This window comes from Arthrobacter crystallopoietes, from assembly GCF_002849715.1.
GTDB lineage: Bacteria > Actinomycetota > Actinomycetes > Actinomycetales > Micrococcaceae > Crystallibacter > Crystallibacter crystallopoietes.
The window spans coordinates 1414832-1472502 of the sequence record NZ_CP018863.1; the positions used below are offsets into that span (position 1 = coordinate 1414832).

54 protein-coding genes and 2 pseudogenes (1 of these 56 cut by a window edge) are annotated in these 57671 nt (G+C 60.5%); 23 read left to right on the top strand and 33 right to left on the bottom strand.

The window, feature by feature from the left end:
- From AC20117_RS06780 to AC20117_RS06805, 7 genes are all read right to left on the bottom strand, one after another.
- Positions 1-1038, bottom strand: partial view of an ABC transporter substrate-binding protein gene (locus tag AC20117_RS06780; RefSeq protein WP_083339696.1) — the 5' portion only. 564 nt of this gene lie to the left of the window's left edge; the window shows 1038 of its 1602 coding nt (coding positions 1-1038); its start codon is at positions 1036-1038; its stop codon lies off the left edge, out of view.
- 78 nt (positions 1039-1116) lie between these two features.
- Positions 1117-1950, bottom strand: a complete 834-nt coding sequence (locus AC20117_RS06785) for an MBL fold metallo-hydrolase (RefSeq protein ID WP_074700374.1) — start codon at positions 1948-1950, stop codon at positions 1117-1119.
- An 11-nt stretch (positions 1951-1961) separates the two neighbouring features.
- On the bottom strand, positions 1962-2816 hold the full coding sequence (locus tag AC20117_RS23230) for an MBL fold metallo-hydrolase (protein WP_074700373.1): 855 nt from the start codon (positions 2814-2816) through the stop codon (positions 1962-1964).
- 53 nt (positions 2817-2869) lie between these two features.
- On the bottom strand, positions 2870-3934 hold the full coding sequence (locus tag AC20117_RS06790; RefSeq protein WP_074700372.1) for an ABC transporter permease: 1065 nt from the start codon (positions 3932-3934) through the stop codon (positions 2870-2872).
- Positions 3931-4773 (bottom strand): ABC transporter ATP-binding protein, encoded by an 843-nt coding sequence (locus AC20117_RS06795; protein ID WP_074700371.1) that lies wholly within the window; start codon positions 4771-4773, stop codon positions 3931-3933. Before AC20117_RS06795 ends, AC20117_RS06790 begins: the two co-directional genes overlap by 4 nt.
- Positions 4774-4775: 2 nt before the next feature.
- Positions 4776-5645, bottom strand: a complete 870-nt coding sequence (locus tag AC20117_RS06800) for an ABC transporter ATP-binding protein (protein ID WP_074700370.1) — start codon at positions 5643-5645, stop codon at positions 4776-4778.
- Positions 5642-6526 (bottom strand): ABC transporter permease, encoded by an 885-nt coding sequence (locus AC20117_RS06805; protein ID WP_139186771.1) that lies wholly within the window; start codon positions 6524-6526, stop codon positions 5642-5644. The genes AC20117_RS06800 and AC20117_RS06805 overlap by 4 nt, the downstream gene beginning before the upstream one ends.
- A 444-nt stretch (positions 6527-6970) precedes the next feature.
- Here AC20117_RS06805 and AC20117_RS06810 point away from each other — a divergent pair, with 444 nt between their 5' ends.
- The 6 genes and pseudogenes from AC20117_RS06810 (at position 6971) to AC20117_RS24210 (ending at position 11055) form a co-directional block, all read left to right on the top strand.
- On the top strand, positions 6971-7939 hold the full coding sequence (locus tag AC20117_RS06810) for a branched-chain amino acid transaminase (RefSeq protein ID WP_158300437.1): 969 nt from the start codon (positions 6971-6973) through the stop codon (positions 7937-7939).
- Positions 7940-7951: 12 nt separating this feature from the next.
- Complete coding sequence (locus AC20117_RS06815; RefSeq protein ID WP_074700369.1) at positions 7952-8875, top strand: acetamidase/formamidase family protein; 924 nt, start codon at positions 7952-7954, stop codon at positions 8873-8875.
- A gap of 20 nt (positions 8876-8895) precedes the next feature.
- On the top strand, positions 8896-10320 hold the full coding sequence (locus AC20117_RS06820) for an amidohydrolase family protein (protein WP_074700368.1): 1425 nt from the start codon (positions 8896-8898) through the stop codon (positions 10318-10320).
- Positions 10321-10525: 205 nt separating this feature from the next.
- Entirely contained in the window at positions 10526-10750 is a 225-nt protein-coding gene (locus AC20117_RS06825) for a hypothetical protein (RefSeq protein ID WP_074700367.1), read from the top strand.
- A pseudogene (locus tag AC20117_RS24205) lies at positions 10722-10913 on the top strand (hypothetical protein); the annotation flags it as partial. The gene AC20117_RS06825 and the pseudogene AC20117_RS24205, both read left to right, overlap by 29 nt.
- A 79-nt stretch (positions 10914-10992) precedes the next feature.
- Positions 10993-11055: a hypothetical protein gene (locus tag AC20117_RS24210; RefSeq protein ID WP_335644993.1), complete on the top strand. Its 63-nt coding sequence runs from the start codon at positions 10993-10995 to the stop codon at positions 11053-11055.
- Here AC20117_RS24210 and AC20117_RS06835 read toward each other — a convergent pair.
- Genes AC20117_RS06835 through mobC form a run of 3 tightly spaced genes read right to left on the bottom strand, consistent with a single transcriptional unit; the run spans position 11052 to position 14358 of the window.
- Positions 11052-12284 (bottom strand): hypothetical protein, encoded by a 1233-nt coding sequence (locus AC20117_RS06835; RefSeq protein ID WP_074700366.1) that lies wholly within the window; start codon positions 12282-12284, stop codon positions 11052-11054. The two genes, AC20117_RS24210 and AC20117_RS06835, sit on opposite strands and share 4 nt — an antisense overlap.
- 30 nt (positions 12285-12314) lie before the next feature.
- On the bottom strand, positions 12315-13955 hold the full coding sequence (locus tag AC20117_RS06840) for a relaxase/mobilization nuclease domain-containing protein (RefSeq protein WP_074700365.1): 1641 nt from the start codon (positions 13953-13955) through the stop codon (positions 12315-12317).
- 4 nt (positions 13956-13959) lie between these two features.
- Positions 13960-14358: a plasmid mobilization relaxosome protein MobC gene (gene mobC / locus AC20117_RS06845; protein WP_236777458.1), complete on the bottom strand. Its 399-nt coding sequence runs from the start codon at positions 14356-14358 to the stop codon at positions 13960-13962.
- Positions 14359-14810: 452 nt separating this feature from the next.
- Here mobC and AC20117_RS06850 point away from each other — a divergent pair, with 452 nt between their 5' ends.
- Positions 14811-15068: a helix-turn-helix transcriptional regulator gene (locus tag AC20117_RS06850; protein ID WP_074700364.1), complete on the top strand. Its 258-nt coding sequence runs from the start codon at positions 14811-14813 to the stop codon at positions 15066-15068.
- Positions 15043-15384, top strand: coding sequence for a hypothetical protein (locus tag AC20117_RS06855; protein ID WP_418202239.1), 342 nt, complete (start codon positions 15043-15045; stop codon positions 15382-15384). The genes AC20117_RS06850 and AC20117_RS06855 overlap by 26 nt, the downstream gene beginning before the upstream one ends.
- 261 nt (positions 15385-15645) lie before the next feature.
- Here the strand turns inward: AC20117_RS06855 and AC20117_RS23235 are convergent, their stop codons facing one another.
- The 3 genes from AC20117_RS23235 to dprA form a co-directional block, all read right to left on the bottom strand.
- Positions 15646-15807 carry a hypothetical protein gene (locus AC20117_RS23235; protein ID WP_158300438.1) on the bottom strand — a complete coding sequence of 54 codons (162 nt, stop codon included), beginning with the start codon at positions 15805-15807 and terminating at the stop codon, positions 15646-15648.
- Positions 15808-15996: 189 nt separating this feature from the next.
- A complete protein-coding gene (locus tag AC20117_RS06860) occupies positions 15997-17049 on the bottom strand; it encodes a DUF4192 domain-containing protein (RefSeq protein WP_074700363.1) in 1053 nt (350 codons plus the stop codon).
- 584 nt (positions 17050-17633) lie between these two features.
- Positions 17634-18542 carry a DNA-processing protein DprA gene (gene dprA / locus AC20117_RS06865; protein WP_074700362.1) on the bottom strand — a complete coding sequence of 303 codons (909 nt, stop codon included), beginning with the start codon at positions 18540-18542 and terminating at the stop codon, positions 17634-17636.
- A 784-nt stretch (positions 18543-19326) separates the two neighbouring features.
- Between dprA and AC20117_RS06870 the strand changes: the two genes are divergently transcribed.
- Complete coding sequence (locus tag AC20117_RS06870) at positions 19327-19830, top strand: MarR family winged helix-turn-helix transcriptional regulator (RefSeq protein WP_158300439.1); 504 nt, start codon at positions 19327-19329, stop codon at positions 19828-19830.
- Positions 19831-19838: 8 nt separating this feature from the next.
- Here AC20117_RS06870 and AC20117_RS06875 read toward each other — a convergent pair whose 3' ends face one another.
- Genes AC20117_RS06875 through AC20117_RS06885 form a run of 3 tightly spaced genes read right to left on the bottom strand, consistent with a single transcriptional unit; the run spans position 19839 to position 24360 of the window.
- A complete protein-coding gene (locus AC20117_RS06875) occupies positions 19839-21902 on the bottom strand; it encodes an acetoacetate--CoA ligase (protein WP_218928479.1) in 2064 nt (687 codons plus the stop codon).
- Positions 21895-22668 carry an enoyl-CoA hydratase/isomerase family protein gene (locus AC20117_RS06880; protein WP_074700360.1) on the bottom strand — a complete coding sequence of 258 codons (774 nt, stop codon included), beginning with the start codon at positions 22666-22668 and terminating at the stop codon, positions 21895-21897. Before AC20117_RS06880 ends, AC20117_RS06875 begins: the two co-directional genes overlap by 8 nt.
- Positions 22669-22671: 3 nt before the next feature.
- Positions 22672-24360, bottom strand: a complete 1689-nt coding sequence (locus AC20117_RS06885; RefSeq protein ID WP_139186769.1) for a class I adenylate-forming enzyme family protein — start codon at positions 24358-24360, stop codon at positions 22672-22674.
- 173 nt (positions 24361-24533) lie between these two features.
- Between AC20117_RS06885 and AC20117_RS06890 the strand changes: the two genes are divergently transcribed.
- Together AC20117_RS06890 and AC20117_RS06895 are read left to right on the top strand one after the other, a co-directional pair.
- Complete coding sequence (locus AC20117_RS06890) at positions 24534-25619, top strand: phosphotransferase family protein (protein WP_074700358.1); 1086 nt, start codon at positions 24534-24536, stop codon at positions 25617-25619.
- Between the two features lie 2 nt (positions 25620-25621).
- Positions 25622-26827: an acyl-CoA dehydrogenase family protein gene (locus AC20117_RS06895; RefSeq protein WP_074700357.1), complete on the top strand. Its 1206-nt coding sequence runs from the start codon at positions 25622-25624 to the stop codon at positions 26825-26827.
- A 72-nt stretch (positions 26828-26899) separates the two neighbouring features.
- Here AC20117_RS06895 and AC20117_RS06900 read toward each other — a convergent pair whose 3' ends face one another.
- From AC20117_RS06900 to AC20117_RS06910, 3 genes are read right to left on the bottom strand one after another with little or no spacing between them, the layout of a single operon-like run.
- A complete protein-coding gene (locus AC20117_RS06900) occupies positions 26900-27649 on the bottom strand; it encodes an SDR family oxidoreductase (RefSeq protein WP_074700356.1) in 750 nt (249 codons plus the stop codon).
- Positions 27650-27708: 59 nt separating this feature from the next.
- Complete coding sequence (locus AC20117_RS06905) at positions 27709-28917, bottom strand: acyl-CoA dehydrogenase family protein (protein ID WP_083339691.1); 1209 nt, start codon at positions 28915-28917, stop codon at positions 27709-27711.
- A gap of 41 nt (positions 28918-28958) precedes the next feature.
- Positions 28959-30164: an acetyl-CoA C-acetyltransferase gene (locus AC20117_RS06910; RefSeq protein WP_074700354.1), complete on the bottom strand. Its 1206-nt coding sequence runs from the start codon at positions 30162-30164 to the stop codon at positions 28959-28961.
- A 231-nt stretch (positions 30165-30395) separates the two neighbouring features.
- On the opposite strand from AC20117_RS06910, the gene AC20117_RS06915 reads away from it, so the two are divergent.
- Entirely contained in the window at positions 30396-31220 is an 825-nt protein-coding gene (locus AC20117_RS06915; RefSeq protein ID WP_074700353.1) for a 3-hydroxyacyl-CoA dehydrogenase family protein, read from the top strand.
- Entirely contained in the window at positions 31217-32005 is a 789-nt protein-coding gene (locus AC20117_RS06920) for an enoyl-CoA hydratase-related protein (RefSeq protein WP_074700352.1), read from the top strand. Before AC20117_RS06915 ends, AC20117_RS06920 begins: the two co-directional genes overlap by 4 nt.
- A gap of 169 nt (positions 32006-32174) precedes the next feature.
- On the opposite strand, the gene AC20117_RS06925 is transcribed toward AC20117_RS06920, so the two are convergent.
- The 5 genes from AC20117_RS06925 to AC20117_RS06945 are packed head-to-tail and all read right to left on the bottom strand — an operon-like array spanning position 32175 to position 37127.
- On the bottom strand, positions 32175-33425 hold the full coding sequence (locus AC20117_RS06925; protein ID WP_074700351.1) for an ABC transporter substrate-binding protein: 1251 nt from the start codon (positions 33423-33425) through the stop codon (positions 32175-32177).
- Positions 33426-33471: 46 nt separating this feature from the next.
- A complete protein-coding gene (locus AC20117_RS06930) occupies positions 33472-34668 on the bottom strand; it encodes a branched-chain amino acid ABC transporter permease (protein WP_218928481.1) in 1197 nt (398 codons plus the stop codon).
- Positions 34661-35545 (bottom strand): branched-chain amino acid ABC transporter permease, encoded by an 885-nt coding sequence (locus tag AC20117_RS06935; protein ID WP_074700349.1) that lies wholly within the window; start codon positions 35543-35545, stop codon positions 34661-34663. Before AC20117_RS06935 ends, AC20117_RS06930 begins: the two co-directional genes overlap by 8 nt.
- Positions 35542-36330 carry an ABC transporter ATP-binding protein gene (locus AC20117_RS06940; RefSeq protein ID WP_074700348.1) on the bottom strand — a complete coding sequence of 263 codons (789 nt, stop codon included), beginning with the start codon at positions 36328-36330 and terminating at the stop codon, positions 35542-35544. Before AC20117_RS06940 ends, AC20117_RS06935 begins: the two co-directional genes overlap by 4 nt.
- Positions 36327-37127: an ABC transporter ATP-binding protein gene (locus tag AC20117_RS06945; protein ID WP_074700347.1), complete on the bottom strand. Its 801-nt coding sequence runs from the start codon at positions 37125-37127 to the stop codon at positions 36327-36329. The genes AC20117_RS06940 and AC20117_RS06945 overlap by 4 nt, the downstream gene beginning before the upstream one ends.
- A gap of 309 nt (positions 37128-37436) precedes the next feature.
- Here AC20117_RS06945 and AC20117_RS06950 point away from each other — a divergent pair, with 309 nt between their 5' ends.
- The 4 genes and pseudogenes from AC20117_RS06950 to AC20117_RS06965 all read left to right on the top strand — a co-directional run bounded on the left by AC20117_RS06950 (position 37437) and on the right by AC20117_RS06965 (position 41333).
- Positions 37437-37868 carry a hotdog fold thioesterase gene (locus tag AC20117_RS06950; RefSeq protein WP_083339689.1) on the top strand — a complete coding sequence of 144 codons (432 nt, stop codon included), beginning with the start codon at positions 37437-37439 and terminating at the stop codon, positions 37866-37868.
- Positions 37869-37877: 9 nt separating this feature from the next.
- Positions 37878-38411, top strand: a complete 534-nt coding sequence (locus AC20117_RS06955) for a MarR family winged helix-turn-helix transcriptional regulator (protein WP_074700346.1) — start codon at positions 37878-37880, stop codon at positions 38409-38411.
- Between the two features lie 409 nt (positions 38412-38820).
- A pseudogene (locus AC20117_RS06960) lies at positions 38821-39357 on the top strand (recombinase family protein).
- Positions 39358-39515: 158 nt separating this feature from the next.
- Positions 39516-41333 (top strand): BAR domain-containing protein, encoded by a 1818-nt coding sequence (locus AC20117_RS06965; protein WP_101632556.1) that lies wholly within the window; start codon positions 39516-39518, stop codon positions 41331-41333.
- Positions 41334-41391: 58 nt separating this feature from the next.
- On the opposite strand, the gene AC20117_RS06970 is transcribed toward AC20117_RS06965, so the two are convergent.
- Positions 41392-41931, bottom strand: coding sequence for a hypothetical protein (locus AC20117_RS06970; RefSeq protein ID WP_083339688.1), 540 nt, complete (start codon positions 41929-41931; stop codon positions 41392-41394).
- A gap of 367 nt (positions 41932-42298) precedes the next feature.
- On the opposite strand from AC20117_RS06970, the gene AC20117_RS06975 reads away from it, so the two are divergent.
- On the top strand, positions 42299-43123 hold the full coding sequence (locus tag AC20117_RS06975) for a hypothetical protein (protein WP_074700344.1): 825 nt from the start codon (positions 42299-42301) through the stop codon (positions 43121-43123).
- A gap of 61 nt (positions 43124-43184) precedes the next feature.
- Here the strand turns inward: AC20117_RS06975 and AC20117_RS06980 are convergent, their stop codons facing one another.
- Positions 43185-43811: a hypothetical protein gene (locus tag AC20117_RS06980; RefSeq protein WP_236777460.1), complete on the bottom strand. Its 627-nt coding sequence runs from the start codon at positions 43809-43811 to the stop codon at positions 43185-43187.
- Between the two features lie 191 nt (positions 43812-44002).
- Between AC20117_RS06980 and AC20117_RS06985 the strand changes: the two genes are divergently transcribed.
- Together AC20117_RS06985 and AC20117_RS06990 are read left to right on the top strand one after the other, a co-directional pair.
- Positions 44003-44623 carry a recombinase family protein gene (locus AC20117_RS06985; protein ID WP_074700343.1) on the top strand — a complete coding sequence of 207 codons (621 nt, stop codon included), beginning with the start codon at positions 44003-44005 and terminating at the stop codon, positions 44621-44623.
- A 437-nt stretch (positions 44624-45060) separates the two neighbouring features.
- Complete coding sequence (locus AC20117_RS06990) at positions 45061-45474, top strand: hypothetical protein (RefSeq protein WP_074700342.1); 414 nt, start codon at positions 45061-45063, stop codon at positions 45472-45474.
- Positions 45475-46005: 531 nt separating this feature from the next.
- Here AC20117_RS06990 and AC20117_RS23240 read toward each other — a convergent pair.
- Entirely contained in the window at positions 46006-47061 is a 1056-nt protein-coding gene (locus AC20117_RS23240) for a hypothetical protein (protein ID WP_139186767.1), read from the bottom strand.
- Positions 47062-47549: 488 nt separating this feature from the next.
- The gene (locus tag AC20117_RS06995) at positions 47550-48392 is read right to left on the bottom strand and encodes a DUF6414 family protein (protein WP_074700340.1); all 843 of its coding nucleotides are present in this window, start codon (positions 48390-48392) and stop codon (positions 47550-47552) included.
- A 300-nt stretch (positions 48393-48692) separates the two neighbouring features.
- On the opposite strand from AC20117_RS06995, the gene AC20117_RS07000 reads away from it, so the two are divergent.
- Positions 48693-49784, top strand: coding sequence for a hypothetical protein (locus AC20117_RS07000; protein WP_074700339.1), 1092 nt, complete (start codon positions 48693-48695; stop codon positions 49782-49784).
- Positions 49785-49905: 121 nt separating this feature from the next.
- On the opposite strand, the gene AC20117_RS07005 is transcribed toward AC20117_RS07000, so the two are convergent.
- Both AC20117_RS07005 and AC20117_RS07010 read right to left on the bottom strand, forming a co-directional pair.
- Positions 49906-50670, bottom strand: a complete 765-nt coding sequence (locus AC20117_RS07005) for a DUF4238 domain-containing protein (RefSeq protein ID WP_074700338.1) — start codon at positions 50668-50670, stop codon at positions 49906-49908.
- A gap of 84 nt (positions 50671-50754) precedes the next feature.
- Entirely contained in the window at positions 50755-52005 is a 1251-nt protein-coding gene (locus AC20117_RS07010) for an IS256 family transposase (RefSeq protein WP_418202253.1), read from the bottom strand.
- 283 nt (positions 52006-52288) lie between these two features.
- Between AC20117_RS07010 and AC20117_RS07015 the strand changes: the two genes are divergently transcribed.
- A complete protein-coding gene (locus tag AC20117_RS07015) occupies positions 52289-52513 on the top strand; it encodes a hypothetical protein (RefSeq protein ID WP_139186766.1) in 225 nt (74 codons plus the stop codon).
- A gap of 474 nt (positions 52514-52987) precedes the next feature.
- On the opposite strand, the gene AC20117_RS07020 is transcribed toward AC20117_RS07015, so the two are convergent.
- The 3 genes from AC20117_RS07020 to AC20117_RS07030 form a co-directional block, all read right to left on the bottom strand.
- Positions 52988-53593 (bottom strand): hypothetical protein, encoded by a 606-nt coding sequence (locus AC20117_RS07020; protein WP_139186765.1) that lies wholly within the window; start codon positions 53591-53593, stop codon positions 52988-52990.
- Between the two features lie 142 nt (positions 53594-53735).
- On the bottom strand, positions 53736-55115 hold the full coding sequence (locus AC20117_RS07025) for an aspartate aminotransferase family protein (protein ID WP_074700335.1): 1380 nt from the start codon (positions 55113-55115) through the stop codon (positions 53736-53738).
- 28 nt (positions 55116-55143) lie between these two features.
- Complete coding sequence (locus tag AC20117_RS07030) at positions 55144-56520, bottom strand: aspartate kinase (protein ID WP_101632558.1); 1377 nt, start codon at positions 56518-56520, stop codon at positions 55144-55146.
- Between the two features lie 296 nt (positions 56521-56816).
- Between AC20117_RS07030 and AC20117_RS07035 the strand changes: the two genes are divergently transcribed.
- Entirely contained in the window at positions 56817-57533 is a 717-nt protein-coding gene (locus AC20117_RS07035; RefSeq protein WP_074700334.1) for an AfsR/SARP family transcriptional regulator, read from the top strand.
- Positions 57534-57671 lie beyond the last annotated feature (138 nt).

Genomic DNA, 57671 nt, shown 5'->3' on the forward strand with positions numbered 1-57671 from the left:
CATGGGGAAGACCGATCCTGCTGCCTCGCCGTACCCTGCGTACGCACCCTCGACAATTGCGTCCCGGTCCAGGGCCATGGAGATGGCATGGCGGACCCGCTTGTCAGCCAGCGGTCCGGCCTCGGTGTTGAGCATCAGCGTGTCGCGGTTTTGGCTTGCACAATCGGCAACGGTGACACCGTCCATCTCGCCAAGTGTCTTGTACTGTTCGTATTCGAAAGCGTTGGCCACGTCGAGCTCGCCCTGCTGCAGCAGCTGGCTGCGGGTGGCAGTGCTCGACACAGCCTTGACCACGACGCGGTCAGCCGAGCCCCGCTCGCCCTCCCAGTCTGGGTCGGCCGTGACGATCAAGGACGTGCCGGGGGTGAACTCTTCCAGTTCCCACCCGCTGTAGTCGGCGAGGTTCCGCGAGAGCCAGTCGTTGGCGGTGGGATCTTCCTCTGTCGCGTGCTTCTTGGCTTCGGTGCTGTCATGGATATAGAAGAGGTTGTTCTGGAGTGACTCGACCGTAAATGATCCCGGATCGGCGACGTTCAGCTGCACCGTGCGGTCATCGATGATCGCGACCAGATTGTCCACGTCGAATCCGCTGCTCTTGAGCGTCCCCTTCATGACGGGCTGGCGTTCCATCCCGATCTCCAGACTCCAGCGCACGTCTTCAGCGGAAAGCGTGTTGCCCCACTGGCTGGTCAGTTCGCGCAGCTTGACGATCACGCCGGTACCGTCCTCGTTGAGGTCGGCGCTTTCCGCCAGGCGGCCGGTGACATTCTCGGACACCTCCGAGCACGTTGCCTCGTCGGTATCTCCCCTTTCGTACTGAAGCAGTTGGGAGCCGAGTCCGGTCAGCACGACGTGTGAGGCGCTCCCTCCCCAGGGTGACGGGGTCAGGCTGTCGGGCAGCGCGCCCACACCCACGACGGCCGTCTCGGTACCGTTCTGGTTTGAGGACTCCGAGGCGTTGCTGCCTCCCGAGCAGCCGGTAAGTACTACAGCGAGAGCGGCTGTGAGGCAGCCGGTAAATACTGGCAAGCGTTTCATGGAAATGGTCTCCGGTTCTCTATGCGTTGTTGTCAGGAGAGGACAATAAAGAACTGCTAGGTAGAACGGGCTTTGGTACTAGTACCGGTAGGCCTGCTTGTGGCCTGCCCTGATGATCGGTTCCACATCTCGGATATTGGTGATCACGTTTCCATGAGTGGGGGCAACGAATTTGACGTCCAGGTCGTCGATCAGACGGAGCACGCGGTCATACACTTGGTCGGCATCGTTGGCGAAACGTGCCCAGTACAGTGCACTGCCGGTAAAGAATGCGGCGTTTTCGACCTTGATCGGCTCCGACAGTTCGCCCGTGGTCAGGCCGCACTCCCCCGGCAGATGTACGGGGTCTTCGTCGTCGAGCTCGGGGCGGTGCATGTAGCAGAAGCCGTCGGCGGTGAACAGTACCCCGGAGTTGGGGACGAAGGCCCACTGGGTGTTCGGCAGGTCCCGGATCAGGGCTTCGACGATGACCAGTTCCCTGCCGCCAAGGTCGATGCGGAACCCTGGTTCCCGGGCATGCAGGTTGGGCACGATCTGCGGGTAGAAAAGGTGGTAGTCGTGGGTATCCCCCACGACCTGGATGTCGGGGTACTTCTCGACCAGTCGCGGAAGGTTTCCGGTGTGGGGCAGCTCCGGGTGGGTCGGGAAAACATAGGTGAGCGGCTGGCCTTCGAGCAGCTCGTCAAGTTTGGCCGAGATAATGTTCCAGCTGCCGGGGTTGCCCGTGTCGACCAGGACGGAGGAATGTTCGCCTCGGACCAGATAGGTGGAGTTGTGGCCGTGGATGGTCCGGTCTGCCAGGAAGAACGGCAGGCAGGAACTCATCCAGGTCACCCCGTCGGCGATGTCCCGCGGGAGGTCGCTGCTCATGATTTCGACCGGATCATCGGTTGTTTCGACTGGCTGTCCCATGGGTTTTGCTCCTAGACCTGTGCCGGGACCGGCCCGGCAAGCGAATGTACGGGGTTCAAGGCATCGAGCATCATGTTCAGGTGCCTTTTGACGACGTCCCTGCCCTTGATCACGCTTCCGCGGGACGGGGCGATGATTTCGGGATCGAGCGAGGTGAATTTTTCGTAGAGCCATTCGCGCAGCGGTTCGCAATTCGCCCGGGGCAGCCATTCGTACTTCGCGTACAGGTGCCCGGCTACCTGTTCCACGGTTGTGTCGTCGCCGGTGGTGGAGTCGATGACGCGAGGCCCGTCGGGGCTGGTGGTCACGCCGTGGGTGAATGTGTCCGATGTGAATATGGTCCCGGTTGCCTCGTCCCAGCCCCAGAAGGTGGGCAGCAGCCGCAGCAGGGGTTGTTCGATCTCCAGGATGCGCCCGGCGCCGACCTGGATTTCGGCAGCGCGGGCGAGTGAGTCACCGTCGCCGGTGCGCTGCTTGTCCACCTGGTGGCGCCGGCCGCGCAGAGCGGCCCTGCTCATGTCGTCGAAGGCGTCGAAGGGGTTGATGACGCCGCCGGTGAAGAGCCGTTCAATATCCAGCCTTCCCGCGATCGGCTCGAGGTTTGACACGCAATCCATTTCGCTGCGTGTGAAGAACATGGAGAGAGTGCCGCCCTCCCCCACGCGTTCGGCGAGGTCATCGAGGATCTGTCCGCCGTGAACGGCCAGCCCGGTATCGACCAGGAGATGGTCCTGTCCTTCGGTGAGGAGGTAGCAGTTTGACGGCTGGAATCCTGTCGATCCTTTCGGCACCCAGCTGACTTTTTCATCCAGAGGAATCATTCCCCCGAGGACACCCAGTTTGCCCTCATGCAATGTAGTGAACATATCTTCAATCTATTGAATAGTGTTGGTTGTGTCAATGGTTCTGGACGGGTGAATCACACGCCGGCGGCCTGTTTTGCCTTCCGCCGGCCCAAGGTCCGTTTGCCTTGAATGGCTGCGCTGCGGGCACGGGGATCCAAAAGGGTCACCAGCGTGTCCAGGAGCACGTAGCCGCCTAGGCTTGTCGCGCCCATCACGAGCACGAATCCCTGGATCACGGGGACGTCGCCCTTGAGGACGCCGTCCAGTGACCAGCCGCCTACGCCCGGCCAGGCAAAGACGCTCTCCACGATGGCAGCACCGCTGAGCGCGGCTGCGAACAGGAGCACCATGTAGGTCATCAGCGAGCCCCGGATGTCGGTCAGCGCGTAGCGGTAGACCTGCTGCGGGCGTAAGCCGCATGCCTTGGCGAATTCGACCTGGGGCGAATGCAGGACCTGAATCAAACCGGTACGGACGGTTTTTCCGAACGGGGCGGCGAAAAACAGGCCCAGTGTGAGAATGAGGAGTCCCGCTCGGCTCAGGATTGCCCCCACTGTTGCCCACTGTCCTGAGAGGACCGCATCTATGGGTACCGAGCCGGTAATCTCCGGCGGCGGGATGTCGGAACTGGAGAGCATGCCCATGGGTGCCGGGGCGATCTGCAGCTGCTGGTAGAAAATGAAGAGCAGGAGAAGTGCCAGCACGAACTCCGGCATGGCCATGAGAATGGAGACGGCGCCGGTGAAGGAACGGTCGGCGAAGCGTCCCGACTTGTAGGCGGCAACGCTTCCCATCGTCATGCCGATTACCAGGGCGAGTGCCAGCCCCGGAACCAGGTAGACGAGCGTGTTCGGCAATCGGCGCAGCATCTCTTCCGATACCGAACTTCCGGTGAAAAACGACTCGCCGAAATCCCCTCGCAAGGTCCTGGCCATGTAGTCGAAGTAGCGTTCCCAGAATGATTTATCCAGTCCCAGCTGCTGGTTGATCCGCGCAATGTCCGCCGGCGTTGCATACTCGCCCAGCAAGGCGACTGCCGGGTTTCCCGGCAGGAGCGAGACCAGGCCAAAGCTTAAACTGATCAGCCCCAGGAGAAGGAGAAACGCGATGACAATTCTTGAAATGATGTAACGGATCATGGATTTCCCACCTGTATGTGCGAGACGGCTTCCCGTCCGGAATCCCTGCGCGCAGCCGCGGACTCATAGGGGACCGGTGGCATGGCAGCGGACATGAGCGCCTGCGTATATGGTTCCCGGGGCTCCGTCAGGACTTGCCTGCTCGTGCCGATCTCGACGAACTTTCCGCGCCGCATGACCAGCACGCGCGAGCAGAAGTGCCGTACCGTCTCGATGTCGTGGGAGATGAAAATGTAGGTCAGCCCCCGCGACAGGCGAAGATCCGCCAGCAATGCAAGGATCGAAGCACGGATGGTCAGGTCAAGCGACGAGGTCGGTTCATCCAGAACCATCAAGGTCGGATCTGTCACGAGGGCACGCGCAATCCCCACGCGCTGTTGCTGTCCGCCGCTGAGATTCGCGGGACGCCGGTCGAGGAATTCACCGGAAAGACCCACTTCTTCCAGGGTCCGCGCCACCTTTTTCCAACGCTCCGCCCTAGTTTTGTACATCTTGGAAACGATCAGCGGTTCCTCGACGATCTGGCGGATCGTCAGCCGTGGATTAAGCGAGGCGAAAGGCTCTTGAAATACGATCTGCCAGCGCCGCCGTCGCCGTCGCAACTCCCGGCGGGACAGCGCCAGGACGTCTTCGCCTTCCAGGACAATGGATCCTGAATCAGGTTCCATCAGCCGCAGGACCAGCCGTCCGAGTGTGGATTTGCCGGATCCGCTCTCACCGATCACACCCAGGCACTCTCCGGCTTCGACCGACAACGACACGCCGTCCACTGCCGTGACCGTCTGTCCCTGCGGGCCGGGGAACGTCTTTCTGACATCATTGACTTCTACAACAGCCATGGTTATGCCCTCCTGGAGTCAGTGAGCTGGATCTGCGGTACTGCAGCAGTACCGTCCGGGTCAGCTTCTTCGGCAGACAGAGACAACGCACCGGCTGATACCACCGACTCAAGAAGCGAAACCGTGTAGGGGTCCTGCGGTCGCACAAATACCTCGGAGACGGGCCCCTGCTCCACAAGGCGGCCGTTGTACATCACCAGCACGCGGTCGCAGTATTTGGCGACGACGCCGAGATCGTGGGTCACGATCAGCATGGCCCGGCCGCTTTCGGAGGTGAGCCGGCGAAGGGTGTCGAGCACCTGCCGCTGAACGGTCAGGTCAAGAGCGGTGGTCGGTTCGTCGGCGATGACCAGGCCGGGATTCATGTAGAGAGCCATGGCGATGACAACACGTTGAGCCATCCCTCCGCTGAGTTCATGGGCGTACCCATGGACAACCCGCTCGGGGTCGCCCACACCTGTCGCCGTCAGCAGGTCAATGGCATGTTGACGCGCCCCGTGGTTGAATCTCTGCCCGTGCGCCTTGACGATGTTGGCGAATTGCTTCTCGATGCGCAGTACCGGGTTGAGTGCGCTGAATGGATTCTGTGCCACGAAACCGATATCCCGGCCGCGGATCTGTCGAAGCTCTCGTTCCCTCATCTCGAGCAGGTTCCGCCCATTGAAATGTGCTGCCCCGGCGGCGACCCGGCCAGGAGGCATCAGCAGCTTAATCACCGAACGGACAATGGTGGATTTGCCTGAACCGGATTCACCTACAATCCCGACGATTTCGCTGTCGCCGACATCAAAGGAAATGCCGTGCAATGCCCGGATCACGCCGTTCCGCGTGTCGAACTCCGTTACCAGGTCCTGTACCTGTAGTCGTGTCATCTGGCCCGCTCCACTCGCTCGATCTTGTTCTCGATTGCGCCGGCAAGGATGTTAAGCGAGCCGATGACCAGCAACATCGCCAGTGCGGGAAAGGCAGCTGCCCACCATTCCCCGCGCACCAGCATGCTCGCACCGTCATTGATCATCCCGCCCCATGACGGCTGGGGAGGCCGCAGGCCTACTCCGAGGAAGTTCAAGGCGGCAATTGTTCCCAACGCGTTGGCCGCTGTCAGAGTCGCCTGCACGAGCACGACCCCGTAGGCGTTTCGGAAGATATGGTTGAATGCCACGCGTACGGGAGAGCATCCGGTAGCGATGGCCGCCTCAACGTAACGCGCCGATCGCAGCGAGATCGCCGCCGCCCGTGTTAACCGCACGAAGCGGGGAGCACCCACAATGGCAATCGCCAGGATGACATCGGTAGCGCCTCCGCCCATCAGCTGAATGGCAACAATGGCGATCACGATGATCGGAAGCGCCGCGAAGGCATCGATAACGCGCATGACGGCATCACCAATGCGGCCACTGGTGGCAAAAAGGCCGAGCGGAACGCCCACGAGCAGGGACAGAACCGTGGCCGCCAAGGCGATGGGAAGATCGATCTGCGCAGCTTCAATGGTCCGGGAGAAGACATCCATTCCGATCCCGTCTGTGCCGAACCAGTGATCCGAATTGGGGGCGATCGCCGTTGATGCCGCGTCGGGCTGCAACGGATCATGCGGAAACGGCAGCAGCGCCGCGAGCGGAAGTCCTATAAGAAACAGCCCCGCGATGACGGTTAAGGTTGGATTTGTTCGGTTTCTTATACGTGCGCCTCGCTTACCGCCCGTACCCGGTACCGGTAAACCGGTGATGGTCCGCGGGCGGGCCTGGATACTCACGAGATCCCTTCGCTGTATGTTTTGCGCTCACCGCGGCGTGGTCGTCGGTATGCGGACATGGAGGACTCCTTCGTCTTACCCTGTACAAGTTGCATATCAAAGCTTCATCAGCTTATTGAACACGAAGTGTAGCCCGCATCACACCGAGAAAGTAACCCCCGTTCCTGCCGTTCCCCAAATCGGCAACGCGTGAGCCATTATCAGGGAAGGCCTGCCCTTGCCCGTATGTCGGCGTTTTCTCAGTGTGCTTGCTATTTGCCCGGTCGGCGACGAACTCCCTCCCGCAGGCGAAGAATCCGAACCTCCCCTGGCTCGCCATCCATTGACAGCACCCGCCTTAGCTTCACTATAATGAGGATCACAACAGCTCCACTGAAGATTTTTATAACTTCACGCTCTTTCGGTGTTCCTCATCGGGAGCAGAACAGGATGGGGAACTTACATATGTCTAGCCTGCCCGAAACCATCAATGCCACCTCCCCCGTGGCAGCCAATCCGCCGGTCACGTATCTGATGCGGGATGGCGAACTGGTCGAATACGCCGACGCGAACCTCCATGTGCTCAGCACAACCTTGAAATATGGGGTAGGGGTATTCGAAGGTTTCCGCGCCTATTGGAGCGAAGACGACAACGAGCTCTATGCCTTCCGTGTTGCGGATCATATGCGCCGTCTGGTCGATTCCATGCGCGTCGTCGAAATCGACGGACCCCAGGACATCGAGATGCTCTCCGAGCAGCTACTGAGCCTGGTCCGCGCGAACAATCTCCGCAGCAACCTTCACATGCGGGCACAGGTCTTCGTTGACTCCAGCGACGGCAAACCCGACGACACGGGGCCAGCCACGGTCTTCATGGCTGCGATTCCGATGAACAACTATTTCGGCGCGTCCGGCCTCGACGTCCAGATCAGCAGCTGGGCGCGTCTGTCCGACCGGTCCATGCCGCCGCGAATCAAATCGATCGCAAACTATCAGAACGGCCGCCTCGCGCTCCTCGAGTCCCGCCGGAACGGTTACGACGCCGCCCTGCTGCTGACTGAAGACGGCCATGTCGCTGAAGGCGCCGGATACAACGTATTCATGGTCCGCCAGGGAAAGCTTTGTACACCCCCGGCAACCGAAAGCATTCTAGAAGGCATCACCCGCGACAGCGTATTGCACCTGGCGCGCACGGAACTGGGCCTGGACGTTGACCTGCGGCCCATCGACCGCACCGAACTGTATTCAGCCGACGAAATCTTCGTCTGCGGCAGCGCGGCGGAAGTAAACCACGTCACATCCGTCGACCGGACCCCCATCGGCAACGGAACGGCAGGCGAGCTGACACGCCGTATCCAGGACCTTTACCAAAAGGCCGTCCTGGGCCGGGCGGCAGCAGACCAAAACTGGGCGCTTCCGGTCTACGCAGGCTGACCGGTAAAGACGATGCACAGCACCCAGACGCTTCAGGACGCCAAACGTGTCGCCCTCCGGCACGCCTCTGCTACGTTTTCCGCCGAAAGCGACCCCGTGCTCGAGGTCGCCGAAGGTGAGCCCTTCATTATCGAAGCCAGCAGCCTGCTCACCGGTGGCCTGTTTGAGACGACAACCGACTATGCAAAACTGTCGATCCCCGTGACCGGTCCCGTTGCGGTTACCGGCGCCCAGCCAGGCGACGCCCTTCGCATCGACATCCACGAAATTAATATTGATGACCGCGGCGCCATGGTCACCCTGCCCGGCAGGGGCGGCTTCAGCAGGACACTTGAAAAAACCGGCCGCATCGTGGAAATCGTCCACGACGAGGTGCTCTTCGATGCCGAAACCAGAATCCCCATTAGGCCGATGGTGGGCAAAATCGGCCTTGCCCCCTCTACAGGCACCCCCAATTCCAGTACCGTCGGTGCCCACGGCGGCAACATGGACTGCAAGGACGTGGTCGCAGGATCGTCCGTCATTCTTCCGGTTCAAGTTGCCGGGGCATTCCTGTCCGCCGGTGACCTGCATGCAGTCCAAGGCGACGGGGAATGCTCGCTGACGGCCGTGGAAGTAGCGGGAAACATCCTGCTCTCCTGCAGCGTGATCGCAGGCGCCGCGCCCCGGCGGCCCGTGGTGCTCTCCGGCGGATCGGTCATCACGATAGGCGACGGCGAGTCCCTCGACGAGGCAGCAAGCCATGCCCTTGACGACATGCTGGCGCTCCTCCAGGCGGACCGTCGGTGGCCCGCCGAAAAGGCTGCCATGCTCCTGAGCGCAGCAGCAGATGTCGGCGTCACGCAACTGGTCAATGCACGCGCCTCGGTCAAGGTCTCCCTCAGCACGCGCTATTTCAACAGCCCGCTCTTTGTGCCCGGCACCAGCCCCAACTGAACGAAGGTGAAAGAAATCCCATGATCGATCTCTTACTGACAAACGGCATTGTGGTCACAGCCTCCGGCGCCGAGCGTCTGGACATCAGCATTTCCGACGGAAAAATCGTCGCCCTCCAGACGAGCGGCTACGCCAGCCTGCTCGAAGCCACTCGTGTAGTGGACCTCCAGGGTCAGCTCGTGGTTCCCGGCGGGGTCGACCCCCATGTTCATACCAACTCCGTGCTGCCCACCGCCGCCGAAAGCGGGATCATGTGTTTCGGGCCGGACCGCGTCAGTGAGGGCGCGATCTACGGAGGTACGACAACGCTGGTCGATTTCGCCCACTGGCAGCCAGGCGACGAACTTTCCCAGTCATTCGCCCGCAAATCAGCGGAATGGCAGGGCACCACGTACACCGACTACGCGCTCCACGGCACCTTCAAGGAACCGGAGATTCCCTTCGAAGTCCTCGAGCAGATTCCGGACGCCGTCGCCAATGGCCACGGCAGCTACAAAGTATGGATGACCAACACCACCCCTACGCGCCCGCGGCAGAAGACAGACCTTGGCAACATGTGGGGGCTGATGGAACAGACAGCAGCGTCAGGTGCCATGCTCGCCGTCCACGCTGAAGACGATGACATCGTGATGTATTCCTATAAAAAATTGCAGCACCAAGGCAAAACCGGCATCGAATACATGCACCATGCACACAACAATCTCTCCGAGAAACTCTCCTTCCAGCGTGCGATTACCCTCGCCAACCATGTCGGGGCACCCATCTACCTGATGCACGTCAGCGCCCGCGAAGGAGTGGACGCCATACGCGAGGCCAGGGGCAACGGCCAACCTGTCTATGGGGAGATACTGCCGCACTACGCCTACTTCACCGCGGAGGACTACCGGCAGGAAAACGGGGTAATTTATCACACCTACCCCTCGCTGAAATCATCGAATGACCGCGATTCCATGTGGGAGTCCCTGCTCGATGGATCATTGAGCACACTGGCTACCGACGGTGTATGTACAGACTTTGACGTTAAAACCCGCGGGCAGACCATCCTTGACGCAACCGGCGGACACGCCGGTGTAGAAATGCGGATGGCTGTTGCCTATACGGAAGGCGTCTCGAAACGAGGTCTGGATCTGACTCGTTTCGTCGACATCACTTCGGCTAACGCCGCAAAGATTCTTGGGCTGTATCCCCAAAAAGGCGTTATCGCCGTGGGCAGCGACGCTGATCTGGCTATCCTCGACACTACGGTCGATCGCACCATCAAGGCATCCGACCTGCACGAGGCTGACTACACACCATGGGAAGGCTACCGGGTAGCAGCCTGGCCGAGCATGACAGTTCTGCGAGGGCAAGTAATCGTGGAAGACCGCCAACTGAAATCCCCGCCACAAGGAACGATGCTCAAGCAGCGTGTTTCCAGCGATGTCCTGAACAGGCCCGCCTGCTGACCCACATTGCTCTGACTTGCAGCCGCCGAATCAGTTCGAGGAAAGGGCACTTCCAGAGCACTTGCTGCCTGCTCGCCGGGTCTTCAGAAGCAAACACCGACTCATCCGCTCGTTCCGTTCGCCACTGCTAAACAAACCGGAACCCGTAAACAGCTAACCGGAACCCGCTACATCTGAAAACGGGGAAGAATCGAGGAGACGCGACATGGAGTGTGACACCGCCGATTCCAGGTTCCGCCGCTTCGTCGATGCGGCAGGCCTGGAACCAGGCGATGAAATCGAGGCATACGGCCGTTCCGGGCTCCTCCTGAGAGGACGAGTGGATGAAATCGCCCTGCATCTGGAAGTTATCTGGATACGAGAAAGCGGCACCAACGACCGGAGACTTCTACATGTGGATGATGGCGACATCAGCCGAATCGGCCCCTGAAGCTGCTGATGCCCGACTGCGAGTATCGCCTACCCAGCGACGGCCCAGTCGCCTCGGATGCCTCGTGTCTACGGCTCAGCCGAAGAATTCCTGCACGAACTGCTGCCCCACTTTTGAGCGCAGCGTCGACGGCCGCTCGGCCCCGTGGTGCATCGAGTGGTACTTCCACCCCGAAGCGGTCTCCCGAATAGAAGCGCTGTGGCGGAGCTTGGGAGCACCTCCGCCTGGACGGTGCAACAGGAATGAGTCTCTGGTGGAAAGATCACGCTGGTTACCAGATGACTATTCTTCTGGACCCCCGCTAGCGGGACAGTCCGCCCTTGCCGCGCTCAGCACCCATTGCTGCCCCTGAATGGGATTTTCGGGCCTTGGCCGCGCGGCTGCCCATGGCGACGGCCGTGCTGGGGTGGGTGCCTTCGCTGCGGGCTGCGGCCAGGCGACCCCGGACCTGGGTTTCGTTCGCCCCGCTGTTCCCCAGAGACTCGGCAAACGCCTCGTGGTGGGCGGCTGAGCCGTAGCCGGCGGCTGACTCGGTTTCTGCTTTCAGTCCGTGGTCTTGGAGCCGGTTGCTGGCGTTGCCGGTGACGCGGTTTTCGATCTCGCGGCCGATGCCTTCGAGGCGGTCGAAGAGTTCCTTTTCGGCTCGTTCGTACCGCTGTTCCATTGACGCCCGCTGGGATCCCGTGAATCCGGCTTCTGCCAGGAGCTTGGTTTCGTGCATTTCCTTGGCTGCTTGTACGAATGCGGGATCCTTGAAGTGCGAGTCGTCGGCACCGCTGACGTTCGCGGTGGTTTCTTTGCGGAGCTGGTCGATATCGGGACCGTGGATCCCGTCCTTGCCAATAAGGAACATGCGTTCCTTCACTTCGGCGTCTGCGGCAGCTACGGCTGTGGGGGTTTTCGCGTTGTGGGCCCGCTGCAGGGCCTGTGCCAGCTCGGGGTTGGCCAGGTATTCAACGGGAACCTGGTGGCGCTCCATTTCAGGGGCGAGTTTCCCGGCCTGTGAGCGGAGCTCTTCGGCGCGGGCCGCTGCGAGCAGCTGCATGGCTTTTTCATGTTCAGCGGCGGCCTTGCGGGTCTGTTCCTGGCTGCGCGCCAGCTCATCCTGCCGGGCCTTTTCGGTCGCGATGGTTTCGATCCCGGATTCGAGGTAGGCGGTGTCCGGGCCGACGTCGTGGGTGTCGATGCCGTACCGGGCGAGGACTTCATGCCGGATCTTCTCCGACGCTTCCAGGGCGGTGGGGTCTTGGTCTTTCCAGCCCTCAGCGACAGCGTGGACGGCGGCAATGTCGGCCGGCTTCGCCTTCTCCCACCACTGATCCTTGTGTACGGCGGCGAGTGCCGCGTGTGCTGCGCTGCGTTCGGCCGCGACCCGGGCCTGGGTTTCGTGCGCTGCCTGGGCGTCCTGGTGTTCCTGTTGTCGTTGGGCCTCTTGCCGGCGGCGTGCCAGTGTCTCGGCGATGCGTGAGGCGATCAGCAGTGATTGCCGCATGCTGTTGTCCATGAAGTCGTCGATGCCGTCTGCTTCACTCAAGGTGTTCTCCTTGCACTAGTGACGTGTTTTTTATCGGTCGAGGCCTGGCGCGGTGTCGCGGCGGCTGGGCTGATAGGTCTTCGCCGGTGTCGCCGGCGTGGGCGTCGTGGGCACCACGGAGCCGGGACGGATGGGGGCCATGCCGCGGCGCGCAATATCCACGGCCCTCGGCGGCACCGTAGCCGCTTCGGCTGGCTGCCGTTCTGCTCCTGCGGGGACGGCCTTGGGCATCGTTGCGGTGAAGGGGGCCAGCTGGTTTTCGACCACTGAACGGATGCGCTGGGCTTCCCGGGTTCGTCCGGATTGGGCGTGCATTTCGTACACGGCGAAGGCGGTGTTGATCAGCTGGACCATGAGGGCCGTCTGCGCTGCCGTCTTGTCGTGGCTGGACGCTGCCATGAACAACATCGCGGTCCCGGCTATGGACGGCAGAGCGACGGGCTTCCCATGCTGCTTGGGTGACCGGAGCTGTGCTGTGCGGGACAGTTCAGCGGCGGTGGCCGCCAGCGGTCCGGGCGTCGGTTCGAGCCGGTAGGACCATGCCGCGAAGGCGCCGGATACTTCCCGGGCGGCTTTCGCCCATGTGGCGTGATCATCACGCGGGATAGCGCGGAGCCGGTCCGCCAAGGTAGTGGCGTTGCGGGTGTAGTCCACCCATGCCTGTGCCGGCGGTACCGCGTTCTCCGGGCCGGTCCTGGACACCTTGCGCTTGTTGCGGGCAGCGGCGTTCCACTCCGCCGCGGCCTCAGTCGCGAGTTGCGGCGAGTCCGGCCATCCTTCACGCAGGGCACCGAGCTTCAGGTCGGAGGCGAGGCTGCCGCCGCCGAACCAGATAGGCCGCTCCCCCGGTTTCGGCCGCTCGGCAACGGAGTACCCGACAATGACGTCGGTGGTGTTCTTCGCGTAACGCGGGCGGACCAAGAGTCCGGTGTCGCGGGCGCGGCGGACGAACTCCGCCTCCGTCACGGAGGCGCCGGCGCTGGCACGGACCTTACGGGCCAGCGACGCACGGTGCATCTCCCGCTCCTCCCGGATGGCCGTGGCTTTCTCGGCGCGCTCGTAGCCACGGCTGGCGTGCACCGTGGAGAGCTGCTCGAGGCCGTATTTGGTTTCGAGTTCGCGGCAGGTTTTCTGGGCGCGTTTGTAGTCGCCGTGGGTGGAGGCCTTGGTGCCGTCCTCGCGGACCAGGGACACCGCAATGTGGATGTGGTGGTTCCCGTTTTCGCTGGTGCCGTGGTTGATCGCGGCCCACCGGCACTGGGCTTTGCCGCCGGTCTCGGTGAATCCCATCGCGTCGACAAAGTCGTTCGCGATGTCACTCCACTGCTGGTCGGTCAGGGCGCCTTCTTCGGCACGCAGGCTCAGGGAGCAGTGCCACACGTCGGCCTGCTTGTGTCCGTTCTCTATGCGCTGCTTTGTTGCCTGGTCCCAGCGGAAGTCTTTCTGCCGGATCTCGACGCCGTAGGCCTTGCGGGGCTGGTCCAGGTGCTTCGCGATCGCCAGCGCGTCGGCATGGTCCAGGGCCCCGTCGTCGTACCACGCCATGATCGCGGCGTCGCCGGCGATCAGGTGCGGGTCGGTGTGCGCGTTCTTCGTCTTATCCGCATCCGTGGACGCCAGATACACCATGAGCCCGGCCATGCGGGAGCCGCGGGTAATGTTCGGAATCATCCGGCTACATCAGCCCCTCAATGGTCCGGTCGATCCGCCCCGCGACCTGGCGCACATACCCCAGTACCGCGGCGGCGTCCTGCGGGAAGTCCTCCCCCGCGTTGGCGTGCCTCGCGATCTGGTTCACGTTGTTCGACACCCGCGCCAGCAGGGTGTGCAGGGCCATCAGCTCGGCCATCGCGGCCTTGCGCTGCGTCGGCGTCTCGGATGATTCGGACAGGGCCGCGGACATCAGCAGGTTCGGCACCGTCACCCGCTCCCGCGCCGCCCGGGCAATGAGCCTGGCTTCCTCCTCGGCTGTCACCCACACGGTGCGGCGCTTCTTCGACCCCGCCGGTGCGTTCTCCCGCCGCCGCTTGCCCAGACGACCCCGTTCGACCGGTTCCTCAACCAACGCTTTCACCGCCCTTCCAACGCTCTTCCGAAATGCCCAGCGCAGCGACCCCGGCTCCCCGGGGACCACACCCCCAGTGTGCCCGACTCGGCAAGAATTGTCGAAAGGTTTCATCACTTACGGGTACGTAAGTGTATAGCTTGCTCCGCCGACTTCCGTGGACGCACCTTCGATGCCGTGGTGGCGTGCGGGGTTGTACCCATGCGGATCTGCTGCGCGGACCGGGGGTTCTCTTGAACGGCTGAAGCCGTTCCGTTTCGGCTGCTGAGTGTACTGCCCGCCCTTCTCTTGGCAAGTCTGCGCCGGCGGCTTTCGCGGCATATCCTCGCTCGCTGGCGCTCCCTGCGGTATTCCACGGACCCCCGGACTCCGACCTGCCAATTCACTTCGCGGGCAAGTCGACACAAACGTGCCGAAAGGAACGGGCATCCAAACAAAAAAACAGTCAGGAGCAACTCACCATGGCACTCATCGCACTTGCCGTTGTGCAGCAGCACTACGGCATCCCCACCCGGCTCGCGCAGTGGCGGCGCCAGGGCACCGGGCCCGAATACTTCACCCTCGGACACCGCAGCATCCGCTACTACCCCGCCGACATCGACGACTGGATCAACCACCAAACCCAGCACGCGGACCAGGCTGCGGGAAAGCTCATGGACCAGGTTGTCCTGCCCGGCGACAACGGCGGCAGCAATGCAACCGTCCGATGGAACGGTTAAGCTCGAAGACATCTCTAACCTCAACATCGAAAAGACGCAGGAGCAGGCCCGCCGCCTGCTCGATTCCCGCATCGTGTCCGTCACCGGACTCGTCACCGCCAGGCAACGCGTTGCCGACCTCAAGGACCAGCTCGCGGACGCCGAACGCGACAGCAAGAAAGCCTACGTCCGCGCCACCAAAGACGGCTGGACACCCGAAGAACTCAAGAAACTCGGGCTCGAAAACCCCGCCGCCACCAAACGCAACGCCGCCCGTAAAAACCATCCCGCACCTCCGGCAACCGACGCACAAGCGGGCGCATCGATGCCCGCCTAACCCTCAGTAGATTCAGTCGCCCGATGCCGGCCGGCAGGTGCAGACGGCGTCTTGTTCCGGGCAGTTAAAAGCAGTAAGGACCAGCGTTTGCTGGTCCTTACTGCTTTTCCCTCAGCAAAAGGAAAATCCTGGGTGCAGCCTCGCCGCTGCATCTGTGTTTCGGTCGCCCGGGCCAGTGGTCTTACTCTGCAGAACTCTAACGGCCACGCTGGCACTGTGCAGGCTATCCTTGGGTGCCACAATGTTCTTTTGTGGTCAGGGTTAGGGGACGTCCTCCCGGTCGTTCCACGCCACATCGATGGGGCCGGAAAGACCGGCACTGTGAATGTTAAATGCTTCCAACTGATCTTCTGCGGTGCTGTGCGTTCTGCTGTCCTGGCGGTAGTCGACGTCGGCGGCGGACCGCCGGTAATCGGGTCCCATAGGGTAAGGCCTTTCAGAGTGGTTTCACTCCAGTCTGGCACTCCGGACTCCCTCTCGGTTGTTAGGGGCTGCGCCCGCGCCAGCGTGTCGGCCGGCTGCCGGGGGAGCGCAGCGGAGGAGGCAGCCGGCCGACGGATTTCCGCAAAACGGGGTCGGCCCACCCGTGGCGGGCGGGCCGTCCTCATATGGTTAGTGTTTGTAGGCGGTTTCCTTGTTCAGGGCCGGGCGGGGCAGGATGCCCATGTTGTAGAACTTGCGCAGCAGTTCCGCCAGCCGGTAACCGGGATCCGCGGCGAGGGCCTTGTCCGTGTACAGGGTGGCTGGGGTGCCCTTGCCCTTGTACCAGTTGATCCAGCCCAACCCGGTCAACAGCGGCGCCCGGTAGGCGCCCGGTGTGAACCGCAGCAGGTGCACCAGCAACCGCTCCGCGGTATCGACCCGTCCCCAGTCCGGCGCCGTCTCCGCCAGGCCGATCATGACTTTCCCGAACATGGTTTCGTCGTCGCTGGTGTCGATGATGTCGGCCATCAGCCGGTCCCGGACCGCCTTGATCTGGAACGCCGCGCAGAGCTCGAGCGCTTCGTCCTCGTCGGGTTGTCCGCCGTTGCCGATCGCGGCGTCGAAGGCGTGGCGGGCGGTGAGCATGGGCTCGGCGGTGAAGTCGACCGGATCCGTTACCGTGTAATGCCCGGTGAGGATGTCGATGGTGTCCGCGTTGCCGGTGGAGCTGCTGAACTCCGGGGCCGGTGCGTGCTCGGTGGTGCCGGGGTTGGATCCGCGGTAGATCATTTCCGCGCTCACGAGACTGTTCTCGATCAGCGCCGTGTCCTGCCAGCCGGTGCAGTCCGGGACCTCGCAGCCGGGCTCGCACGCGTACGTCGCCCACCCGCCGGCGGTGACAATCCAGCCGTCGCGGATCGGCATGCCCGCCGTCTCGAGCTCTTCGCGGAGGGCGTCGATCAGGGCCGCGTGGGGACGGACACCGGACGGGGTGGTGTCGTCGCTGTAGACGATGAACAAGGTGGCGTCCGCGCTCTCGTCCTTGCACACGTAAGAGGTCAGCGTCTGAGCGAACGAACGCACATCGCTGCCCGGTGTCGGTGCGTCCATGCGCAGCGTCGCGCCGAGCAGTGCCCCGGTCAGGGTGACCAGCACAATGGAGTCCTGCGGCTGGAAGCCGAGCGTGTGCGGAACGTAGCTGAGGATATCGGCGGCACCGGTAGCTTTGATCTTGTTGTTCATGGGTTTTCGTGTCCTTTGCTGAGGATTTCCGGGTGGCGGTGGCAGTCGCGGTGACCGGCCAGCTTCCCCTCTCCCCCGGTTGTTTTTTGCCTGCTCGCGAAGCTTGCGGAGCTGTGCCCGTCGGAGTCACTGCTCAACCCGCAGGGCAAGGACTCAAGGGAATTTCGGGAGGAAATAAGCGACGCAGGAGCGCCGGACGAAAATCCCGCAGGCCGCGGCCGGCGCAGCCGGTTGACGGTGTGGAGCGGGCACGTACGATCCGTCAGGACAGCAGCAAAAAACGTCGTAGACACAACAAGGGCCAGGGCGACCGGAGCGCTGCGACGGCGCGCCCGGACCTCACAGCCGGCCGCGCCAGCGGACGATCCGCGTCCCCGGCGAGCCCCGCGAGCCTCATCACCAGCACCCCGGCTTTCACCCAGGGTTCCCGACGAGGGGCGGCGGGCCGCGCTCCCCACGGTTCCTCTGTTAATGATGTTGGGCGGGATGGCGGTCAGCCGCCGGCAACCACCAGGACAAGCCGTCCCGTTGCGGCGGACCGCCCGCGGTGACCGGCCCAAGGGGCCGGCCACCGCGGGTTCCAGCTAGGCGAGCAGTTCCGCGACGTCGGCCGCGCCAGTGACGAGCACGGCGCTGCCCTCTTTGAACAGCCGGTGGCATCCTGCCGAGTTGGCGCTGTAGACGCTGCCCGGTACAGCCCCAACCTGCCGGCCCAGGTTTTCTGCGTGGTGGGCCGTGTTCAGGGCACCGGAGCGCCAGCGTGCCTCCACCACGACGGTCACACCAGCAAGTGCGGCAATGAGGCGGTTACGCATCAGGAACCAATATCGGGTCGGTGCGGATCCCGGCGGCAGTTCCGAGAGCGTCAAACCGGTTTCGCGGATGGCCGCGGCAAGGTCCGCGTTCCCGGCAGGATAATCCCGGTCCAGTCCCCCAGCTGCAACGGCGATGGTTGCCGGGCCGTTGCCTTGGTGTCCGGCCAGTGCCGACCTGTGCGCTTGGGCGTCGATACCGTAGCCGAGGCCGGCGATGACGCAGATACCGCGCTGGGCCAGCCCGTGGGCCATTTCCCCGGCCACGGATGCCCCGTAGGCGGTGCTGTCGCGGGAGCCGATCACGGCGGCGCACTGCGCCGGGGCGGGGACACCGTGCGTGATGTTTCCCCGGTACCAGAGCCCGAGCGGCGGGGCCTCGAGGTCGCTCAATGCGGCGGGCCACTGCGGGTCGTCCGGGGTCAGGAATCCGCCGCCGAGACGTTCGATGGCGGCAAGATCCGCGTTAGCGTCCAGCCCTTGGATGCGCGGCGCCCACCGGTCCAGGGCTGCGGCCAGCTCCCCGGCTGTGACGTCTGCGAACGGGTAGGCCGGGCGGGCACCGATAGCAATTCGCAGGGCAGCATAGGCACCGTGCTTGGCGACCAACGCCAGGCCCACGGTGTCGCCGGGTTCGAACAGGCGGGTCAGTGCGGCGCGTGCTGTGCGGTCATCATTCATGGGTTTCGTCCTTTGCTGAAGATTTCCGGTGGGCGGGGGCAGTCACGGTGACCGGCCAGCTTCCCCTCTCCCCCGTTGTTTTGGCTGCTGGCGAAGCTTGCGGAGCTGTGGCCGACGGAAGCCTGTCCACCCCTTTGGGGCAAGGGGTGGGAAATTCCCGGAGGAAATCAGCGACGAAGGAGCGCCTTAGGGAAATTCCCGTACCGCAGGCCCCGACGTAGGAGGGGCTGGACGGGCTGGAGCGGACACGTACAATCCGTCAGGACAGCAGCCAAAAATGTCGTAGACACACCAGGTGTTGGCGGGCAGGAGCTCTGCGACGGACCGGCAGCACCCGGACAGCCGGCCGCGAAGCGGACGATCCGAATACTGGTTGGAGCGCAGCGGAAACGGTAATACTGGAACGGGTTGTGCCCACCGTGGGCAGGTGGAGCCCACCGCCCAGCTCAAAGCTGTCCATATTGGGTGCAACCCGCGCGCAAGCCGTCGGTTCAGCGGTTATCGGCGCTCCGCAGGCCTTCACCAAAAATGATGGGCGACGCGTTAGGTGCCCGCTTGGCAACCGCAGCACCAAAACAGCTGCACACGCATCGCATTCCCTTGGAACGGGATATGCTGCGGACACATCCACAGCCTCGCGCTTATCTAGATCTACCCTGAAGGTGGCTGGGACGCCAGATCGGCCAACTTGTCTATGAATTGACAATAAAGTCATGGGACTATTAGCCTCATGCCACTTGACCACACAGACTCTGAGCGCCGCGACCCGAGGCAGATTACCGCCGTGGAATACGGTCGAATGGCAGATGCGTATGCACGTGCCGTTGCCCCAGCGGCCGACCAGCTTTCGCTAGGGCTGGGTCTGCGGTTGGTACGTGCCTCGGGTGCTTTCGTCAAAGCTGCGGAGATTGAGGTTCAGCGTCCGCTCAAACTGAATTGGAGCTATTTCAGCACCATCTATGTCATTTCTGTCTTCAAGTCTTTGGAGGCAAGGACCATCGCACGGTTTACGGGCTTAACCCGACAGGCCGTCTCGATTGTTCTGGCAGGCATGGAGAAGGCCGGACTTGTCATCCGCTCTTCAGGAAACCAGGAAGATGGGCGGCTGGTTAGCATCCGGTTCACGGACCAAGGTGAAGAAACCGCCAGCCGATCAGTCCAAGACCAATTGCGGTTCTCCGAAAAGTGGTTTTCAGTCCTTGACCGCGATGAACGGGCGGAACTGAACCGGCTGTTGGAAAAGCTGCTAGAAAAGGGACCGCAGCAGGCAGGCCGCAGGGACCAATGACTTCCCCGTTATGCCCGAGTGAGCCGTGCGATCCGTTGGCGGGCGAACCTTTCCACTGGCCCCATTGCTCCGGCCGCACTCAGCGACTCCAAGCTCAGCGCATCTGTCACAGGCACGCCTGTTAGCACCTTCTTCACTGGAATTTCCAACTTCTTACCGGTCCTGTTTCGAGGAATTACCTGTACAAGCACAATGTGATCCGGCACGTGTCGTGGGGACAGCTGGTTACGGAGTTCGGTGACGATCGATGCCCGTCTCTCAGTCGTCAACTCTCCATCACATGTAGCCACGAAAAGCACCAACTCGCCGTGACCGCCTGCGGGCTCCTCAAGGTGCACGATGAGGCTGTCCACGACATCCGGCCGTTCCTCCAGAACGTTGTAGAACTCAGCCGTTCCCATCCGAACACCGCCGCGGTTCAACGTCGCATCGCTACGCCCGCTGATCCTGCAACTTCCGGTGTCGGAGCGGAAGCGGATCCGGTCGCCGTGCCACCAAGCTGATGGGTATCTTTCGAAGTAGCTCGCCCGGTAGCGCTGATCGCCGTCGTCGCCCCAGAAGCCCACGGGCATGGAGGGCATAGGATCCAAAACCACCAGTTCGCCGAACTCGTCCTCCACGGGATGGCCGCCGTCATCGAGTGCAACCACATTCACGCCGAGGCATTTGCCGGACATCTCCCCGGCCCAGTCCCTCTGCCATGGTCCGCTTTGCACGAAAGCGGTGCAGACATCGGTACCGCCGCTGCCCAGATTGAAAACAACATCGGAGCCGAAGTTCTCATGCACCCACTGATGACCTGCCTCCGGCAGGGGACTACCGGAAGCGCCCAAAGTCCGGATCGAATCCAACCGATACATTGAGCCTGGCTCAATTCCGGCATGCCGGCAGGCCATGATGAACCCGGGACTGACTCCCATCAGAGTGGGTTCCAGTTCCTCAGCCATTCGCCACTGATTATCCAAATCGGGATACATCGGATTGCCGTCCATCATGATGATCGAGGCGCGCAAAAGCAAGGCCGACAAGAGGGAATTCCAGACCATCCATGCTGTCGTCGTGGCCCAGACCATGCGGTCTCCTGCCTGCAAGTCCCAGCTCAGGGCGCTGTTCTTTACGTGTTCGACAACGAAGCCGCCATGGCTATGCATGATCGCCTTGGGCTTGCCCGATGTGCCCGAGGAAAACAAGACACACAACGGATGGGCGAAATCCACCTGTTCGAACTTCATTTCCGCTTCGCTTCCCTCGCTCAGAAGCTTCGTCCAATCGACGGAATCAGGTGCTGCCCCTGAGTTGTATTGACCGTAAGGGACAACGACGGTTGACTCAAGGTCGGGTAGTCCGGCACGTATCTGGGCGAACTCGGCGGATCGGTCTACTGGCTTGTCGCCGTAGGTGTAGCCCGTCACGCCAAAAAGTACCTTTGGACGGATCTGCGCGAAACGGTCAATGACACCTTGAGCGCCGAATTCGGGGGCGCAGCCTGCCCAGATGGCACCGAGGCTGGCCGTGGCCAGGAAGGCGATGGCCGCCTCCGGGATGTTCGGCAGGTAACCCACCACGCGGTCCCCCTTACCCACGCCCATCTGCTGCAGTGCGTGCCGGCATCGGGAGACCTTGTCCTGCAGTTCGGCGAAGCTCAGTTCTATCTGTCCTCGGGTCTGCGAGATGCCGATGATAGCCGTGTCGGCATCGTCTCCGCCGGATCTGGGCCCCGGCGCTGTTCGGCCCACGCCAAGCAGTGCGTTCTCCGCATAGTTGATGAGGGAACCTTCGAACCAGCGGGCACCGGGCATCCTTGGATCACTCAACGCCCGCTCATAGCTCCCGTGGTCACGGATCTGGAAATAGTCCCAAATCGAACTCCAGAATGCGTCTAGGTCGCGTACGCTCCAGCGCTGCAAGTCCTCGTAGCTGCCGAAGCGCAGCCCACGGTGCTGCCGGACCCACCTCAAGTAGTCGCCCAGAAACGTCTTCTCCAATACGTCAGGGGCAGGTTCGCGAAGCAGCCGCGGCAAGGATTCCGGCTCTCCCGATGCGGGGTGATTTCTGTCCGTCACGTTATTCACGCCTCAGGGATAAATTGCGGATCTGCGCCGTAGTTTCGGGAGCCGTCAGACTATGAGCGAATCGTTCTGTTTCCCTCTCCAGGCATTCGCCGAGCGGGAGCTTGGATGCATCCTGCAGATTGCTCTTCAGCGCAGCGACACCCGTCGGGAAATTTACCGCGATGCGGGCCCAGTCCAAGGCGGTCTGGAGCAAAATCCCGGTATCGACGACTTCATTGACGAGACCCGAGGCGAAAGCTTCCTGCGCGCTCACTGGACGCGGACGCAGCAGCCAATCCGCGGCCGTCGACTGCCCTACGGCGTCGGCTAACAATTTAGTGGTGCCGAAATCCGAGGACAGTCCGAGAGAGAGAAACGCTGTATTGAACTTCGCGTTACTGGTCGCTACACGGAGGTCGCAAGCGCTGATCCAACCGATGGCCGCACCGACACAGGCTCCGTTGATCGCTGCGATACTCATCTGCGGCATGGAACGCAGAATCTCCACCAGCCGGGCGTTGCTTCGCATCCTGGCCTCCAGCACCGCGCGGCCGTCCGTGCCGGTCGCTTCCTCGGTCATCTCCGCCAGCATGGGCAGCTTTCCGCCCACGCTGAATGCACGGCCGGTTCCGGTTAGGACCAGGGCGCGGACACTCTCGTCGGCGGCTACTTTCTCCAGGGCCATAACAGTATCGGCGGTCATGCGGTCGTCCAGCGCGTTAAGGCTCTCCGGGTCGTCCAGCGTTACGATGGCGACGTCGTCGACAATCTCAAGATTCACTGGCATGATCTATGCCTCGCCGTTGGAAGCAATCTGCTTCAACTCTCGGTGCTGAATTTTGCCGTTAAAATTCTTAGGCAGCTCGTCCAAAAACCCGATGTCGCGAGGAACCTTATAAGCGGCAAGACGCTCTTTACAGAATTCGATGAGCTCTTTGGTCGTAGGGCGTTGCGCGTCCTCAGCAACCGAGACATAGGCCCTGACCGTTTCCCCGCGGTAATCATCGGGAACGCCGACGACCGCGGCCTCGCGCACTGCAGGATGCTGGTACAGCACATCCTCAACCTCGCGAGGCCAGACCTTGTAGCCGGAGGCGATGATCATGTTTTTAGTGCGGTCGACTATGAACAGCCAGCCGGACTCGTTGACGAAGCCGATGTCGCCGGTATGCAGCCAGCCACCTCGGAAAGTCTGCTGGTTAGCTCCGTCATTGCGCCAATAGCCGCCAATAATGCCCTTACCTCTAAGACAGACTTCGCCGCGTTCCCCGGCAGGCAACTCGTTACCGTCAGGATCAACTATGCGCAGTTGAGTATCGAACATGGGCAGTCCCACGGAGATGATGCCGGAATCCGGGTCAATCACCGGATCAACGTCTGCCGGCGTACTGGACACCGCAGCGGTCGATTCCGTCAGTCCGTAGCCCGGCTGCAGCTTCACGCCGAGGACTTCATAGATCGCCCGCGCCATGTCCGTGGGAATGGGAGCACCGCCCGAGCCAAGCCGCTGCAGACTAGAGACGTTGCGCGGCTGTTTCCGGGCCGCCTGCAATAGCGCGATGTATGCGGTTGCCGCCCCGGTGGTCCACGTGACCTGCTGTTGCTCAATCAAATCCAGGAACACATTTGGCTCGAAGCGGTAACCGAGCACGAACGTCGAACCGCTACTGATCCAAGAGCTCAGGTGCAGGCTCAGCCCGGTGATATGTACAAGAGGAGCAGTACAGAGGACCACATGATCAGGGCCCGGCATACCGTTGAACTCGGGGTATGCCGCCCCGGCCCATGTGAGATTCAGATGGCTGGTGAGGGCACCTTTGGGTGGCCCTGTGGTGCCAGACGTGTAGGTAAAGACAGCAGTGTCGGCGGGACTGACCAAGGTCTCCGGAGGTGCCGCTCCTTCGTGACTATCCGCCAGTTCCAACAGATCCAAAACGTTCTCGTCACGGGCTGTGTCCTCGATATGTGCGAAGGCTTCAGGGACGGTGCCAGCACAATCCGCCATGCCGGTCGTGATCACGGTCCTGATCGTGGTCCCCTCGATGCTCTCCCTGCCCTGCGCAGCCCAGGTCTCGTTCGCCGTAACCAATACCGCAGGTTCTGCATCCCTAGCGATTTTCTGGACTTCCGGAGTGCGATACATGGGACTGACAGGAACAATGATCGCTCCGATCCGCCAGGCGGCGAATGCGACGAAAACAAACTGCGGGATGCTCTGGAGCTGGACCATGATCCGGTCGCCCTTGACTATGCCGCGCGCCGCCAATGCTGCAGCCAGCGCACCGGAGATGCTCTGCACCTCAGGGAACGTGAAGTCTTTCCCGAAGTAGCTAAGGGCCTTCTTGTCTGGGTACGTGGCAGCCGCGCCGTCCAGCGCCTGAGGCATGGTGAGATAACGGGGATCATTCGGCGCTGAGAGGGTTTCACGCCGCTCTTCATCGAGTATTGGAGCCGTATGCATTGGCGAGCTGGAGTTCACGGTATTCCTTCCACGTTCCCGCTATCGGGGTCGATGTGAGTGCGGTAACATCAAAAACAGATTACTAGACGTTTAGCGAAAACTGCTAGTAGTGGCCAATGAATAGTTGGCCCTTGACGTTGACCATTCCGTGCCCGGGCAAGGGTGCGCTGCCACAATGAAAGCGAGACGACGTGGGTGAAGCTTCTACCGGACCGATACCCGGATTGGATCTGGACCGATTCTCTACCTGGCTGCAGAGTCAGCATCCCGAACTGGGTAAACCCAGCTCCGCAACCGCGCTGACCGGCGGCCGAAGCAACCTGACTTTCGCTTTGGATTGCGGCGAGAATCAGCTTGTTCTGCGGCGTCCCCCCTTGGGACATGTCATGGAGACGGCCCACGACATGTCGCGGGAATTCACTGTCCAGCAGGCACTGCAACAGGCCGGATTCCCGGTACCTCGGATGCACTTCATGGAAGACGATCGCGATGGCAAATCCGGCGTCGGGACACAGTTCTATGTCATGGACAAAGTAGGGGGCCAGCCCTTTGACAGCCTCGATGACAACCGCGGCTTCACGCCGGATCAGCTCCACCAATTGAGCCTTAAAATGGCAAGGACTCTAGCTAAATTACATAACGTGCGGCCTGACACCGTCGGTTTGGAGCAGTTCGGTCGTCCGGAGGGCTACCTCGAGCGGCAGGTGCGTCGCTGGACCAAGCAGCTCGCAGCTTCCAGCAGCCGGGAGCTGCCGGAGCTGGAGGAACTCTCCCGAAGGCTGACACCAGTGCCGGAACCGTCCGGGGCATCAATTGTCCATGGCGATTACAAGCTCAATAATGCCTTGGTCCGCGTTAACGGCGACCGGTTGGAAGTAGCCGCCATACTCGATTGGGAGATGTCAACGCTGGGTGATCCGTTGACCGACCTCGCCTTGTTTGGCCTCTACTGGCAGATGCGGTATCTGGATCCGGTCACCGCGGATGTGTTCGAATCGTCAGTCGATTACAGTGCCGGCTACCCGGCCTTCGACGAGTTGGTTGAGGCGTATGCGGCTGAGCGTGCCATTGCGGTACCCGACCTGACCTGGCACCTGGCATTTGCCGCATTCAAGACGGCTGTAATCACCGAAAGTATTCACTACCGCCATCTCAGCGGGGGAACGGTAGGCGAGGGCTTTGCACGAATTGGGGAAATGACCCTGCCGCTGGCCCGAGCCGGTCACCGCTTCCTGGATGGAAAGTCCGCAGTAATCCAGCCCGCCGAAAGGATCTGAAAGTGCATTTCGAGTTTGACCAGACCACGCAGGAATACCTGACCCGGGTCCAGGATTTTCTGGATGCCGAGATATATCCTGCCGAGGCAGAATTGGACCGGCAGCTGGCCGAAGACCCGCAGCGCTGGGAGCGGCAACCCGTCCTTAGACAGCTGCAGGAATCGGCTCGCAGCCGAGGGCTGTGGAATCTGTTCCTGACAGGCGATGGCGGAGCGGGGCTCACCAATCTCCAGTACGCGCCTTTGGCTGAACTTTCCGGCCGCAGCCCGAAACTGGCTCCGGCCGCGATGAACTGCAACGCGCCGGACTCGGGAAATATGGAACTGCTGCGCGACTTCGGGACAGCTGAACAAAAAGAAAAATGGTTGAAGCCTCTGCTGGACGGCCGCATTCGTTCCACGTTCTGTATGACCGAACCCGAGGTCGCTTCCTCTGACGCAACGAATGTCACGACATCAATCGAGCGAGATGGTAATGAGTATGTGATCAACGGACGCAAATGGTGGAGCAGCGGGGCGATGAGCGCCGAGGCCAAGATCTTCATCCTGATGGGAAAGACGGATCCGCAGGCTGAGCGGCACCGCCAACAGAGCATGATCCTCATCCCCCGCGAAACTCCGGGTGTGAAAATAGAGCGCGCCCTGAGCGTCTTCGGTTACGACGACCGGGACCATGGCGGACATGCGGAAATATCCTTCACCAACGTACGTGTTCCGGCCGCAAACATCATTAAAGGGGAAGGCGAAGGATTTGCCATTGCCCAGGCGCGGCTGGGACCTGGCAGGATCCACCACTGCATGCGCGTGCTGGGCATGGCTGAACGGACATTGGAAATCATGACCAAAAGAGCCCGCGAACGTGAGGCATTCGGCCACCCGCTGGCAAAGCAGGGAGTGGTGCGCCAATGGGTAGCCGAATCGCGGATCACGATCGAGAGCCTGAGGCTGCTGGTGCTCAAAACCGCATGGCTGATGGACCGGTATGGCAATAAGAAAGCGCATACCGAAATCCAAGCCATCAAGATTGCTGTGCCCCGCGAGATCCAGGTGGTCGTTGACCGCGGCATCCAACTGCTAGGCGGGGCGGGGCTCTCGCAGGACACGCCGCTGGCCGAATTATACGCGCAGGTCCGCGGGCTGCGTCTGGCCGACGGGCCCGATGAGGTCCATCTGTCTTCGCTTGGCCGGGCTCAGCTCCGCCCGGCCTGATCTCGAATCCTCCAACGGTAATGCCCGGCATCAACTAGACGCCGGGCATTACGCTTTCGTCATACTGATCTTCTACTCGGCAGTTACCAGGGTTGCGCCGCCGTCGATAACCAAGGTCTGTCCCGTAATCCAGGCTGCTGCATCGGAGAGCAGGAACGCCACCGGTCCGGCAACATCTTCCGGCATCCCAAGCCGCCTCAGCGGGTATTTGTCAGTCAGCTCGGCCTCGCGGCCTTCATACAACGCCCGGGCGAAATTCGTTTTCACGGCGGCGGGGGCTACGGCATTGACCCGGACATCCGGCGCCAATTCGGCCGCGAGCTGCCGCGTCAGACTAAGTACTGCAGCCTTGGACACCCCGTACATGCCAATACCGGGGCTGGACGTCACACCGGCGATTGACGCGATGTTCACAATCGCCCCCCGCCTCTCGCGCAACCCGGCAGAAACCGCGTCCTGGGCCATTTTCAGAGCCCCGATCACGTTCACTTCCAGGATCTTCCGGGCAGCCACGTCATCGAGGTCCATCATCGGCCCGTACACGGGATTGATGCCCACGTTGTTGACCAGAAAATCCAGCGTGCCGAACCTGGAGCGGATGGCATCAAAGACCTGTGCCCGGTGCTCAGCATCATCGGCCTTGCCGGCGATCCCAACAGCCGGTCCGTCGAGCTCTCGCACTGCCTCCTGCAGCTTTTCCTCACCACGCGCGGTGATAACCACCCGCGCACCGCCCTCGACCAGCTCCCTGGCCACAGCCAGCCCGATGCCTCGACTGGCACCCGTGACCAATGCCGTCTTGCCTTCAAACCTGCGTTCCATGGGACCTTCCTTCAGTTAATTTCCTTGTCCACTAAACCCACCCGCCTGCACCTACCCTGCTAGAGAAAAGCAGACAAACCGGTGATCTGCCGCCCGACAATCAGCGTATTCATCTCCCGGGTGCCCTCGAAGGAGTAGAGTGCCTCCGCATCGTTGAAGTAGCGAATGATGTCATAGTCCAGATCGATGCCGTTGCCACCAAAGAGTTCTCGGCACCAGGCGACGACTTCCCTCGTCCTACTCGTAACAAAGGCTTTGGCCATGGCCGAGTGGTGGTCCTGCTGGACGCCCCGGTCCAGCATTTCGGATGCACGTACGCACATGCCGATGCAGGCGGTGATGTTGCTCAGCGACTTCACGAGCAGGTCCTGCATGAGCTGGTAGCTGGCGATCGGCCGGCCGAACTGCTTCCGCTCCTTGGCGTAGGCCAGGGCCGTCTCGTAGGCGCCAATAGCCGTTCCCACTGCGCCCCAGGCCACGTCGATCCTTGTCCGCATCAGAATTCGGGCGGTGTCGCGGAAGGAGTTGGCCCCGGGCAGACGGGCCCTGTCAGGCAGGCTTAGATCCGTTAGCTCAATGTCGGCGTTCTGAACCGTGCGCTGGCTGTACTTGCCGTCGATCTTGGTCGCCTTGTAACCAGGAGTGGCCGTCGGGACAACAAAGCCCTTGACTTGGTTGTCTGCCTCATCACGTGCCCAGATAATGATGACGTCGCCCCACGTTGCATTGCCGATCCAGCGTTTCTGCCCGTTGAGGATCCATTTGTCTCCCTCGCGGCGGGCAGTTGTTCGCAGTCCCTTGGCGGCATCGGACCCGGAGAGCGGCTCGGTCAGGCCAAACGCTCCAACAGCCTCCCCTGAACCCAGCTTGGGCAGCCATTCTGCCTTCTGTTCTTCGGAGCCGAGCAGGGAAATGGTTCCCATAACAAGACCGCTGGAGACGCCGGTCAGCGTAGAGAAGCCTGCGTCCACCCTGGCCAGCTCCATGGTCACAAAACCGCGGAAGACTGCCGAGTTCCTAAAGGGCGTGGTCTCTTCAAACGGGAAAGCCAGGACCCCGAGCTCTCCAAGCCCCGCAACCAGGTGTTGGGGGAATTCCGCCCGTTCCCAGTGGTCATTGACTTCGGGACGGACCACGGTGTCCATGTATTCGCGGATGCGGGCTAAAGCCGAGAGCTCCTGTGGCTCCAGCTCTTGCTCATAACCATAAAAATCGCCATCCAAGACGGTGAATTCTGCACGATGCTGCATAGTGGCTGACGTTGTCATCATAGATCCTTTCTAGAACGCGCAGGCGGGGAGGTTGCGGGTCAGAGGCGTTCGATGACCATGGCCATGCCCTGCCCGCCGCCGACGCACATCGTGGCGAGGCCGAACTCGCCGTCCTTGGTCTCAAGTCCGTTGATCAGTGTGGTGAGCATGCGGACCCCCGTTGATCCGAACGGGTGGCCCAGCGCGATTGCCCCGCCGTGCGGGTTAAGTTTTTCGAAGTCGATGCCAAGTTTCCGTGCAGAGGGAACCACTTGCGCGGCAAAAGCCTCGTTGAGCTCGACAATGTCCATGTCGCCGATGCCCAGTCCTGCGCGACGCAACGCCATTTCCGAAGCGTCCACCGGTCCAAGTCCCATGATTTCCGGAGAAAGAGCGGAAACACCGCTGGAGACAATACGGGCGAGCGACGCCAGACCCAGTTCCCTTGCCCTGGACGCGGACATCACCACAGCAGCAGATGCCCCGTCGTTCAGTGGGCAGGCATTACCGGCAGTGACGGTACCGTCCTGCACGAAAGACGGGTTGAGTTGGGAAAGACCCTCAACAGTCGTCCCGGCACGCGGCGAATCGTCCTTGTCCACGACCCTGCCATCCGGCAATACCACGGGGACAGTTTCGCGTGCGAAGAAGCCCGAGGAAATGGCCGTCTGGGCGCGCCGCTGGGACAGGGCCGCGTATTCGTCCTGGTCCTTGCGGCTGGTGCCCGTCTGCCGGGCGACGAATTCGGCCGTGTAGCCCATCTGCAGGTAGATGTCGGGCAAGCGGCTTGAGCTTCGCGGGTCCTGCCACGGCCGCCCTGATTCGGCGGTTTCCTTCGCCTGCGCTGCTGCCCTCGCGAAGCCTGGATGCTCGCTCATGCCTATGTCACCGTAGCGTGAAACGCACTCAACGCCGCCCACCAGATAGGCATTCCCTTCGCCGGCTTTGATCGCATGAAAGGCCATGCGCGTCGCCTGCAGGGAAGACGCACAGAACCGGTTGACGGTAGAACCTGGCAGTCCGTCCCCACCCAGCAGCACCGCGACGCGGCGGGCGATGTTCTGACCGTGCTCATCGTGGGGTTCTGCGCACCCCAGGTAGAGGTCCTCGACCTCTGCCAGTTCCAGTCCCGGCGCCTTATCCAGTGCGCTCTTGAACGCCTGTACGGATAAATCATCGGGGCGCATGTCCACGAGGGAACCTTTACGAGCGCGGCCAATGGGGGTCCGGGCCGTAGCTACGATCACGGCGTCGTTGTCGTTCATGGCGTTCCTTTCGAAGGCATTGTCACGCGCAGGTAAATAATCGCTTGACTTCTAGCAGATTACTGAGCAACCATGAAATGGTCAACATTTTGACAAGTTGATGTGAATTCAATGGCCTTGCACCGCAGGGCATGACCATAGGAGTAGCCCTTGCCAACGGAAAGATCCACCGGCGATTTCAGAGAAACGCCCCTGCGCTTTTCTGAAATCGGAATTGTTGGAGCCGGGCTCATGGGTGCCGGCATTGCCCAAATTGCCGTTCAGGCGGGCATGACCGTCCGTCTGTACGACACGGACTCCGCAGCCGTTGCACGCGGTCGGGACCAGATTTCCAGGGGACTGGAGCGGCTGGTCGCCAAAGACCGGCTTGGGCGGAACGAGCTGGACGCGGCCATGGATCGCGTCTTGCCCACAGATGATCTCTCCCAAGTGGCACGGGCGGATGCTGTCATTGAAGCGGTCATTGAACGGCTTGAGGTCAAGCAAGAAGTCTTCTCCACGCTGTCCGCCGAGGCCAACGATTCGACCCTCCTGGCCACCAACACGAGCGCCATTTCCATCTCCGAAATTGCCGGACCGGCCACCCGCCCCCAACAAATCATCGGCATGCATTTCTTTTCACCGGTTCCAGTTATGGCCCTGTGTGAGATCATCCGGGGCTACCAGACAAGCGACAAGACCTTGGAGGCCGCGCTCGGCCTCGCCGCCGATCTGGGTAAGCAAAGCATCGTCGTGAACCGGGACGACGCCGGATTCGTCACCTCACGGCTGATGACCGTGCTCATGCACGAAGCTGTGCGTCTGGTCGAACAAGGTCTTGCCAGTCCTGAAGACGTAGACCGGGCCTGCGAACTAGGTTTCGGCCACAGGATGGGCCCCTTAGCCACTGCCGATCTCACGGGCGTGGATGTAGCCTACCGCGCTGGCAGGGCGATCTTCGAGGGCACCGGGGACCCGACGTTTCGCTCCCCCCAACTGCTGCGGCGCATGGTGGCATCCGGCCATCTGGGCCGTAAGTCCGGCCGCGGCTTTTACAAGTATGAGGGCACCAAATGAGTGCCGCACTTGTGGAGACCGTGAATCAGGTCATGACCATCACGCTCAACCGCCCAGAGGCATTCAACGCGGTCAACATGGAGATGTCCAATCTGGTCGCGGAAGCGATGGCAAGCGCAGAGAACGACAACGATGTGCGTGTGGTCGTCATCCGCGGCACCGGCGGCAAAGCCTTCTGCGCGGGCGCGGATTTGAAGGCCGTGTCCCGAGGCGAGGAGCTATTCGATTCCCAAGGCAAATACGGCGAGTGGGGTTTGGCCGGCTGCACAGGACGCACCATCTCCAAGCCGGTGATTGCCGCCGTGGATGGAATCGCCTATGGAGGCGGATTCGAAGTCGCCCTCGCGGCGGATATCATCGTCGCTTCCTCAACCACGAGATTCGCGTTGCCGGAGGTTAAGGTGGGGCAGCTGGCCGGTGCTGGAGGTGCCGTACGGCTGCCGCGTCAACTTCCACTTAAGGTGGCCATGGACATGCTGCTGACCGGGGAACCGATCAGCGCCGAGCGCGCTCATGCCTTTGGCCTGGTCAGCAGGCTCACCGAGCCAGGCTGCGCCTACGCCGATGCACTCAAGCTGGCGAAGGCCATCAGCAGGAACGCACCCCTGTCACTGCAGTCGACGAAGAAAGTGGCAGTACAGCTTGACACCGGACGGGCAGGAACCGAGAAGGCCGCTTGGAACGTCAACTCTGTCGAGTTCCCGGCAATCCTAGCCAGCAATGATGCCAAGGAAGGCGCGACCGCCTTCGCCGAGAAGCGCGCTCCGCATTGGACAGGCAGCTGAAGGTACCGTCTGGATGGTCTCTGACAAAGGGGTGCGGACCCGGCATTATGTCGGACGCACCCCTTTCTGATACCGGAAGTTTGACGGAAGCCACGAACCTCCGGATCAACGCGAAAATGGAAACGAGGGGCCGGGCATCGCCCGGCCCCTCCGTGGCAGTCCCTGAAGGCTAGTTCTCCAGGACGTCGCTGGTGTACAGCCCGTCGGTGATATTGCGCAGTCCGCCGTCAACCTCGGAGTCCATCCGGAACATGAACAGAGACTTAGTCGGGGACCCACCGGGCGTGGAGTAGTCCATGTCGGGCATAATCCCGTTCGAGGCCAGTGGACCCATCGACTTCTTCGCAGCAATAACACCCTCCGGCGTCAGGTCGCCGGCAGCACAGGCTGCCTCAAGCACTTCGTGAACCATCCACGCCGACCCATAGCCCATAGACGCCTGATTGGTCAGCTTCTCCCCGGGGAACTTAGCCTGCAGCTTAGCGAGCAATTCCTGCCCTTCGGAAGTGTCGTAGGTGGTGGACGGCGAACCCGCGTAGAAATGCTCCTGCAGGTACTCGCCACCGGTGTTATCCAGCATGGAGGGCGTGTAGGACGGCCAAGAGCCTCCGAGCGTGATGTCCTGGTTGCCGGACTCAAGCACGGCCGCGGCGGAACTGGTGTGGGCCGGGATCGAGGCGACGAGAATGGCAGAAGCGCCTGCCCGGACAGCATCATTAACCGGAGCTGTCATATCGGAGTCCGAAGCCTTGACCATGTACTCCTTGAGTTTCAGGTCATGGGTTTCGGCTGCAGCCTGAGCGCCCTTGTGCCCGCTTTCGCCATAGTCACCTTCCAAATAGATGACTCCCACGGTGTCGCCGTCCTTGATAAGACCTTCTTCACTCAAGTATTCCGCGACCAGTTCCATGTCCAGATCGTAGTGCAGCGCCGGAACCATCACGACATCACTCTCGGAGAGGTGCTGGGTAGAAGAGCTGGGGACAACCAGACGATTGTCACGCTCCGCCTGGTCCAAGATGGCCGCAGTATGGGACCCACCCACAAAATCTTGGTAAGCGAGGACGTTCGGTGTCATTTGGCTGTACATCGACACAGCATTCTGCACGTTATAGCCGTGATCCTTAATGTCGAGTTCAACCTGGAACTGGCCGCAAACACCGCCGTCACTGTTGGCTTCCTCCCAGTAGGTTTCGACGCCCCTGTTGTGATCAGTAGTCAGTGCGGCGAATGGTCCGGTCAGATCGCCGAGGACGCCAAGCGTGATGGTGTCACCGGATATTCCTGCGCCGGTCTTGACGCCCTCGGTGTTGCCCCCGGCCTCGTCGCCGGCGGCTTTAGTGCTGCACGCGCCAAGAGTTAGTGCCAGCGAGGCTGTCACTGCTGCGGCCAGGACACGCTTTGAACGGGATGCGCTCATTGTTGATCCTCCATTGGATTCTGTATTTTTGGTTGCTGACATTGGTCTAGTTGGTCGGGTCTTGTACGTCTGCTCGACCCCTGCGTGCCGTATGCGTTTTGTCAGTTCCGGGTCGCCGTCTCTTCGTGAGGCGGACAGCCGACTCCCATATCCCGGCCAGCCCCGATGGCTTGAAAATCAGGACCAGAATGACGGCAGCGCCATAGATGTAGCTGGCTAGGTGAGATGCGGACATTCCGCCGGGTGAGTTGGAAACAAACGGGATGTATTCAGAGAGGTTTTGAATGACCAAGGGCAGCGATGTAACGAAGGCCGCTCCGGCGATGGCTCCGCCTACCGAGCCCAGTCCGCCGATGACAATCATGGCCAGAAACTGCATGGACAGATCCATGCCAAACGATTGGGGTGCGATGCTGCCGATCGCAAGGGCGTACATAACGCCTGCCAAACCGGCATAGACAGAGGAGGCGAAGAACACTTTGCCTTTATACTGCATGACCGGCACACCCATGACAGAAGCCGCCAGCTGGCTGTCGGCCACGAGCTTCATCGCCCTGCCGGGCCTGGACTTAAGCAGGTTCCGGGCGAACCAATAGGCCAGTACCAGCAGGACGATTCCGAGGTACCACAGGAGTTCGGCACGGCCGAACGGCACCCCGAGGATGGTGACTGGGTTATCAGAGTGATCGAAGCGTAGCCCCAGTACTTCGAATGCAGGCGTTGAGCGTCCATTGAAGCCACCGGACAACGGGCTGACGGTATTGAGGACGTGCAGGCCAATGAACACCAGCGCCAGGCTGGAAACACCAAGGTAGATTCCCTGGAGCCTGGCGGACACGGGCGAGAACAGCAGCCCGGCCAGTCCTGCCAGTAAGACTCCGCCAATCATGCCGAGCAGCGGTGGAAGCCCCAGACCGATGATCGGTCCCAGACTCGTTTCCTGCGACTCTCCGCTCAGTACAACATAGGCCAGTGCACCTACTCCCATGAAGAAAGGATGGGCCAGAGACAGTTGGCCAGTGGTACCCGTCAGCAGGTTCAATCCGATGGCGCCTACCGCCAATGCAGAAATAGTGAAGCCGAGCTGGAGCCAAAAGGCACTCACATACAGCGGAGCAATCAATAGAACCACGCCGGCAATGAGCAACGGCACTGGCCTGGCAATCCCACGTGACCGTTTGTAAACCGGAACGGTGAGTGCCTCTCTCCGTGTGGACGCGATATCGATAGTTGGATTAGGCACGGACAAACTCCTTACGCCCGAAGAGACCCTGGGGCCGGACAATCAAAACGATGATCATGACGATGAAGGGCATCACCTCGCCGATGCCGCGGCCGAGGAAGGACAGTTCCGACTGGTACCCCACGGCGAACGCTTCAACCAGCCCGATGATCATGCCGCCCGCGAGGGCTCCGGCTACGGAATCCAGTCCTCCGATAATCGCCGCCGGGAACGCCCTCATCGCGATCACTGCCAGGCTCGGCGCCAATCCCGGGGTGGGGGCCCCGGTGAGGAATATGCCGGCAACAGCTGCCAGCGCGCCGGCAATGATCCAGGAAACCATGGAGATCCTGCCGAGCTTGAGCCCGACGAGTTCTGCTGTCTCACGGTCCTCAGCTGCCGCACGCATCGACACACCCCAAGAAGAGAAGCGGAACGCTAGGAGGAAGATGCCAATGATGACTACCGCCGTTACAATAGCCATCGCACGGTTGACCGGGACCACCATGTCGCCGAGGGCGAAGGTTGCCGCTCCCCATGGGTGGCCAAGGGGAAGGATTTCCACCCCCATCTGGCGGACCAGTTCTGTGTTCATAACAACTTCAACTCCAATGGTCATGATGGCCAGAGAGATGACGGGAGCATTCCGGATCGGCCGAACCAATACACGTTCGATAATGAGTGCAGCCAGTGCAGCAGCGATGATTCCGGCGACAACGGCTCCAAAGAAACCGAGCGCCTCATGCGTTCGGGCCGTGACGTAAGCGCCGGCGACAACCAGAGAGCCATGGGCGAAGTTCAGGACCTCGGATGCTTTGAAGACAATCACGAAGCCCAGCGCTACCAGGGCATAGACGGCGCCGAGTGAGAGCCCGGTGATGAGCAGTTCCAGATTCATGATGCTTTCTCCGAAGGGGTACCGAGGTAGACGCCGATCACGGCCGGGTCATTCTGCACTTCTGCGGGCGTGCCGTCAGAAATCCGTCGGCCAAAGTCAAGAACCGTCACCCGGTCCGAGATCGACATGACCATTTCCATGTCGTGCTCGACAAGGATGACGGTGATGGATAGTGAACGCGCGATCTCGGCAATCAGGGATGAGATGTATCGCTTTTCGCCCGCATTCATGCCGGCAACCGGCTCGTCCAGCAGCAACACCTTCGGCTCCATGGCCAGCGCCCGGGCTATCTCAACCCGCTTCTGCCCCCCATAGGAGAGTTCGCCCACGGGGCCGTCGAGCTGTTCCGTCAGGTCGAGGAACTCGGCGATCTCACGAACCCGCCCGCGGTGCCGACGCTCTTCGTTGCGAGCGGACGGCAGTCCCAGACCGGCAGCAATGAATCCGGTGCGCGTTAACGAATGTCGGCCAAGCATCAGGTTCTCCTCGACGCTCTGCTCCCCGCTCAAGGCCAGATTCTGAAATGCGCGCGCCATGCCGAGTTTAGTGATTCTGTCCGCACGCAGGCCAACCAGATCCTGGTTTCCAAGCCGAACCGACCCGGATTTTGGCCTGTAAACACCGGACAAAACGTTCAGCATAGTCGATTTGCCCGCCCCATTCGGACCTATTATCGAGTGAACCGTTCCCGGTTCAACCGAGAAGCTCACTCCGTCAAGTGCCTTAACCGCGCCGAAACGAACGACGACATCGCTCACTTCCAGCGCCGGAATCTGCTGGTTCATGATTCTTCGCTCCAGGGCTTCAACGTCTTGCCGGCCAGGGAGAGCGCCGGCGCTGCCAAGTCATCATTTCCACCGCCACCGTGACCGAGGTAAAGGTGTTTGATTTCGTCGGTAGCAGCAAGTTCCTGCGCTTCGCCGTGCAGGGAAACACGTCCCGTTTCCAACACATACGCATAATCAGCCACGGACAACGCCATGTTCGCGTTCTGCTCGATAATAAGAATCGACGTGCCTTGCTCGTTGATGGCCTTAATCACGTCGCCTACTTGGGAAACCACCAGGGGTGCCAGGCCGAGTGACGGTTCATCCAGCATCAACAGCTTCGGCGAGGCCATTAGGGCGCGGCCAATGGCGAGCATCTGCTGCTCACCCCCGGACAAAAGCAGCCCGCGCTGGTTGCGTCGCTCCTGAAGTCGGGGGAACAGTTCGTATACATGGTCGCGAGCTTTGGCGGCTTGGCCCTTCGCTTGCCTTAGTCCACCTACACGCAAATTCTCTTCGACAGTCAGCCTCCCGAAAATTCTGCGCCCTTCGGGAACCTGCACCACTCCGTTGGAGACGAGCGCCGCCGTGTCCTTGGACTGCAGGTCAATCCCGTTGAAGGCAAGTTTGCCTGACGTGATCTTTCCTCGGTGCCGCTTAAGGTTGTTCGAGACGGCACGCAGCAGAGTTGTTTTTCCCGCACCGTTACTGCCGAGCAATGCCACCACGCCGCCGTCGGGCACCGCCAAAGTCACTTTGTGCAGAGCCGTGAGGGCGCCTCCGTAGGTCACCGACAGATCTGTGATTTGGAGCATTGCGGCTCACCTTTCGATTCGCGTACTGCCGGTTGGATGGACATGCAACCCCATTGCATTAGATTCCCCTAGATGTCTAGCTAGATCCCTAGCCACAATAGCACCGCGTGATGGAGGCCACAAGAGCAATTTTGGGAGGATCTTCTGCGAGAAAATCGACTAGTGTGTTTGTAAATCACCAGATACAGGCGCGTGGGAATGGTGAATATACCTTGCAGGCACTTCAATTCTGCAACGGATATACTAGACCTCTAGCGGAAAATCTGCTAGAACTTCATGACAAGCCACGAGTTCTCTGGAGGAGTATCGATGACAAGCCCCACAGCTGATTTGCAGCTGGACAGTGTGGCAGATCGTCTGCGGCACCGTTACCAGTTCGATGAGTCGTCCAAGAACCTCGGAATAGAGTTTGTTGAAGCATCAGAGGGCCGTGTCGTGATGTCCCTGGCGGTTCAGGACACCATGCTCAATGGACACCGCATCCTGCACGGTGGCTACCTTTTCACCCTCGGCGACACCTGCTTCGCCTTCGTCTGCGAATCCGTGGGACACCCCTCAGTGTCGCGTCAGGCGGAAATAACTTATATCGCTCCCGGAGCCGCCAACTCGACACTCATTGCCACCGGCGTCGAAAGGACCCGCTTCGGGCGCAACAATATCGTCGATGTAACCATCCACGACGAGACCGGAACGCATCTGGCCGAGATGCGGGTCTTCGGCGTAATTACGAGTGGCAAGTAGGTGGATACGATGAAGAAGCAAACGCCGCGCGTCGGCCCTCTCGAGTACGAAGAGCTGGCACGCGAGGCAGCGACAACGCTCTATCAGGACGTTGATTTTACAGCCATGTCGATGTGCTTTAATTTGATCCGGGTGACCAACCGGATCGTCAAAGACCTGGAAGTTTCAGTCCATCGGCCCAGCGGCATCAGTTTTGCCGGATACCAACTGCTGTTCAGCCTCAAGGCGGTAGGGCGCGTCCACCCCAATGCCCTCGCACGCCTTGCTGGCGTCTCCACCGCCTCCATGTCCAGCCTGCTCAATACGTTGGAAAAGTACGGACTCATCACACGGGAACCGGATCCAACCGATGGGCGCAAGGCGATAGTGGCTCTGACTGATGAAGGCGAGTCGGTCGTCGCCGAACTCTGCATGAACAATAACCAACGAGAGCAAGCCTGGGCGGCAGGTCTTACCTCTGCCGAGGCGAGCATACTGACCGAACTGCTCAAGAAGCTACTACTTCACCGGCCTCAGCTGCGCAGCGTTCGGGCGGCCTCCTAATGCATCGAGGGCGGTGCCGCAGCGGCAGGTTCGACCCCATGCTCGAATTCGTTGGAAGCACGATCCCATTCGAAAATTTACAAGAAAGCACTGAGAACACAGTGTCAACGCTGCCGCACACATAAGGATGAAAGTCGGGGAAATAACCCCGTGCTTTCACTTCGGATACACCTCATAACCCGCTGTCCGTGCGATAACACTCAAAGGCCTGATCGCCGAAGTCACAGATTAGTGTTGCGTAAGCCGGTCCTCCAACGCGACGCACGATCACCGCTCCCCCGACGCAAAAATCCTATGTAGTTGCTGGCTTCTTCGATTCGCGCATACCCCGCCCGCAAAACTGTCCCGCTGGGGCCACCCAACCGCTACAGTTGGACCCGTGCCAGCACACATCGCCGGTTAAGCTTGCATCTCGACCAACGAGCAGGACCTGACCGCGTAACGGAACGTACTCGCCGCTCTCTGAGTCCCCGAAGACATGATCTTCGTTAAACGTGGATTATCCGGAAGGAACATGGACCGGCCCGGCCTACGCGAAGCCTTCGTCGCTGTCCGCGACGGCGACACCCTGGTCATCACCCAACTCGACTGGCTCGCCCGCTCCCTACCCGACGCCCGCGATATCGTCGAAGAGCTCACGAAGAAGAATGCGAAGCTAGCGGGTCCGTCCACGACCCTACGGACCCCGTCGGCCGGCTGCTCTTCAATGTCCTGGCCATGGTCGCCGGATTCGAGTCCGACCTCATCAGGGCCCGAACTCGGGAGGGCATGCAGGTTGCCAAGGCCAAAGGCCGGCTCCGCGGCAAGCAGCCCAAACTCTCCAAGAGCCAGGAAGCCCACCTTGTCCTCCCTAAATAAGGGAGGACAACGCACCACCGCCGAGATCGCCGAACTGTTCAAGGTCGCCCGGAATACCGTCTACAGGGTGGTACAACGGACACCGTGATAAAACGCAAGAAGAGCCGTAAAAGCATTGGCTTCCAAACCATGCCCTGCCTTCGATGCGATGCGAGGCGTGTTTTGGGGCGATCCTGCTCTGAATGTGGACTAAAGCCGCCATCCGGCGAAGTCAACGCGCTGGTCGTGCAACGGCGAACAGCAGTAATGCGTATCGAAGAAGAGCTAGCTACTCCTGCCCCCGAGGATCACGGGGACAGCGCTGTCCTTCCCTCGAAAGATGAAGTCGCAAGCTATATATCGAACTTTGTAAGTGCCCTCGGCAACCTTCTAGAGAACTTGGATTCCGCCGAGGCCATCGCCCAAATCGTACATTCAGAAAGGTCGCTTGAGCGGCTAAGGGCGAAGTGCATAGAACACCCGCGGCTTCGTCCGGAGATAGCAAAGCATAGAGCCATCACGCGATGTGTCCTGACTTTGACCAAACTCTGGCCCACGTATGCCGAAGCATTGCAGGCGCCCACATTGGACGAAGCAATAAAACTATCAGACAACGGACAGAAGATAATTGATGCTGCGTCCGAGGAAATCGGCAGTTACGAGGATCTCGTTGAATCGACTCGGGCCTACGAAGATTTGTCCGTTTCCGATTTTCTAGATAGGGCTCTGAAGGCGCTCTCCATCTCCCACCCGAACCTCTCTTTACTGGATCTGGCCGAGGTGGGTGCTGCGGAAGCGAGCTCAATAACTGATGTTCCTACCGACGGCGGTCACGGCGCCCAGTTCCTTGCCCTAAACGCTGCCGCTTCGGTTCACTTGGACGCAAATCGGTTCAATTCACTTCTCAGAGAGACAGCTCAGTTCTGCCTCAATAGTCCACGACTTGAAAAAGTTGCTGCAGAACGAAGGGCATTGGACGGACTTGCCGAGAGTGCCCGGTTGCTCTGGGAGTCCCTTACGTCGTTCGAAGCGATATTGCTGCGAGAAAATGACGAGCAGGCCCTCATGCGCCGCACCATCAAGTTCTACGGTGAAATCTATGAGGACGTGGCAGGGCCTTTATTCGCTTGGTACAACCTCTTGGCAGGAATTAAAAACCAGCCCTACGAAAAGCTTATTCAAGCAGACGCCGCGGCTCTGGCTCGAAATCTCGTACATAACTCGCAGACAAGTTCATTTTTAGAGGACGTGGGCGCCAACCTCAGGAACGCAGCTCAACACGGAAATAGCTTCTTTTTGGACGGCCAAAGGGTCACGTTCAATCTAAGGTCATACCAGGAGGAGTTGACTTATGCCGAAGTCCTCGACCAGTTTTTTTCGCTCTTGGAGTCCACTTCGGCTATGAGCTGGTCCTTGTCGAACTCGCTTACCCAAGCTGGCTTTCCGCTGCCTACAAAAGAAGCTGACGCCGCTTACATGAATCTTTCGCCATTCCGACTGGCAGTGCTGTGGCTTAGAGACCGGGGAACAAACGTACTCGATGCATGTGAGACAAGTGAATCTTGGAGTTTCACGATCGATGGCGATCGGAACGAAGTACTGGAACTCGCGCTGACATTTATGAAGACCGCGCCAGAAGCGCTGTCTGAAGTGACCGTACGCACGCTAACTCTGGAAGCGCCTCTGAAAATTCCGTTCTCAGCCTACGGGCAATTCTTGACCGTCCGAGATGACTCCGTTCCTTCAGCAACGGTGTTAGCGATGCTCGAATTATGGAATGCCTGCACAATGGACGGCAAGCCGCTGTTAAGCACGTCCGATCTCAAATTCGCTACGGCAGTTGTCGGAATGTTCGTGTTGTTGAAGCGGGATAACTCCCTGATCCCGCACTTGAGGCGAACTCTGGAGCTCGCTTCAAGTGCGGGACAGCCCGAAGTGATCGATGTAATCAAGCAGGTCTATAGCCAGATCCGGATACCCGAGGAAGCCAAAACGCGGCGTTTGGCTACCAAGCTCAATGCGTGGCGTGAGGAGAGCGCTGCTCCCACCATGCCTCAATCCGGAGCCGTGACGGTGTACAGGTAGATTCCCCACCCTGGGAGCAGCGTCATAATCGAGCAACAGCCCATTCGTTCCAATGACGTTACTCGGCCGATTTGGGATAGGCGGCGTCAAACCATTCGATAAACCCGAGTGTGCTGCCCCACTGACGGGTGATGCGTTCATGAACAGCACGCTGGTCATGCCCCGGCAGGAAAGCGCGGTGCCCGGGCACCGTGCCATCACAACCGCAGGCACACGTGCGAGCACCTCCCATCGGATCTTCAAAGTATGTGACGGGGTTGCGGTGCTCATCGACCCACTGCCCGATCAACTCATCATGCACCGGGTCGCCGGCCTCAAGGACGCGTCCGACAACGGCCCGCTTGCTGCGCAACGCAGGGTTCTTCGCCGGCACGGTTTCGAGCCGGTCGATAGAGGCGACAACCCGAATCTGGCCTTCGAAGGAGAACGTCGCGTACCGCTCGCGCTCCGCCCGTGGGCCAAGCAGCCACACGCCGCGGTTTTGGCTGAATGTCTCCTGTGGGCTGTGCTCCGAAGACCAACCCACCCAAGTCCGCGTCATGTCATCAATCGCCGGGTCGATCTCTACTACCCGGCTCAGCTTGAAATTGATCGCCACTGCACTATCTCCCCTTCTGCACGAGGCATGCCCTCGACGCTTGCTCTGAGATTACTGCAGACATAGATATAAACCAAACCTAAGGGTTAAAGTTATTTCCGGCCTTAGAAGAATAGCTCCTCCCCGCTGGCATCACTTACGCATAGGGGCTATGGCCAGGCTCATTGGCGCTGACGCTACAAACCCGAGGGGTTCTCCTCGCCACCGAATATTTGGCTAGTTCGCCCCCTCCGTGCAGTGCGCCCCCTGCCGAACACTGTCAAAATCCGCCCGATCAGCAACAGGCAGGCAGGCCCCGCAGCCGCTGGCCACTATTATGAACTAAGACATCGCCGCCCACTTCGGCGGCAGCCCGGGGGAGGCAGGAATGGCAGACACAACTGGCAATGCGCCCAAACAGTTCCATGTCCTGAAGGACAATGGCGAGTGGTGGATAACAACGTTTGGTGGCCGTAATGGCGTGCGCTGGGAACGGGCAGATCCCCCTGTCGACTATGGGATCCCCGATATGGCGTACAGAAACGCCGATTCCATTCCAACAGACAACCAGCGTGCCCAGGAGTGGGCCGAGTTCTTTGCCGGCATCCTGATCGAGGCGCTTGAAGAGGTGCTGGAAGAGGCGAAGCCGCATATCGAAGACTGGCTGAGAAATCAGTTGCTGCCCTGGGCGCAGACGGCTGCGAAGCGTGCTTGGAACCGAGTGAAAGAGCAGTCGACCCATTTAATTTATGCCGTGGCTCGCTCTCGAGCACGCATTACCGTCTTCGCCCCATCGGGTGCGATCGCCCTCTCCGAAGGGGCTGATGAGGATACCCAGGCTCAGGCACACCGGCTGAACCTCACCCCGGAGGAAGCGCAGAAGCAGCTCGAGGATATCAGGCGCCTCACGAGAGTCCTCGCAGAGCGAGTGAGGGCGCTCACTAACACCGTTGCAAGGGAGGATGACGAGTCCGAGGAGAGGCTCTTGCAGCGACGAGCGGAAGCGGAGCAGATTGCTGTTCGCAATGTCGCCGCCAACGTCCAGGTGATGTTGGAACAGGGCGCCGATTTGGATCAGGCGATAGCTCTATCAGCCACATACACTCCGGTGTTCATTGCCGGCCGTGTCGAGGCTTCATCCAGTATCAGGGAACTCGCCCCTGTCCAGCGCCGGAACGAGCTCGGGATGTACTCAAAAAGCTTGCGTCCCTGACGAGTCCTAACAGGCACGAGATGGCTTAGCGGACGTTGCCTCCTCGGTGACGCATGCTTACTCAAGTAGATGGAAGATTCTGCACGGGGTCCAATTCTGGACCACCGAGCCAATAGAGCGCGACGTCGACATCTCTTGCAGACCAGATGTGGCCGTGGATTTTCGCCGTCGACCGCAAATCTTCCACCAGCTCCATGTAGCGCCCGTACCTGCCAGAAGCAGCGGACAGCGAGAGGCCCAAATTCTCCAATCCCGCTTGGGCACGCCGGTCGTATACCGCCATCCGTTGCGGAGCAGCAGCTAGCAGGAGCGCTGACGCGAGTGCATCCCCCTTCTCGAAGCCGGGCAACGGCGAGAGCGCACGCCGGCCAGCAGAGGCCGCCTCCGGCACGCTTAATGACGTGTCATTTACCGCATACACGGCCTTCTCCGTCACTGCCCGGACCTCAGCCTCCTGCACGGTCATCAGCTTACGGACCCAAGGCGTATCCGCACGCAGGCGCTTCCAGAACAGCAACGATCCAATATCCGCCTTACCTATGCTGGCCCTCGATCGGATTCGCTCGGCCACTTCGGTCAGCACCTCGTCGTAGGCCGGAGATGTGTTCGCCATATAAGCGGCGTGAGCGTTTTGCAGAGCCTGCCACTGCGGGACGGAGACTTGGGAAATTGGATCGGCTGCATTCACACTTTGAGCATGCCATATGCCGACCACCGCTTTGACATCAGGGCGGCTGGCGCGTCAGTTTGGAGTACACCTCAACCTGACGTCAGGGTGTGCATCCAATACGCGTCAGAATAGAGCACAAAATCGCCTTTCTTGACACTCGCTTCAGCAACTCTTAGATTTCAAGCTGACAAATAAGGGTTGGAGGCGCGGTGGCGGGGCAACGAATCGGGTACGTGCGAGTCAGCACCCTGGACCAGAACGAACAACGCCAGCTCGAAGGCCAGCCACTCGACCGAGTGTTCACCGATAAGGCCTCCGGCCGGGACACTGCCCGACCCCAACTCGTCGAACTCGTCCGCTTCGCCCGCGACGGAGACACCGTGGTCGTGCACAGCATGGACCGGCTGGCCCGGAACCTGGACGACCTGCGGTCCCTGGTTCAGAAACTGACCACCAAGGGCGTCCGAGTCGAATTCGTCAAAGAAGGACTCGTCTTCACCGGCGAGGACTCCCCCATGGCCAACCTCATGCTTTCGGTCATGGGGGCCTTCGCCGAGTTCGAACGCTCCCTTATTAAGGAGCGCCAGCGCGAGGGGATCGCCCTGGCCCGCCAGCGGGGCGCCTATCGCGGCCGGAAGAAGACCCTCGCCCCGGAACAGGCCGCCGAATTAGTGCGCCGTGCCGCGGCCGGCATCCCGAAATCAACGCTGGCCAAGGACTACGGCATCAGCCGAGAAACGGTCTACCAGTACCTGCGTCAAGCCACAAAAGCGACAGCTGATGAAGCGTCGCCGGCCTCTGCCTCTGCCTCTCTCCTGCCTGAAGCATGATCGAGGGCGGCCGCGAAGGCACAGGTCCTCGCGCAACTCGCCCTAGCCGACCCGGCAAGCAGCCGGCCGAAGGATCAGGAAAGACGAAGTGGTTAGGCGCATAAGCCAGAACGATACATGAGAACCGTTCCCCAAAGACTCGTGTCGTTGGCGGTGCACCCCCCATGCTGGGGGTAGTTCCAGAGGGAACGACGGCGCTATCGTTCTAAGTACAGCGCCGCACTAGGCCTTCATGGGAATAGGCCGCGGGGCGATCACAAACACCGAATCCGGGCACTTTGGGGAACGGGCGACGGCGGCTTTGCCGGCACTACGGGCCACAGGGAACAGGTGGGGGTTGGGGACAACCACAAGGCGGATGCGCCGGGCATCGGCCGCCCTCTCCGCACGGCAAGGCACGCTATACACCTTTCCCGGCATCTTGAAAGAACCCCAACATGAAAAAGCCAATCACCTGGCGCCTTCTGATCCTCGTCGTGGGCACGTTGCTCGGCCTGCTTGCCGGCGCAGGCCTCTCGGCTCCGGCGACCGCGGCTCCTGCCGTTTCTGCCAGCTCGACCTACGATAAGAGTGACGCCGAGCTTGACCTCAAGCTCAACAAAAACGGCAAGTTCAAGGTCGTCGGCGAGGACTTCGAAGCCAAGAAGGTCCACGTCATGGTCGTAAAGATCAACAAACACAAGGACAAGGTCATAGCCCACAAGATCGTCCGGACGGACGACGGCGAGTTCAAGTGGATCGGTAAGAAACTGCGCTGCGGCGACACCTACAAGGCCTTTGCCCACAGCAAGAAGGACGGCTGGGTCGAGAGCGACAAGCTCCGCGTGAAGTGCCGTGACGGCAAGTACTGACAAGTAAATCCTGACTGCTAGCGGAAGCAAGGGGTAAGGGGCCGGACGGCTCCTTACCCCTTCGCCTGTCGCAGCCCGCTCAGCATACGCCGATCCGGCAGCCCTGCCGCCGCAGCACAGGGCCAACAGGACGCACCCCCAGATAGACCGCACCGACAAGCACCCAGCCGGCTCCGAAACTGCCGCTGGCCTCCCAGCAGCACGCCCATCAGCAGCGGTCCGACCGCGCAACCCGCGTACCTGCCGTGCCATTCTCACCGATGAACGGCGAACGGCACGGCAGTCATACCACTTCACCTGGTCTCTTCAAAGGCCCTATTCTGCGCTGTTGAGAATAATCTCAATGAGACACATTAACGGGACGAGGAACTAACGGGGATCCGGGAATGGCACCTTTCGAAAACAAGCTTGCCCGCTCGTCCTAGCAAACGATCCTTAGCTGAGACGCCATGTTTACTCTTGGCCCGTGCGGAAATAGCTCCTTGCAACGCACTCCATGTGGCTCTGCGTTCGCTACACAAGGGCCCTAAGTTAACTCCAAGGGTCCCAGCTTCGCAGTTGATCACGCGCACGATCCATCGCAACTTCCCAGATTTGAGCCTCGGCCCAATCTGGCTTTTTCGGTGCATCCCAAGATGGTAAAGGCCTCGGGCCGCTCGCCCCTTGATTGTCAAAGTTTGCCGCCTGAGCGACGATCCCATGACCCTGGACTTCGACTCCGCTCTTCGTGATCACCCATCCCTCGGTGACAAACTCGAGAAAAGGGTCACCGGATTGCCACGCCGACTCTTCCCCCCGCCGAGCTGAAACCGCATCACGAAGTGCCCGCTGCAGGTGCCTAAAGGCGGGCTCTATTTTCATACGGCGCGTCTCTGCGCCAAATCCTGCCCTCACCATCTCCTCCATAAGTTCATGGAAAATTTGTGCAGGATCCTCGTTTCTATCCCATGACACTATGACTAGGGGTGCACCAATGCGATTACGGGAGGCTTGCACGACGTACTCTACGTCCAAGCCTTCATCCTGGCCGCCTCCCTCTTCGTTTCGCCATCCAGGCCGGAAGCGAAATGTAACCCGTGGTGCAGTGGGTTCGAGACCCGTGGGGACTGTAAGACCTTTTCCAGTAATCGCTCCGATCTCATAAGCAGTTCTGAGCGCGGAGAACACGGAATCATGCGAGGCGTCTTCGCTAAGTGAGGCTATGGTTTCAACATCTGCTTTTTCCTGCTCAGCACGTTGTCTAGTCAGACGTTCTTCCAGATCAGAGATGCGTGCAGAGAGTCTTTCATTAGCTTCGTTCCGAGCAGCAGCAGTTTGAGTAACGGCATTCGTTGCAGCCGCGATTGCAACCTTGCCAGCCTCTTTGACGAAACGACGTTCTAACCAAAACAGCACACCGGCTAACAGAATCGAGGTGCCGACATTGACCAGCACACCAGACCAAAAGCCCGAAAGCGCGTTCTCGTCACTTTGAATAATTGACCAACCCCAGCCGATAGCGGCACATCCGGCACCCGCACAGGCAACGATCCAAATCCAGTTGATTTTTCCGGCTTGCTTCGAACTGCTTTTGAGATTAGAGGTCACTCTTTCAGCTTAGAACGTGGAAACATTCGTCTCGCCCAGAGCAGTACTGGGCGGACGTGGCAGCCGCCGTTAACTGCGCATACGTTTGGTTGGCATCTCTAGGCAAAGCTCGTCATGCTGCGACTAAGGGACTAGATTTCGCAGTGCGGTTCTGCTCCTGATTGTGACGAGAATTCTAGCTCTCAACGGACGACCCGAGCTTGCCTGCACAAAGGATCGTTTTTGATTCCCGACAGGCTCCTCCTCGCACTCGTCGAGCTTGCGCCAAGCAGCAGCTCTTCAAGCCTCTAGTTGGGCAGCACTAGGACCAGCAGCCGCCCTCATCAGCGGTGGCAGTACGGGAACTCCGCTTAGTTCGTCCGTCATCTCATTCGACACGAATATGAAATGCCCGCACAGCTGCTCCGCGATCAAGGGCTTCTCGAATAGTGGCGATACCCGGCCATCCTGTGCCTTACCGGGCCAAACTTATCGTTCGTGAGGCGAAGTCAGTAGAGTGCGATGGCATCTACAACGATGGCCGGACCTGTGATGTGGCTATGGACGTTCTCGGATGGCAGGTCGAGTTCAAACTGTTTCACCATGCCTCTAACCACGTCTTCCACCTGCGTCATGAGCTTGCGCCGCAGAAGGTACTCCCAATCATGCAGCAGCCATGCCTCCGCGCTCAGAAATCCGTCATCGCCGCCGGGCACTAGCGCCGACACAGTACCGAGGACTCGCATATCGCCCTCGACCCTATTCGCGGAGGCTGTACCAATGAAATGGTCGGGACGGACATTCACGTAGACCTTCTGCAGCAGTCGCGATCCGGTCATTTCCAGCAAGATCGGGATAGGCAACAGTTCGTTGCGCAGATACACCTGATTTAACTGCTCGGCCACTGGAAGGTCGTTTGCGTCCAGGTCGAAGATCGCCTCCAGATCGCCTTCGACGGTATCCATGAGCCGGCGGAAGATGAAGAACATTTTCCCCGCCAGACTGGCCGCAGTGATGTAAGTCAGACCTTCAATCTCGACTAGGTCGTCCTTCCCGAGTACAGCATTGCCATCAAGGTTGATTTTGACCGCGTCGGCCTTGATTAACGAGTCAATGACCTTGCTAACTGTGGCCTTTTCCTTCGGCTCCAAGCTATAGCTCGTCTGGTGCTCGACGTCAGTTCCTGCGGAGGCATCTAGCCCGAGACCGGACATACCGATTTTGCCTCCGCCAGTCCGTTTCCGGATGGTCCTCTCTACGATGTCCTCCTGCCGGGGCAACTCGATGTCGTGGTACTCCGCCTGAGCGAGCAAAGTTTCGCTGTCAAGATAAATAGGTGATCTAAGCGCCATAAAGCCATTGTCGCAAGAATCACCGACAATATCCCGATGCCCCCTTCCCCAAAAAAGCATTTATCAGAAAAGCCCGTCACGTGCGATGTTAGTGGCATCTAAAGCCCCTCCAAAGCTCCCTGCCCTGCCAAGGAAACTTGTTAGGAATGCCCGAGGAAGCAGCAGGTTCCAACCAAAATTCTGGAAGACACGACTAATGACCGTTTAATGTCTGATTAATATCGTGCTGCAACTGTTGACTTCGATTGTCGCTTCGTAGTGCTCCATAGCATTGCGTACGGGAACGTGTATTTTTGGCACATGGCTCTAAACGACCCCCTAAGCATTCAGCACATTAACGTCGAGGCATCGCCAGCTACGTCGGAGGCGGTTGAGGATCTGCTCAAAGAGCATTACTACCGTGTAGACCCTGCAGAGTACTTCGAACGTCGGCTGTGGGGCATCATCGCCCTGGCCGAACTCGAACCGGGTTCCATCAAGTGGGACCCTAAGGACACGACCTCTCTGTTCGGACAGTTCAAAGCAATCTTAAGAGACAAGAAGTTTGCGCTAGATGTTCCTCCTGGGACCACTCTTAACAGCAAAACCATGGCTTCGATTGAGTCCTACACCCTGATGCAGCACGTAATCGAAACCGCTCTGCGGCTATTTGTCGCAGGTCAGGAAAGAGTCACAGGGAACAGCCCGATGACCACGCTGTTAAACATGCGACAAGCTGCGGATCTTAGGGAGCCGATAAAGCCTCTCCTTGGCGCGAGAGCTCGGAACGTAGTGGAGAGCGTGATGTTTCCGGCGGAGCTTCACCATGAGGAATCTGAACACTCGAAACAGCTCATGCGACGACACTTGGATTTCCTGACAGCCTGGCTCACGTTCTTTGCCCGGTTTTACTCAGAAGGCGACTTCAACGGCGCCCAGGGGAACAACCAGCTGAAGCACGGGGCCACTACTTCTCCCCGTGATGATCTCGCGGTCGCGTTGCATCTTGCCGATGCTCCACCAAAATCGCTCAGTGCTAAGGAATGGAGTGATGCTTCGGCGATAATCAACGCGGAAGCGATCACATATGTGATGCAGCATCGTGCAGGAAGCAATAAGATTCCTGGATTAATATTGCGAACAGACAATTCCGATCCGGCTACTAATCTGGGAATCAGTCAGGTTGGGATCAGTATCGTAAGGTCGCTATGGCAAATGTCCCGGGTCGTGGCCTACCCTCTCACAGAAGGGAACTACGATTTCGATTACTCCCCCATGCCGGATGAGCTCTTCGCCGCCACTACAAAACCACCACGTTCCATCATGCAAACACTTCTGCAAGCGTCTTCTAAGCCCAAGAAACAATCAGTCACTGCGCGTAGAAAAAAATTGTCCGGAAATCATCGTCGCTGATTTGCCCTTTTTCCGTTACCGCGGCTGCACGGGCATCTATGACGTTCTAAGCACACCCAGTTCTTGGACTGCCTCCAGCCGCATAGCTTGACCATGCCCGGCAGAGAGAAGCGTGGCGGTTCTAGAGCGGCTCATTGCTAGATGTCCGGAATTTTCGCGGTGGTCGATAGGCGCGTGCTAGGCCCGCTAAAAAGCTACTAGATGGACGGTAATACACCTGCCTGTGAGCTTGTGCAACCTGTGCACGATTCATATAGAAGGCAAACTCGCCTTGCACGGGCACGTCAGAGGGGGATTCTGACGCACCGCGATCAAGCATCGCCAATGCCTTTGGGCCAAGGGGCATGAGAATCGCGGTGGCCTCATACAGAGGCACTCGGTGCATGGGGTGCATGTTTGGTCCGATTCCAATTGCCGGACAATCCCCCAAAAGAAACTCAACATCGGTGTCCGTATGATGAACTGACACTCGGCTTCCAGCTAGATAGCGGCGCGTTTCATGAAAGACCTCTTCAATCCATTCTTGGAAGAGCTCGCCCGAAGCTTCGGTTTGATTCAGGTCAGCCAACACCTCGGTTGCGATATTTCCCAGAATGGCAGGAGCATCCAGGTGAAGACCGTGTTTAGCAAGTGCCAACTGCTTCAGCTTGTCCTGGTCCTCAAACACGTGATGCTTTGCCGCTGAGACGGCATTGTCATGGATTCGCCGGCTTTCGATACTGCGTGCGAAATGAAGGGCAACGCAGTCAGCAATGGTTTTATAGTGCTCCGGCGACTGGGCTAGAGTGCCGGCATCCAACGATGTGAACACCGCCGGAAGGTGGCTTTCCACGCTCTGCCAAAGTTCTTCTGCCTCTTGAGACCGGTGCTTCACAAAGTTCGGCACAAATCCAATTGCCTTAGGCGAGCGTTGTTTGGTCCTGCCAGTGGGACTGTCCGATAGACGGTGTGTGGGGTCCGGCGGTATTCATTAGTTGGAGGTTCTCTCGAACCGACCCGCGAAGGTGATCGCGAACGCGTTGAGCGCAGGCTTCCACCTCATCACCCAGCGTGCCCGGCCTCCGCCGGTAGGGTCAAGAGACCTGGTGACCAGGTAGAGGCATTTCAGAGCAGCGGCCTCGTTGGGGAAGTGCCCGCGCGCCCTCACCGCCCGCCGGTAGCGGGCATTGATCGACTCGATCGCGTTCGTCGTGCAGATCACCCGCCGGATCTCCACGTCGTACTCCAGGAACGGCACAAACTCCGCCCATGCGGATTCCCAGAGCTGCACGATGGCTGGATACCGTTGGCCCCACTCGGCTTTGAATTCGTCGAACCTGTCCTTCGCGGCCTGCTCACTGGGTGCGGTGTAGACCGGCTTGAGCGCCTTGACGATCCCGTCGCGGTGCTGCCGGCCGGCGTAGCGGAAGCTGTTGCGGATCAGGTGCACAATGCACTGCTGCACCACCGTTCGCTCCCAGGTGGTCGTGATCGCCTCCGGCAGCCCTTTGAGCCCGTCGCAGACGGCGATGAGCACGTCTTCCACACCCCGGTTCTTCAGCTCGGAGAAGACCTGCAGCCAGAACCGGGCGCCTTCGGCGCCGTCGCCGGCCCAGATGCCCAGGATTTCCCGCTCCCCATTGGTGGTCACGCCCATGACGACGTAGAACGGGGTGTTGCGTACCTGGCCGTCGCGGACCTTGACCACGATCGCATCGACGAAGATCACCGGGTAGATCGGATCCAGCGGGCGGGCGGACCACTCAGCCAGCTCACCGGCGACCTTCTCCGTAATCCGGCTGATGGTGTCCTTGGAGACCTTGGCCCCGTAAACCTCCTCGAAGTGCGCAGCGATCTCCCCGGTCGTCAAACCCCGGGCGCTCAGGGAGAGCACGATCTGATCGATTCCGTCCAAGCGCCGTTTCCGCTTGGGCACGATCACCGGCTCGAAGGATCCCTCACGGTCCCGCGGCACCTCGATCTCCACCGGCCCGATCTCGGTCAATACGGTCTTGGATCGGGTGCCATTGCGCATGTTGGCCGCGATCGGAGTCTCGCCGTGCTCGTGGCCGAGGTGCTCGGTCAGTTCCGCTTCCAGCGCAGTCTCGAGCACGTTTTTCGTGAGCTGGTTCAGCAGACCGCCGGGGCCCACCAGGCTCACGCCCTGTTCCTTGGCCTGCGCGAGCAACTGCTCGGCGAGCTCCTTCTGATCGATGATCTCTCCCGTCACGGGATCGATCATCGCCTCTGTCATCTCGGTCGTGAACTCTGACACGCCCGTCTCCTTTCGGATTAGGCCGGGCCATCACACACCGTTCTTCTTACAGTCCCTAAATAACGGCGCATATGACAGGTCCCTGCTATTGGGAGTCTCTCTCAATTGGTTTGAGCGGCTGTAGCAGCGGTCATGGAGGGAGCTACGTCAAAGCAGCTTGAGCCTTTCGTTGGGGCGTGCAGGAGCACGGTCCGAAGGTTCACCAGGCAGGGGACGCCTAGCCATAAAGTTTGAGGGGAAAATGGATTCCATGAGCACGACCACGGCACAGAAGAAGATCACGGCCACCACGGCTGAGGAAGCGCAGCGGTTACTCGACATCGTGGTGGATGAACTGCGGCGCCTTGCCGTAGCGGAGGGAACGCATGGCATCTTGGTCACAAAGACCGGACCGGGTCAATTCTCCGTCGAGCTGAGCGAAAACGTGCCGTACGGCATCACAGAAGAAGCCATAGCGGACCATACTGACGTCTGAACAGCTCCTGGTTAGAGGACCTCCGCAGCCAAGCTTCTCGAGGCGCAGAATGTCACGCTGCCGTCCATATACTCAGGCCGGCGCTGCTCGGCGTCGACGTCCTGCACGAGGAGGCTTTCACTGCTTCTGACGTGCGGGAGTTGCCGGGCAATCTTGGATGCGGCGCCGGTTGATGTAAATACCCAATTTCGGGGTTGTTGGCTTGTTTTGGCAGGCCTACTGTTACAGACACACCGCAGAAGCACGGTGTAGGGGCAAGCTCTTTGGGGAGGGCTTCACCAGTTGAAGCAAACTGGAACTGCGTAGATAACGAGCCGGTCCGGGTGATGCCGCGACCGGTCTTCGCGCAACACGAAACGGCACGCGAGGATGCGCGCCGGGGGCCTGTGCCGTTTTCAGGGAAACGAGGCGAACGCCCGAGGGGTTCGCTGTGCCCGGCAAAAGCCAGGAAGTAAAAAAGTCATCATGAAAAAGTCAATTACGTGGCGCCTGTTTACTCTGATCACAGGTACGCTGCTCGGACTCCTCGCGGGACTGGGAATTGCAGCACCAGCCAGCGCAGAGAGCGGATCGGCCACCGTTGCGGATAAACCTGACAGAGATCATAGACGCGATAGGGACCGTGATCATCGGGATTGGGACCGGGATCGGGACAATCGCGACCGTGATCATCGGGACCGTGACCGGGACCGGGACCGCGACCGGGACCATCGTGACCGGGACCGGGACCGCGACCGGGACCATCGTGACCGGGACCGGGATCGGGATCATCGCGACCGTGACCGCGACCGCGGTAATAACGATGCTGATTTGGAAATCGACAGGCTCGGTAACAGGGGTGTCGAGGTTACTGGCGAAGACTACGAAGAGGACCAAAGGGTAACCGTCTACCTCGTCCGTAACGGTCATGTCGTAGAGCGGGAACGCGTTTGGCTGGACGATGGTGACGAAGACTTCACTGTCGAGTTCCGTGACCTGCGTTGCGGCCGTTACGTGGCCTTCACCCATAGTGATGAGGAAGGCTGGGTCCGTAGCGACGATTCGGTCCGGATCTGCAACCGCGACGACAACGGCAAGCACTAACCGGGATCGAACGAGAGCACAGCGCGTGAGGGTGCGGGTGGAGGACCGGGCGATCGCCGCGGTCCTCCACTCTTGTCGGCCGGTAAACCCCGTGAGCTGAAGACGGGAGCCCACCAACGTTGGGCCGGATGCGCCTGGTTTAGTCCACGGTCGTACCGGGCACCAGCGTTTCGATAGCATTGATCAGGATCCGGCAGGCTGTCTCGACGACATCGGCTGTCACGTTCAGCGGCGGCAGCATACGGACTACGCATCCGTTCCGGCCGCCGGTTTCGAGGATCAGTCCGAGGCGAAGCACCTGTTCCTGGACCGAGAGCGCCAAGTCGCCGGCTGGCGTCCCGGTTGACGGGTCCTGCAGCTCGATGCCCCACATCAGTCCCCGGCCGCGGACCTCGCGTACCCACGGCAGCGACTCGAGCGGAGCAAGGAGGCCGGCTACCTGCTCCCCGCGTTCGCGGACGTTGTCCAGCACTCCGTCCCGCTGGATGATGTGGACGGCTTCTGCTCCGGTGGCGAAGGCCAGCTGGTTGCCGCGGAAGGTTCCGGTGTGGGCTGCGGGTGCCCAGGTATCCAGGGAAGCCTCGTACATGATCAGGGCTACCGGGGTGCCGATGCCGCTCAATGCTTTCGACGCGATGATGACGTCCGGTTCGATCCCGTACTGCTCGAAGGCGAACCAGGTTCCGGTCCTGCCGCAGCCGGTCTGTACTTCGTCGACGATGAGCGGGATCTCCAGCTGCCGCGTCAGTTGCCGCAGCCGCTGGACGAACTCGAGCCGGGCGGGGATCACTCCGCCTTCGCCCTGGATCATTTCCACGATGACCGCGGCCGGAAGCGGGATGCCGCCGTTGCTGTCATGGAGGGAGTTCTCCAGGTAGCCGATGCAGTTGATGGCACAGGTCTCGGGGCTCAGGTTCACGGGGCACCGCGAGCAGTAGGAGTAGGGGAAGAAGTGCACTCCGGGCATGCCGTTGGCTACCGGCCGCTTTTGCTCGACGAGGCCGGTCAGGGCCATGGCGGCGGCGCTGCTGCCGTGGAAACCGCCTTGGAAGGAGATGATTTCGGAGCGTCCGGTCGCTGTCTTGCACAGTTTGATCGCTGCGTCGACGGCATTCGCCCCGGTCGGTCCGCAGAAGTGCATCTTCATGCGGTCCCGCATGCCGAGCGGCAGCATGGACAGCTGTGCTTCGATAAAGGCGTCCTTGACCGGGGTCGGAAAATCCAGTCCGTGGGCCAAGGTGCCCAGTTGGCGTCTGGCGATCTCGACGAGTTCCGGGTGGTTGTGACCGAGTGAGAGGACGCCGGCGCCGGCAAGGAAATCGATGAAGACGTTCCCGTCGAGGTCACGGACAAATGATCCTGCGGCGTCGGCGATCGCGATCGGCAGGTGCCGGGGGTAGGCGCGCGCATTCGACTCGCGCTTTTCCTGCCGGGAGAGCAGTTCGGCCGATTTCGGTCCGGGCAACGGGCCCGTAACGGAAGGGCGGGTGTAATTCAGAGGTTCCATTTGCAGGGTCATGATTGCTCCGATTGCAGGGCCAGGTGTTTCACTGGGCAATTTGAACGACGGCAGGTGGTGCGGGGACAGGGATGGTCACGGGTGCGGTAGCGGGCTCCCATCCGAAGGTCCGGCGGACGGCCAGGACGGCAGCGTCGAGGAGGTCGGCGCGGGTCAGCACGCTCAAGGTGAAGTCCGAGGTGGATATGAGGTTGATGGGTATGTCTGCGTCCGTGAGCGCCTTGAAGAAGCGGTAGGTCACCTCAGGGTCCAGACGCATGCCGGCGCCGGTGAGGGAGAGCTTGCCCATGTGCTCATCACAGTGCAGGGTGCTGAAGCCGATCGTTTGCCGCGCCGCCTGGAGGGCCTGGCAGGCGGCGGGCGCTTCCGTCGCCGGTAGTGCCAGGACGATGTCCTTGTAGCCGGCCACGGCAGAGACGCTCTGGCCCACCATGTCGGCAACGGAACCAGCGGTGGCAAGGGCAGCGAAGACTTGGGCGGCTTTGCCGGGAACGTCCGGAACCGATTCGACCCGGATGCTGGCAGTGCTGTTTTCATAGTCGACGGCGGAAATTACCGGGTGTTCGGTGAAGCCCCCCGGTGCCAAGCCAGCGCGACCGCCGTCCGGGACCACGAGCGTTCCGTTGGAGTGGGTAAAGGACGAGCGGACATGCAGGAGGACACCGAAACGGCGGGCGTATTCCACGCACCGTGCCTGGAGTACCTTGGCGCCGCAGGCGGCGAGTTCCAGCATTTCGGCGCTGGTGATGACATCAACCTTCCGGGCGGTGGGCACGACGCGGGGGTCTGCGCTGTAGACGCCGTCGACGTCCGTGTAGATTTCGCAGACACCGGCACCCAGTGCGGCGGCAAGCGCGATGGCGGTAATGTCGGAACCGCCTCGGCCCAGGGTTGTGGTTTCCTTCGAACCTACGCCTGTCCCCTGGAAGCCTGCCACAATGGGAATTTCGCCGCGGGCCAGGACGGTGCGCAGTTCCCGCGGATCTACGTCGACAATGTGCGCTTTGCCGTGAACGTCGTCGGTCTTGAGGCCGGCACGGCGGCCGGTGAACAGTTGCGACGGAACGTTCAGGTTGGCCAAGGCCATCCCCAGCAAAGCGATGGAAATGCGTTCGCCGGTGGTAAGCAGGAAATCGAGATCGCGTGGTGCCGGTGACGCTGAAACGGTGGCCGCGAGGTCCAGCAGGTCGTCTGTGGTGTCCCCCATGGCCGAGAGCACCACCACAACGTTGTGCCCGGCTGCCCGGGTTTCCAGAATCCGCCGTGCGGCGCGTTTAATGCCGTCTGCATCGGCGATAGATGAACCTCCGAATTTTTGTACTACCAGGTCGAGTGAATCAACGGGTCCAGATGCCCTGAGCGGGCTGATTTTTTGCCGCCGCGGTGTTGAGGTGAGACCCAGCATCCCCCCACCGTGGGCCGATTGACGGTCCATGATGCCTCCCTTTGCTGACAGCATCAGTTGACTGCAACCGCTGTTATCCGTTTGTTACTGCCTCGTCACGAAATCGGATAAGTTCCAAGAAAGCTTGGATTTTTCTTGAACCTTGGGCTTTCCTGAATGCACTTGCACCATTCATTGACAGGGAATGGCGCTTTGGCGATGCTGAAGGTTCCAAGCGGTGGGGCCCGCGAGGGGAGCTGCGGCCGGACGGTCCGGCCGGCTCTTTTTGGAGTGGGACTGTGGGGGTCACTACGGCTATGGCTACCGATCGTATTTGGAAATTGCAGCTGTTGGGCGGATGGCAGCTGTATCGCGGAGACCAACCGGTCAAAGTGGCCCCGCGCCAGCAGCGCCTTATCGCCGCTCTGGCGTTGTATGGCGGGCAATCGCGAAGGTTTCTGGCCGGCCTGCTATGGCCCGACAGCCCCGAGCGCCACGCGTTCGGCAATCTGCGGGAGAGTGTCTTCGTGGTGAACCGCGATCTGCCGAAGCTCCTGGCACCAACGCAGGATCCTTTGGATCTGGTTGCGCGGGTGCAGATTGACGTCCGGGAGATCAGGGGGCAGGCATCCCGCGTGGAAGAACAGACCGATTCAGAACTCCAGAGCATGCTGGAATCCGTCCTTGAGGCTGAACTGCTACGTGGCTGGTATGAAAACTGGATCATTTCGGAACAGGAGCGTTGGCAGCGTTTGCGGCTCTCCGTACTCGAACGGCTGGCCAAGCAATTCCTGCTGCAGGGAACGATCGAGCAGGCGGTGGAAGCTGCTCGTGCCGCCACGACCATTGACCCGCTTCGCGAAAGCGCGCAACGGCTCTTGCTCCAGTCTTACCTGGCCGAGGGAAACCAGGCGGAAGCACTGCGCGCCTACCGGTCTTTTCAGATCAGGCTCCGCCAGGAGTTCGGGGTTGCCCCCTCGCCCGTTACTGAAGACTTGGTTAGCCCGCTCCTGATGAACGGATCCGACGGGTAACAAGCTCGGCGGCAGCAGCGGACACGGATAGTTCCGGATCAAGCTCCGGCGGTCAGGGAGTCAGGGCCGCTGCCCGGGCCAGTACGAGCCTGCCGCGAAATCCACTTCCGGAAAAACCGGCAACAAATGGCAGCGGAT

Coding starts and splice junctions, on each gene's coding strand:
- AC20117_RS06785 (WP_074700374.1), bottom strand. CDS start 1,950: ATGGGACAGCCAGTCGAAACAACCGATGATCCGGTCGAAATCATGAGC.
- AC20117_RS23230 (WP_074700373.1), bottom strand. CDS start 2,816: ATGTTCACTACATTGCATGAGGGCAAACTGGGTGTCCTCGGGGGAATG.
- AC20117_RS06790 (WP_074700372.1), bottom strand. CDS start 3,934: ATGATCCGTTACATCATTTCAAGAATTGTCATCGCGTTTCTCCTTCTC.
- AC20117_RS06795 (WP_074700371.1), bottom strand. CDS start 4,773: ATGGCTGTTGTAGAAGTCAATGATGTCAGAAAGACGTTCCCCGGCCCG.
- AC20117_RS06800 (WP_074700370.1), bottom strand. CDS start 5,645: ATGACACGACTACAGGTACAGGACCTGGTAACGGAGTTCGACACGCGG.
- AC20117_RS06810 (WP_158300437.1), top strand. CDS start 6,971: ATGTCTAGCCTGCCCGAAACCATCAATGCCACCTCCCCCGTGGCAGCC.
- AC20117_RS06815 (WP_074700369.1), top strand. CDS start 7,952: ATGCACAGCACCCAGACGCTTCAGGACGCCAAACGTGTCGCCCTCCGG.
- AC20117_RS06820 (WP_074700368.1), top strand. CDS start 8,896: ATGATCGATCTCTTACTGACAAACGGCATTGTGGTCACAGCCTCCGGC.
- AC20117_RS06825 (WP_074700367.1), top strand. CDS start 10,526: ATGGAGTGTGACACCGCCGATTCCAGGTTCCGCCGCTTCGTCGATGCG.
- AC20117_RS06840 (WP_074700365.1), bottom strand. CDS start 13,955: ATGATTCCGAACATTACCCGCGGCTCCCGCATGGCCGGGCTCATGGTG.
- AC20117_RS06850 (WP_074700364.1), top strand. CDS start 14,811: ATGGCACTCATCGCACTTGCCGTTGTGCAGCAGCACTACGGCATCCCC.
- AC20117_RS06855 (WP_418202239.1), top strand. CDS start 15,043: ATGCAACCGTCCGATGGAACGGTTAAGCTCGAAGACATCTCTAACCTC.
- AC20117_RS23235 (WP_158300438.1), bottom strand. CDS start 15,807: ATGGGACCCGATTACCGGCGGTCCGCCGCCGACGTCGACTACCGCCAG.
- AC20117_RS06860 (WP_074700363.1), bottom strand. CDS start 17,049: ATGAACAACAAGATCAAAGCTACCGGTGCCGCCGATATCCTCAGCTAC.
- dprA (WP_074700362.1), bottom strand. CDS start 18,542: ATGAATGATGACCGCACAGCACGCGCCGCACTGACCCGCCTGTTCGAA.
- AC20117_RS06880 (WP_074700360.1), bottom strand. CDS start 22,668: ATGCCAGTGAATCTTGAGATTGTCGACGACGTCGCCATCGTAACGCTG.
- AC20117_RS06900 (WP_074700356.1), bottom strand. CDS start 27,649: ATGGAACGCAGGTTTGAAGGCAAGACGGCATTGGTCACGGGTGCCAGT.
- AC20117_RS06905 (WP_083339691.1), bottom strand. CDS start 28,917: ATGACAACGTCAGCCACTATGCAGCATCGTGCAGAATTCACCGTCTTG.
- AC20117_RS06910 (WP_074700354.1), bottom strand. CDS start 30,164: ATGAACGACAACGACGCCGTGATCGTAGCTACGGCCCGGACCCCCATT.
- AC20117_RS06915 (WP_074700353.1), top strand. CDS start 30,396: ATGGGTGCCGGCATTGCCCAAATTGCCGTTCAGGCGGGCATGACCGTC.
- AC20117_RS06920 (WP_074700352.1), top strand. CDS start 31,217: ATGAGTGCCGCACTTGTGGAGACCGTGAATCAGGTCATGACCATCACG.
- AC20117_RS06925 (WP_074700351.1), bottom strand. CDS start 33,425: ATGAGCGCATCCCGTTCAAAGCGTGTCCTGGCCGCAGCAGTGACAGCC.
- AC20117_RS06935 (WP_074700349.1), bottom strand. CDS start 35,545: ATGAATCTGGAACTGCTCATCACCGGGCTCTCACTCGGCGCCGTCTAT.
- AC20117_RS06940 (WP_074700348.1), bottom strand. CDS start 36,330: ATGAACCAGCAGATTCCGGCGCTGGAAGTGAGCGATGTCGTCGTTCGT.
- AC20117_RS06945 (WP_074700347.1), bottom strand. CDS start 37,127: ATGCTCCAAATCACAGATCTGTCGGTGACCTACGGAGGCGCCCTCACG.
- AC20117_RS06950 (WP_083339689.1), top strand. CDS start 37,437: ATGACAAGCCCCACAGCTGATTTGCAGCTGGACAGTGTGGCAGATCGT.
- AC20117_RS06955 (WP_074700346.1), top strand. CDS start 37,878: ATGAAGAAGCAAACGCCGCGCGTCGGCCCTCTCGAGTACGAAGAGCTG.
- AC20117_RS06965 (WP_101632556.1), top strand. CDS start 39,516: ATGCGTATCGAAGAAGAGCTAGCTACTCCTGCCCCCGAGGATCACGGG.
- AC20117_RS06975 (WP_074700344.1), top strand. CDS start 42,299: ATGGCAGACACAACTGGCAATGCGCCCAAACAGTTCCATGTCCTGAAG.
- AC20117_RS06990 (WP_074700342.1), top strand. CDS start 45,061: ATGAAAAAGCCAATCACCTGGCGCCTTCTGATCCTCGTCGTGGGCACG.
- AC20117_RS06995 (WP_074700340.1), bottom strand. CDS start 48,392: ATGGCGCTTAGATCACCTATTTATCTTGACAGCGAAACTTTGCTCGCT.
- AC20117_RS07000 (WP_074700339.1), top strand. CDS start 48,693: ATGGCTCTAAACGACCCCCTAAGCATTCAGCACATTAACGTCGAGGCA.
- AC20117_RS07010 (WP_418202253.1), bottom strand. CDS start 52,005: ATGATCGATCCCGTGACGGGAGAGATCATCGATCAGAAGGAGCTCGCC.
- AC20117_RS07015 (WP_139186766.1), top strand. CDS start 52,289: ATGAGCACGACCACGGCACAGAAGAAGATCACGGCCACCACGGCTGAG.
- AC20117_RS07025 (WP_074700335.1), bottom strand. CDS start 55,115: ATGACCCTGCAAATGGAACCTCTGAATTACACCCGCCCTTCCGTTACG.
- AC20117_RS07030 (WP_101632558.1), bottom strand. CDS start 56,520: ATGCTGGGTCTCACCTCAACACCGCGGCGGCAAAAAATCAGCCCGCTC.
- AC20117_RS07035 (WP_074700334.1), top strand. CDS start 56,817: ATGGCTACCGATCGTATTTGGAAATTGCAGCTGTTGGGCGGATGGCAG.